Origin of the sequence: Blautia glucerasea (assembly GCF_013304385.1) — a bacterium.
GTDB classification, from domain to species: domain Bacteria; phylum Bacillota; class Clostridia; order Lachnospirales; family Lachnospiraceae; genus Blautia_A; species Blautia_A ammoniilytica.
On sequence record NZ_JAAITU010000024.1, the window covers coordinates 1 to 55,179 of the forward strand.

The 55,179-nt window shown below is 42.2% G+C and carries 54 protein-coding genes; 21 read left to right on the forward strand and 33 right to left on the reverse strand.

The features are described from left to right. Positions 1-307 precede the first annotated feature (307 nt). The 20 genes from G5B11_RS10400 to G5B11_RS10495 all read left to right on the forward strand — a co-directional run bounded on the left by G5B11_RS10400 (position 308) and on the right by G5B11_RS10495 (position 25,589). Complete coding sequence (locus tag G5B11_RS10400; protein WP_173728022.1) at positions 308-1,576, forward strand: tyrosine-type recombinase/integrase; 1,269 nt, start codon at positions 308-310, stop codon at positions 1,574-1,576. A gap of 136 nt (positions 1,577-1,712) precedes the next feature. Then, a complete protein-coding gene (mutS, locus tag G5B11_RS10405; RefSeq protein WP_173728088.1) occupies positions 1,713-4,331 on the forward strand; it encodes a DNA mismatch repair protein MutS in 2,619 nt (872 codons plus the stop codon). A 6-nt stretch (positions 4,332-4,337) separates the two neighbouring features. Continuing rightward, the gene (mutL, locus tag G5B11_RS10410) at positions 4,338-6,347 is read left to right on the forward strand and encodes a DNA mismatch repair endonuclease MutL (RefSeq protein ID WP_173728024.1); all 2,010 of its coding nucleotides are present in this window, start codon (positions 4,338-4,340) and stop codon (positions 6,345-6,347) included. Further along, entirely contained in the window at positions 6,347-7,291 is a 945-nt protein-coding gene (gene miaA, locus G5B11_RS10415; RefSeq protein ID WP_173728026.1) for a tRNA (adenosine(37)-N6)-dimethylallyltransferase MiaA, read from the forward strand. The genes mutL and miaA overlap by 1 nt, the downstream gene beginning before the upstream one ends. Beyond that, on the forward strand, positions 7,288-8,565 hold the full coding sequence (locus G5B11_RS10420) for a methionine gamma-lyase family protein (protein ID WP_158420986.1): 1,278 nt from the start codon (positions 7,288-7,290) through the stop codon (positions 8,563-8,565). The genes miaA and G5B11_RS10420 overlap by 4 nt, the downstream gene beginning before the upstream one ends. Before the next feature lie 72 nt (positions 8,566-8,637). Next, positions 8,638-9,855 carry an NAD(P)/FAD-dependent oxidoreductase gene (locus G5B11_RS10425; RefSeq protein ID WP_173728028.1) on the forward strand — a complete coding sequence of 406 codons (1,218 nt, stop codon included), beginning with the start codon at positions 8,638-8,640 and terminating at the stop codon, positions 9,853-9,855. Beyond that, a complete protein-coding gene (locus G5B11_RS10430) occupies positions 9,852-11,462 on the forward strand; it encodes an NAD(P)/FAD-dependent oxidoreductase (RefSeq protein ID WP_173728030.1) in 1,611 nt (536 codons plus the stop codon). The genes G5B11_RS10425 and G5B11_RS10430 overlap by 4 nt, the downstream gene beginning before the upstream one ends. Before the next feature lie 42 nt (positions 11,463-11,504). Then, complete coding sequence (locus G5B11_RS10435) at positions 11,505-13,409, forward strand: amidohydrolase family protein (protein WP_173728032.1); 1,905 nt, start codon at positions 11,505-11,507, stop codon at positions 13,407-13,409. A gap of 155 nt (positions 13,410-13,564) precedes the next feature. Beyond that, positions 13,565-14,305, forward strand: a complete 741-nt coding sequence (gene radC / locus G5B11_RS10440) for a RadC family protein (protein WP_244092977.1) — start codon at positions 13,565-13,567, stop codon at positions 14,303-14,305. 23 nt (positions 14,306-14,328) lie between these two features. Continuing rightward, a complete protein-coding gene (locus G5B11_RS10445; protein WP_158420982.1) occupies positions 14,329-15,342 on the forward strand; it encodes a rod shape-determining protein in 1,014 nt (337 codons plus the stop codon). Between the two features lie 19 nt (positions 15,343-15,361). Further along, complete coding sequence (gene mreC, locus G5B11_RS10450) at positions 15,362-16,252, forward strand: rod shape-determining protein MreC (RefSeq protein WP_173728034.1); 891 nt, start codon at positions 15,362-15,364, stop codon at positions 16,250-16,252. After that, a complete protein-coding gene (mreD, locus tag G5B11_RS10455) occupies positions 16,242-16,769 on the forward strand; it encodes a rod shape-determining protein MreD (protein WP_158420980.1) in 528 nt (175 codons plus the stop codon). Before mreC ends, mreD begins: the two co-directional genes overlap by 11 nt. After that, the gene (locus G5B11_RS10460) at positions 16,754-19,660 is read left to right on the forward strand and encodes a penicillin-binding transpeptidase domain-containing protein (RefSeq protein WP_330603122.1); all 2,907 of its coding nucleotides are present in this window, start codon (positions 16,754-16,756) and stop codon (positions 19,658-19,660) included. The genes mreD and G5B11_RS10460 overlap by 16 nt, the downstream gene beginning before the upstream one ends. A gap of 48 nt (positions 19,661-19,708) precedes the next feature. Continuing rightward, entirely contained in the window at positions 19,709-20,497 is a 789-nt protein-coding gene (gene minD, locus G5B11_RS10465; protein WP_158420978.1) for a septum site-determining protein MinD, read from the forward strand. Positions 20,498-20,527: 30 nt separating this feature from the next. Further along, complete coding sequence (gene minE / locus G5B11_RS10470; RefSeq protein ID WP_158420977.1) at positions 20,528-20,767, forward strand: cell division topological specificity factor MinE; 240 nt, start codon at positions 20,528-20,530, stop codon at positions 20,765-20,767. 9 nt (positions 20,768-20,776) lie between these two features. Continuing rightward, positions 20,777-21,937 (forward strand): FtsW/RodA/SpoVE family cell cycle protein, encoded by a 1,161-nt coding sequence (locus G5B11_RS10475; protein ID WP_173728036.1) that lies wholly within the window; start codon positions 20,777-20,779, stop codon positions 21,935-21,937. Continuing rightward, the gene (locus G5B11_RS10480) at positions 21,934-22,989 is read left to right on the forward strand and encodes a D-alanyl-D-alanine carboxypeptidase family protein (protein WP_244092978.1); all 1,056 of its coding nucleotides are present in this window, start codon (positions 21,934-21,936) and stop codon (positions 22,987-22,989) included. Before G5B11_RS10475 ends, G5B11_RS10480 begins: the two co-directional genes overlap by 4 nt. 213 nt (positions 22,990-23,202) lie before the next feature. Continuing rightward, positions 23,203-23,703, forward strand: a complete 501-nt coding sequence (locus G5B11_RS10485) for an RNA polymerase sigma factor (RefSeq protein ID WP_173728038.1) — start codon at positions 23,203-23,205, stop codon at positions 23,701-23,703. Then, positions 23,700-24,968 carry an anti sigma factor C-terminal domain-containing protein gene (locus G5B11_RS10490; RefSeq protein ID WP_173728040.1) on the forward strand — a complete coding sequence of 423 codons (1,269 nt, stop codon included), beginning with the start codon at positions 23,700-23,702 and terminating at the stop codon, positions 24,966-24,968. Before G5B11_RS10485 ends, G5B11_RS10490 begins: the two co-directional genes overlap by 4 nt. 201 nt (positions 24,969-25,169) lie before the next feature. Further along, positions 25,170-25,589, forward strand: a complete 420-nt coding sequence (locus tag G5B11_RS10495; protein ID WP_158420973.1) for a twitching motility protein PilT — start codon at positions 25,170-25,172, stop codon at positions 25,587-25,589. Between the two features lie 198 nt (positions 25,590-25,787). Here G5B11_RS10495 and G5B11_RS10500 read toward each other — a convergent pair whose 3' ends face one another. The 26 genes from G5B11_RS10500 to G5B11_RS10625 form a co-directional block, all read right to left on the reverse strand. Continuing rightward, a complete protein-coding gene (locus tag G5B11_RS10500) occupies positions 25,788-26,939 on the reverse strand; it encodes a tyrosine-type recombinase/integrase (protein WP_244092979.1) in 1,152 nt (383 codons plus the stop codon). Between the two features lie 135 nt (positions 26,940-27,074). Next, positions 27,075-27,521, reverse strand: a complete 447-nt coding sequence (dtd, locus tag G5B11_RS10505; protein WP_158420972.1) for a D-aminoacyl-tRNA deacylase — start codon at positions 27,519-27,521, stop codon at positions 27,075-27,077. A 57-nt stretch (positions 27,522-27,578) separates the two neighbouring features. Next, the gene (locus G5B11_RS10510) at positions 27,579-29,030 is read right to left on the reverse strand and encodes an AI-2E family transporter (protein WP_173728041.1); all 1,452 of its coding nucleotides are present in this window, start codon (positions 29,028-29,030) and stop codon (positions 27,579-27,581) included. Positions 29,031-29,108: 78 nt separating this feature from the next. Next, positions 29,109-29,747, reverse strand: coding sequence for a cytidylate kinase-like family protein (locus tag G5B11_RS10515; RefSeq protein WP_158420970.1), 639 nt, complete (start codon positions 29,745-29,747; stop codon positions 29,109-29,111). Between the two features lie 66 nt (positions 29,748-29,813). After that, positions 29,814-30,728: an RluA family pseudouridine synthase gene (locus G5B11_RS10520; RefSeq protein WP_173728043.1), complete on the reverse strand. Its 915-nt coding sequence runs from the start codon at positions 30,726-30,728 to the stop codon at positions 29,814-29,816. Positions 30,729-30,777: 49 nt separating this feature from the next. Beyond that, positions 30,778-31,326 carry a signal peptidase II gene (gene lspA, locus G5B11_RS10525; RefSeq protein WP_173728046.1) on the reverse strand — a complete coding sequence of 183 codons (549 nt, stop codon included), beginning with the start codon at positions 31,324-31,326 and terminating at the stop codon, positions 30,778-30,780. Next, entirely contained in the window at positions 31,323-32,414 is a 1,092-nt protein-coding gene (gene aroB / locus G5B11_RS10530) for a 3-dehydroquinate synthase (RefSeq protein ID WP_173728048.1), read from the reverse strand. The genes lspA and aroB overlap by 4 nt, the downstream gene beginning before the upstream one ends. Before the next feature lie 10 nt (positions 32,415-32,424). Next, complete coding sequence (locus G5B11_RS10535) at positions 32,425-33,177, reverse strand: YlmH family RNA-binding protein (protein WP_173728050.1); 753 nt, start codon at positions 33,175-33,177, stop codon at positions 32,425-32,427. A gap of 21 nt (positions 33,178-33,198) precedes the next feature. Then, positions 33,199-33,846, reverse strand: a complete 648-nt coding sequence (locus tag G5B11_RS10540) for a cell division protein SepF (protein ID WP_173728053.1) — start codon at positions 33,844-33,846, stop codon at positions 33,199-33,201. A gap of 14 nt (positions 33,847-33,860) precedes the next feature. Next, complete coding sequence (locus G5B11_RS10545) at positions 33,861-34,559, reverse strand: YggS family pyridoxal phosphate-dependent enzyme (protein WP_158420964.1); 699 nt, start codon at positions 34,557-34,559, stop codon at positions 33,861-33,863. A 19-nt stretch (positions 34,560-34,578) separates the two neighbouring features. Further along, positions 34,579-36,036, reverse strand: coding sequence for an HlyD family efflux transporter periplasmic adaptor subunit (locus G5B11_RS10550; RefSeq protein ID WP_244092980.1), 1,458 nt, complete (start codon positions 36,034-36,036; stop codon positions 34,579-34,581). A 261-nt stretch (positions 36,037-36,297) separates the two neighbouring features. Continuing rightward, positions 36,298-36,918, reverse strand: a complete 621-nt coding sequence (gene lexA / locus G5B11_RS10555; RefSeq protein ID WP_158420963.1) for a transcriptional repressor LexA — start codon at positions 36,916-36,918, stop codon at positions 36,298-36,300. Between the two features lie 137 nt (positions 36,919-37,055). Then, positions 37,056-37,412 (reverse strand): ribosome silencing factor, encoded by a 357-nt coding sequence (gene rsfS / locus G5B11_RS10560; protein ID WP_158420962.1) that lies wholly within the window; start codon positions 37,410-37,412, stop codon positions 37,056-37,058. Then, on the reverse strand, positions 37,409-38,002 hold the full coding sequence (gene yqeK / locus G5B11_RS10565) for a bis(5'-nucleosyl)-tetraphosphatase (symmetrical) YqeK (RefSeq protein ID WP_173728100.1): 594 nt from the start codon (positions 38,000-38,002) through the stop codon (positions 37,409-37,411). Before yqeK ends, rsfS begins: the two co-directional genes overlap by 4 nt. After that, entirely contained in the window at positions 37,992-38,651 is a 660-nt protein-coding gene (gene nadD / locus G5B11_RS10570; protein ID WP_173728055.1) for a nicotinate-nucleotide adenylyltransferase, read from the reverse strand. The genes yqeK and nadD overlap by 11 nt, the downstream gene beginning before the upstream one ends. Positions 38,652-38,681: 30 nt before the next feature. Further along, on the reverse strand, positions 38,682-38,978 hold the full coding sequence (gene yhbY / locus G5B11_RS10575; RefSeq protein ID WP_173728057.1) for a ribosome assembly RNA-binding protein YhbY: 297 nt from the start codon (positions 38,976-38,978) through the stop codon (positions 38,682-38,684). Positions 38,979-38,997: 19 nt separating this feature from the next. Further along, entirely contained in the window at positions 38,998-40,290 is a 1,293-nt protein-coding gene (gene obgE, locus G5B11_RS10580; RefSeq protein WP_173728059.1) for a GTPase ObgE, read from the reverse strand. A 78-nt stretch (positions 40,291-40,368) separates the two neighbouring features. Continuing rightward, on the reverse strand, positions 40,369-40,656 hold the full coding sequence (rpmA, locus tag G5B11_RS10585; RefSeq protein WP_005422790.1) for a 50S ribosomal protein L27: 288 nt from the start codon (positions 40,654-40,656) through the stop codon (positions 40,369-40,371). A 5-nt stretch (positions 40,657-40,661) separates the two neighbouring features. Beyond that, positions 40,662-40,985, reverse strand: a complete 324-nt coding sequence (locus tag G5B11_RS10590) for a ribosomal-processing cysteine protease Prp (protein WP_158420958.1) — start codon at positions 40,983-40,985, stop codon at positions 40,662-40,664. Between the two features lie 12 nt (positions 40,986-40,997). After that, positions 40,998-41,303, reverse strand: a complete 306-nt coding sequence (rplU, locus tag G5B11_RS10595; RefSeq protein ID WP_158420957.1) for a 50S ribosomal protein L21 — start codon at positions 41,301-41,303, stop codon at positions 40,998-41,000. 158 nt (positions 41,304-41,461) lie between these two features. Continuing rightward, on the reverse strand, positions 41,462-42,691 hold the full coding sequence (locus tag G5B11_RS10600) for a ribonuclease E/G (RefSeq protein ID WP_244092981.1): 1,230 nt from the start codon (positions 42,689-42,691) through the stop codon (positions 41,462-41,464). After that, entirely contained in the window at positions 42,684-43,394 is a 711-nt protein-coding gene (locus G5B11_RS10605; RefSeq protein ID WP_334298000.1) for a TIGR03936 family radical SAM-associated protein, read from the reverse strand. The genes G5B11_RS10600 and G5B11_RS10605 overlap by 8 nt, the downstream gene beginning before the upstream one ends. Next, positions 43,375-45,264, reverse strand: coding sequence for a TIGR03960 family B12-binding radical SAM protein (locus G5B11_RS10610; RefSeq protein WP_173728063.1), 1,890 nt, complete (start codon positions 45,262-45,264; stop codon positions 43,375-43,377). The genes G5B11_RS10605 and G5B11_RS10610 overlap by 20 nt, the downstream gene beginning before the upstream one ends. A 548-nt stretch (positions 45,265-45,812) precedes the next feature. Further along, positions 45,813-46,217, reverse strand: coding sequence for a type II toxin-antitoxin system tRNA(fMet)-specific endonuclease VapC (gene vapC / locus G5B11_RS10615; RefSeq protein WP_173728066.1), 405 nt, complete (start codon positions 46,215-46,217; stop codon positions 45,813-45,815). Continuing rightward, positions 46,214-46,444, reverse strand: coding sequence for a type II toxin-antitoxin system antitoxin VapB (gene vapB / locus G5B11_RS10620; protein ID WP_173728068.1), 231 nt, complete (start codon positions 46,442-46,444; stop codon positions 46,214-46,216). Before vapB ends, vapC begins: the two co-directional genes overlap by 4 nt. 254 nt (positions 46,445-46,698) lie before the next feature. Continuing rightward, a complete protein-coding gene (locus tag G5B11_RS10625) occupies positions 46,699-46,857 on the reverse strand; it encodes a hypothetical protein (RefSeq protein ID WP_173728071.1) in 159 nt (52 codons plus the stop codon). A 192-nt stretch (positions 46,858-47,049) separates the two neighbouring features. Between G5B11_RS10625 and G5B11_RS10630 the strand changes: the two genes are divergently transcribed. After that, positions 47,050-47,628, forward strand: coding sequence for a TetR/AcrR family transcriptional regulator (locus G5B11_RS10630; RefSeq protein ID WP_173728073.1), 579 nt, complete (start codon positions 47,050-47,052; stop codon positions 47,626-47,628). Between the two features lie 45 nt (positions 47,629-47,673). Here G5B11_RS10630 and G5B11_RS10635 read toward each other — a convergent pair whose 3' ends face one another. The 7 genes from G5B11_RS10635 to G5B11_RS10665 all read right to left on the reverse strand — a co-directional run. Next, positions 47,674-49,218, reverse strand: coding sequence for an AMP-dependent synthetase/ligase (locus G5B11_RS10635; protein ID WP_173728075.1), 1,545 nt, complete (start codon positions 49,216-49,218; stop codon positions 47,674-47,676). 53 nt (positions 49,219-49,271) lie between these two features. Beyond that, on the reverse strand, positions 49,272-49,502 hold the full coding sequence (locus G5B11_RS10640) for an acyl carrier protein (RefSeq protein WP_173728077.1): 231 nt from the start codon (positions 49,500-49,502) through the stop codon (positions 49,272-49,274). Between the two features lie 106 nt (positions 49,503-49,608). Continuing rightward, complete coding sequence (locus G5B11_RS10645; RefSeq protein ID WP_173728078.1) at positions 49,609-50,997, reverse strand: condensation domain-containing protein; 1,389 nt, start codon at positions 50,995-50,997, stop codon at positions 49,609-49,611. A 184-nt stretch (positions 50,998-51,181) separates the two neighbouring features. Then, positions 51,182-52,150, reverse strand: a complete 969-nt coding sequence (locus tag G5B11_RS10650; protein ID WP_173728080.1) for an alpha/beta hydrolase — start codon at positions 52,148-52,150, stop codon at positions 51,182-51,184. 150 nt (positions 52,151-52,300) lie between these two features. Further along, a complete protein-coding gene (locus G5B11_RS10655) occupies positions 52,301-53,122 on the reverse strand; it encodes a hypothetical protein (RefSeq protein WP_173728082.1) in 822 nt (273 codons plus the stop codon). 113 nt (positions 53,123-53,235) lie between these two features. Continuing rightward, complete coding sequence (locus G5B11_RS10660; RefSeq protein ID WP_173728084.1) at positions 53,236-53,730, reverse strand: DUF2284 domain-containing protein; 495 nt, start codon at positions 53,728-53,730, stop codon at positions 53,236-53,238. 143 nt (positions 53,731-53,873) lie between these two features. Continuing rightward, a partial coding sequence (locus G5B11_RS10665) for a prealbumin-like fold domain-containing protein (RefSeq protein ID WP_173728086.1) occupies positions 53,874-55,179 on the reverse strand: 1,306 nt, incomplete at its 5' end.

Here is a 55,179-nt window from a genome sequence, read left to right on the forward strand (position 1 = left end):
TTTGAAGAAAATAAAAAGAAAAGAAGTTTTAAAAGAAAAATGGTGCTGGGCATAACACCCAACACCAAGTTTGTCTACAGTCTGATAGGACCTTTCGCATGAACGAATGGTCCTATTTCTTTTAGGGACTTATTTCACAGCCCCTTTTGGTTATTTATGCGTTATAAGAGCTATACAAATACTTCTGCCATAGAAATGGTAGTTCGACAAAAAGTCGGTTCAGCAGATATTAGATTGCAAAATCATGTCTTGAAACTCTTTTTGGGGCATGTTATTATACTGTCGAGCTGTGTTTTAGGAGAAAAACATGGGAAAAGGAATAAACGGAAAGGAATTAGGAAAAGGAATACGCCAGCGTAAAGATGGCAGATATGAAACTCGAATATACAATCAAGGCACAAGAAAATATGTATCTTTGTATGCAACAAACCTTCAAAAGCTAAAAAAAACACGGAGTGCATATTTGGAAGGCAAAAGTTATGGAATCGCAGGTTATGATCTCAGTATAACTGTATCCCAGTGGTACAACAAATGGATGGAACTTTACGTTATCCATAGTAAGAAAAATACTACTATTAACAATTACGTCAATGGATATGAAAGGATAAGGGAGTATATTGGATACTTCAAGATGATTGAGGTAAAACCTGATAATATTCTCAGTGTAATCAAAAGTTTACAGAATGAAGGCTATAAACGTGCCACTATCGTTCATTCACTTACAATATTGAAACTGATGTTCCAAAAAGCTTTTGATAGTAAAATGATACCATCAAATCCAGTCCAGGATATAAAATTACCTGCCAGGGATTATGCACCGGCATCAAATGATGTTGAAAAAGATCTGCAGTGCATAAGTGTAACTCAATCAGAAACTTTTTTTAAGGCATGTAAAGATACAAGATATTATGAACTATTTTATCTATTAATACATACAGGAATGCACATCGGGGAGGCCTGTGCTCTTACATGGACAGATATTGATTTTGATAATAAATTAATTCATATCAATAAAACTCTGAACCAGGTTTCCATATATTATGACAATGATGGAAATCCTCTTCCGGAACATAAATTTGTTATACAGATAACGACCCCGAAACAAACCAAAAGCTGCAGAAATGTTCCTTTGTCAGAACAAGTTTCAGAAGCACTTCTCATGTGGAAAGCAAAACAAACGGCTGATAAAAAGCAATGTAAGCACTGGGGAGACGAAAACAGTTTACTAACGATGTATCCAGATCTGGTATTTACCACCTGCAACGGCAAAGCATATACGCCTAACGATGCAAGTAAAGAATGTAGAAGAATCATGGATAAAATAAATGCAAATGAAAAAAAACTTGCTGAACTGGAAAAGAGAATGCCTGTGCTGTTAAATATTCATCCTCACATGTTCCGGCACACATTTATTACACGCTGCATACAGTCAGGAATTCCCGCAGAAACTACTGCCAAAATAGTAGGCCATGCAGATATTAGGATGACGCATTATTATACCCATATTGAGGATGAATTTATGAAAAAGGAATATGCAAAGTTCTCAGAAAACTATACAGAAGAAAGAGGAAATTAAATTGCCAACAGAAAAACCAACCCAGAATACCAGTTCGAATACAGATATGGGTAATATATGGGTCAAAACGGCCTCAGCGAAGCCCAAAACCCGCATAAACACTGGGATTTTGGCCGATACTACCAAGTTATCACCGATGATGAGGGAATACTGTAAAACTAAGGAAGAGTACAAGGACTGTGTCCTTTTTTACAGATTGGGCGACTTTTATGAAATGTTCTTTGATGATGCCATCATGGTTTCAAAGGAACTGGAACTAACCCTCACCGGAAAGGACTGCGGTCTGGAAGAACGGGCACCTATGTGTGGGATTCCCTTTCATGCTGCAGAAACCTACATAAACCGTCTGATCGAGCGTGGACATAAAGTGGCGATCTGTGAACAGGTGGAAGATCCAAAGCTTGCCAAAGGACTGGTAAAGCGTGCAGTAATACGGATTGTTACACCTGGTACTACACTGGATGCACAGGCCTTGGATGAAACAAAGAATAATTATCTTATGTCGGTTGTTTCTATTGAAGACCATTTCGGCTGTGCCATTGCAGATGTTACCACCGGCGACTGTTTCCTCACAGAAGTAGATAAGCCTCAGAAGCTGTTGGATGAAATCAATAAATTTGTACCTGCTGAGATCATCTGTAACGATGCATTTAATATGAGCGGAATAGATACAGATGACCTGAAGAATCGACTGGGAATCTGTATTTTTTCTCTGGATTCATGGTATTTTGACGATGAATCCTGTAAACGTGTTTTAAAGGATCATTTTCATGTGAATACACTGGATGGTCTTGGGATCGCAGATTATGAAAGCGGCGTCGTTGCTGCAGGGGCTCTTTTCCTCTATTTAAAAGAGACGCAGAAGACAGCTTTATCCCAAATGACCAGTATTCATCCCTACACTGCTGAGAAATATATGCTGATCGACAGTTCCAGCCGCCGCAATCTGGAGCTTGTGGAAACCCTGCGTGAAAAGCAGAAGCGAGGGTCCCTTTTATGGGTACTGGACAAAACTCGGACAGCTATGGGGGCAAGGACGCTTCGCTCTTATGTGGAGCAGCCGCTGATCGATGTAGATGAGATCAACAACCGGCTTATGGCAGTGGAAGAGCTGAAAGAAAAGCCTATGCTGCGTGATGAGATCCGTGAATACCTGAATCCAATTTATGATCTGGAACGACTGATCAGCCGGATCAGTTATAAATCAGCAAATCCCAGAGATTTGGTAGCCTTTGCATCCTCTTTGGAGATGATCCCCTATATCAGGCAGATCCTGAAGGATTTTGATGCTCCTATCATAAAGAGGATTTACGAAGATATGGATGATCTGGAAGATGTAACAGGCCTGATCAAAAGTGCCATTATCGAAGATCCACCACTTGCCCAGAAGGAAGGCGGCATCATCCGGGAAGGATATAATCCGGATGTAGATAAATTCCGCACAGCCCGTACGGATGGCAAGAAATGGCTGGGAGAACTGGAAGCAAGAGAGCGGGAGCGTACCGGGATCAAATCCTTAAAGATCAAATATAACCGAGTATTCGGATATTCTCTGGAAGTAACCAATACCTTTAAAGAACTTGTGCCTGAGAATTACATCCGCAAACAGACCCTGGTAAATGCCGAGCGCTACATTACACAGGAATTAAAAGACCTGGAAGATGTGATCCTTGGTGCAGAGGACAAGCTTTATGCTTTGGAATACCAGCTGTTTTCTGATGTAAGGGATAAAGTTGGAAATGAAGTGGTACGTATCCAGCGTACTGCCAAGGCTGTAGCCGCCCTGGATGTTTTTGCATCTCTTGCACTTGTAGCAGAACGGAATAATTATGTGCGCCCCAAGGTAAGTGAAAATGGGATCATTGACATTAAAAACGGACGTCATCCAGTGGTGGAACGTGTGATTGAAAATGACATGTTTATTGCCAATGATACTTTCCTGGACAATCATAAAAAGAGGATCTCCATTATTACCGGCCCTAATATGGCGGGTAAATCCACTTATATGAGACAGACTGCACTGATCGTGCTGATGGCACAGATTGGCTGCTTTGTTCCAGCTCAGAAAGCCTCCATCGGGATTGTTGACCGGATATTTACCAGAGTGGGGGCTTCTGATGACCTGGCCAGCGGTCAAAGTACCTTTATGGTAGAGATGACAGAGGTTGCCAATATCCTGCGGAATGCAACCTCCAAAAGCCTGCTGATCCTGGATGAGATTGGAAGAGGAACCAGCACCTTTGATGGGCTGGCAATTGCCTGGGCTGTGATCGAGCATATCAGCAATACAAAATTGTGCGGTGCAAAAACGCTGTTTGCCACTCATTACCATGAGCTTACCGAACTGGAAGGCAAGATCTCAGGTGTGAATAACTACTGTATTGCAGTCAAAGAAAAGGGGGATGATATTGTATTCCTCCGAAAGATCGTAAAAGGGGGAGCTGATAAAAGTTATGGTATCCAGGTAGCCAAGCTTGCCGGCGTACCGGAGCCTGTGATCCAGCGTGCCAAAGAACTGGTAGAAGAACTAAGCGATGCAGATATTACAGCCGCAGTAAAGGATCTTACAGCCCCAAAGAAAAAACAAAAAGTTGTTTATGATCAGGTAGATATGGCACAAATGTCTTTATTTGATACAGTACAGGATAATGATATCATTGAGGAATTAAAATCCATAGACATCGGAAATCTGACTCCTATGGAAGCGTTGAATACACTTTACAATCTTCAGAACAAGATCAAGAACAGATGGTGATAAATATTGAGAAAAATAGCAGTTTTAGATAAACATACCATAGATAAGATCGCAGCCGGAGAAGTGGTGGAGCGCCCTTCTTCCGTAGTAAAGGAGCTTGTAGAAAATGCCATTGATGCAGGTGCTACTGCTGTGACGGTTGAGATTGCAGACGGTGGGAAACGGCTGATCCGCATCACAGACAATGGAAGCGGCATGGAAGCAGATCAGGTTCCGGTTGCGTTTTTAAGTCATGCCACCAGCAAAATTGAAAAAGTAGAAGATCTGGAAAACATTGCCTCTCTCGGATTCCGTGGAGAGGCTCTTTCCAGTATTGCAGCAGTTTCTCAGGTGGAACTGATCACAAAAACTCCGTCTGCATTAAGCGGAGTCCGTTATGTGATCGAAGGAGGAGCAGAGCAATCTATGGAAGAAATGGGTGCTCCGGAAGGTACTACATTTCTTGTAAGAAATCTGTTTTATAATACGCCTGCCAGAAGCAAATTCCTGAAATCCGATGTAGCAGAAGGAAATTACATTTCTTCATTAATGGAGCAGCTGGCACTTTCCCACCCGGAGATCTCATTTAAATATATTCAGAATAAGCAGGTTAAGCTGCATACTTCTGGAAATTATAATGTTAAAGATGTGATCTATAATGTTTACGGACGGGATATTGCCCGGGCGCTTTTAGAGGTATCTTACGAAAATGATTTTCTGAAGATCCAGGGATATGTGGGAAAACCTGAAATATCCAGAGGCACCCGTTCTTTTGAAAACTATTATATTAATGGCAGATATGTAAAAAATAATATTATTGCAAAAGCAATAGAAGATGCTTATAAAGGCTTTCTTATGCAGCACAAATTTCCATTTGTTTCTCTTCATATCCAGATGACAGGAAATGATCTGGATGTTAATGTTCATCCAAGGAAAATGGAAGTCCGTTTTGCAAGAGGGCCTGAAGTATATGATTGCATTTATGAAGCAGTGAGAAATGTACTGACTCACAGGGAAATGATCCCAAAGGTCTCACCAGGTCCTGAGGAAACTGCTGCCAAAGCAAAAACAATCGTAGAACGAAAAGACATTCCTGAGCCTTTTGAAACAAAAAGGCTGACTCAGATGCAGCAAAATATACATCCGGTTGTTCAGAAGGATCGACTTTATGAAGAACTTCCGGTTTATAAAAGCAACACATTTACAAAGGCAGAAGAAGCTCTTTTCAGCGGAAATCTTCATAAAGAAGAATCATCTGCAAATACAACCGATCCTATTGACAAGCAGGAGCCGAAAATACAGGAATCCAAAACGCAAAAACTGAAAACGCAGGAAATATCTGATTCAGCCATAAATATTTCATCCCACAAAACATTGGAGTCGGAAATCCTAAAGCAAGAGCAAGAGGCTCCTAAACAACTGGAGTTGTTTGAGGAAAAGCTGTTGGCACCTGAATCCAGAAGTCGTCACCGTCTGATCGGCCAGCTGTTTGAAACCTATTGGCTGGTAGAATTTGATGATCGTTTTTTCATCATTGACCAGCACGCCGCTCATGAAAAAGTAAATTACGAACGTTTTGTAAAACAATTTAAAGAACAGGAAACACATTCCCAATATCTTAGCCCTCCGCTGATCGTAAGCCTTAGTCTGGAAGAGGAAGCAAGTCTTTTGGCAAACCGGGAGTTTTTTGAAAAAGCAGGATTTGAGATCGAGCCCTTTGGCGGCCGTGAATATAGTATCAGCGCAGTACCGGCAGACCTGTACGGATTTTCCGAGGAAGATCTTTTCCTGGAAATGCTAGATAACCTGGCAGGAGAAGGGGAAAAGGATGCATTTAATATTTTTACAGCAAGGCTAGCTACTATGGCCTGCAAATCAGCAGTGAAAGGAAATAACAAACTGTCCTTCCAGGAGGCTGACCAGCTGATCGACCAGCTGCTGACTCTTAACAATCCTTATCATTGTCCTCATGGCCGGCCAACCATCATTTCCATGACAAAAACAGAGATAGAAAAGAAATTTAAGAGGATCATATAATGAAGCAGCCTTTACTGGTTTTAACCGGCCCTACTGCTGTAGGAAAAACAAAATTGTCCATCGCCCTTGCCAAGGCAATCGGCGGTGAGATCATTTCCGCAGATTCTATGCAGGTGTATCGGCATATGGATATCGGCTCTGCCAAAATCACTCCCAGCGAAATGGATGGTGTGCCCCATTACCTGGTAGATGTACTGGAACCGGATGAAGAATTTCATATTGTAAAATTTCAACAGATGGCAAAAGAAGCCATGTCTCAGATTTATGCAAATGGACATATTCCTATTTTGGTAGGTGGAACCGGATTTTACATCCAGGCAGTTACAAGAGATATTGATTTTACCCAGGCACAGTGTGAAGACGATTATCGCAAAGAACTGGAGCAGATGGTACAGGAAAAAGGCAGTCATTATCTGCACCAGATGCTGAAAGAAGTAGACCCTGTAAGCGCAGAAGAGATCCATGAAAATAACGTAAAACGGGTCATCCGGGCACTGGAATTTTATCATCAGAATAAAACTCCTATCTCCAGCCATAATCAGGAGCAAAAAGAGAGGAGCAGCCCGTACAATCTGGCGTATTTTGTATTGAATGCGCCAAGAGAGCTTTTGTATCAGCGGATTGATGCCCGCGTAGACGAAATGCTTGCAAACGGACTTGTAAAAGAAGTGGAAAACCTTCAGAAAATGGGCTGCCATAAGGGAATGGTTTCCATGCAGGGGCTTGGATATAAAGAAATCCTTGCGTACCTTGAAGGTGAATATCCATTAGATGAAGCATTATGTATTCTGAAAAGAGATACAAGGCATTTTGCCAAAAGACAGTTGACCTGGTTCCGCAGAGAACAGGATGTGATCTGGGTCAACAAGGATCAATTTGCTTATAATGACCAGGAAATATTAAATTACATGCTTTCATGCTGTAAAGAAAGAGGAATATTATGAAAGAACTTTATGAACAGCTGGGGATTTCTTCCAGAGTTTATGATTTTTGCCACGAAATAGAAGAAAGTTTAAAAGAACGTTTTATACAGTTTGATAAAACAGCAGAATATAACCAGATGAAAGTGCTTCTGGCCATGCAGAAAAATAAAGTAAGTGAAGAATGCTTTGGTTCTTCCTCAGGTTATGGTTATAACGATCATGGCCGGGATACGCTGGAAAAGGTATATGCTGATACTTTTCATACAGAAGCAGCCCTTGTACGGCCACAGATCGCCTGTGGCACTCATGCTCTGGCAATTGCCCTGTTTGGAAATCTTCGGCCCGGAGATGAGCTTTTAGCCCCGGCCGGAAAACCATATGATACATTGGAGGAAGTGATTGGGATCCGTCCTTCCAAAGGCTCACTGAAGGAATACGGGGTATCTTACCGTCAGGTAGATCTTTTGCCGGATGGTACCTTTGATTATGAAAATATCCGTAAGTCTATTAACGAAAAAACAAAGCTTGTTGCGATCCAGCGCTCCAAAGGATATCAGACAAGACCTTCTTTTTCTGTAAAGCAGATCGGAGAACTGATCGCTTTTGTAAAATCCATAAAACCGGATGCAATCTGTATGGTAGACAACTGTTATGGTGAATTTGTAGATACCATTGAGCCAAGTGATGTAGGGGCAGATATGATGGTGGGTTCCCTGATCAAGAACCCAGGCGGCGGACTTGCGCCTATCGGCGGTTATATTGCAGGTACAAAGGAATGTGTGGAAAATGCTTCTTACCGCATGACATGTCCTGGCCTTGGCATGGAGGTAGGTGCTACCTTAGGAGTTAACCGGTCATTTTACCAGGGATTTTTCCTGGCACCTATGGTAACAAAAGGTGCATTAAAAGGTGCTGTGTTTGCTGCCAATATTTATGAGCGGCTTGGTTTTCCGGTTGTTCCGGATTCCAAAGAACCCAGACAGGACATTATCCAGGCTGTTACTTTAGGAACACCGGAAGGTCTGATCGCTTTTTGCCAGGGGATCCAGGCTGCTGCACCAGTAGACAGCTATGTTTCCCCTGAACCATGGGATATGCCAGGCTATGACAGCCAAGTGATCATGGCAGCAGGTGCCTTTGTCCAGGGTTCTTCTATTGAGCTGTCTGCAGACGGTCCATTAAAACCGCCATATGCCGTATATTTCCAGGGAGGTCTTACCTGGGAGCATGCAAAGCTAGGAGTGATGATGTCTCTTCAGAAGCTTGTGGATGCAAAGCTTGTTTCTTTAAATTAAATTATTAATAATGCGATACCAGGGTCAAAGTCATTTGCTCCTGGTATCTGTCAATAATAGCTGAGGAATATTATGTCAGATGTGATAATTGTAGGCGGCGGTGCTTCCGGTTTAATAGCCTCTGTGATGGCTGCCAGGGCCGGTGCCCGTGTTACAGTGCTGGAACAAAATGATAAGCCAGGAAAGAAACTTTCCGCTACAGGAAATGGAAAATGTAATCTTACAAACTTGAGCCAGAAGCCAGAGGATTACCGTGGCTCAGATCCGGAGTTTTCATCTTTTGCCAGGAAAGCATTTTCTGTTTCTGATACTTTAGATTTCTTCACAGAGCTGGGTCTTTGCCCGGTAAATAAAAACAATTATATTTATCCTCGTAGCGGTCAGGCATCAAGTGTGACAGAACTTCTATGCATGGAAGCTGTCCGGCTGGGAGTGAAAATAAAAACAAATGAAAAGGCTACAGAACTGCATCAGAAAAAGGGCAAATGGACCGTTTTGACAAAAACCTGGCATTATGAAGCAGATGCGGTGATCCTTTCCGGAGGTTCCAGTGCATCAGCGATTGCTGGTTCTGACGGCAGCTGTTATCAGCTTGCAGCAGCACTTGGACATAAGATCATCAAGCCCCTGCCTGCACTTACAGCATTCAAATGCAGCGGCAGCTATTTTTCCGGATGGGCAGGAGTGCGGACACAGGCAAATGTGACTCTTCTAATTGATGGAAGCCCCAGGCATAGGGCAGAAGGAGAAGTCCAGCTTACTGAATATGGCATTTCCGGGATCCCGGTTTTTCAGATCAGCCGATATGGGATCCGCAGCCTTTATAACAAGGAAAAAGTGTCACTTAGCATTGATTTTATGCCTGAAATCCACACTTCCGATCTGGATCGTTTCTGGGAAAATCGAAAAAAAAGGTGTCCACAAAAAAATGAAAGAGAACTTCTGATCGGCCTTTTTCCTGAAAAGCTTAACAAAGTAATCTGTAATTATTCAAAAAAACGTCATATAGAACTGCCCCGTTTATTAAAACGCTTTCCCTTGGAAGTGTGTGGATACCTGCCCTATGAACAGGCCCAGATATGCTCCGGCGGTGTTGATACCAGTGAAATCGATCCACATACTATGGAGTCCAGGCTATGTCCCGGACTGTATTTTGCAGGGGAGCTGATGGATGTGGATGGCACCTGCGGCGGCTATAATCTTCAATGGGCCTGGTCCAGCGGTGCCTGTGCAGGACTTCACAGTGCAGGAGTAACAGGTAGTTCTTATAAGCAGGGAGAAAACATATGATCAGAATCAGTCAGCTAAAGCTTCCCATCGGGCATACCACAGCAGCCTTGGAAAAGAAAATACAAAAAGCCTTGCATCTTCAAAATCAGCCTTTTACCTATCAAATCAGAAGACAGTCTTTGGATGCAAGACATAAAGAAGACAAAAAATTTGTTTATACCATAGATGTAAAAACAGATAATGAAAACCGTATATTAAAAAAAGTTCACGATAAAAACATTACGTTAACCAACGAAAAGGCCTATTGTTTTCCTAAACCTGGGCCAGCCCCATTACACTCCAGACCTGTCATAGTTGGAAGCGGTCCTGCAGGGCTGATGTGCGCCTGGTATCTTGCGAAAGCAGGTTATGCACCTTTGCTGCTGGAGCGTGGTGAGGAAGCACATCTGCGGCAGCAAAAGGTTGAAGCATTCTGGAAAAACGGCGTACTTGATCCTGACTCCAATGTTCAGTTTGGAGAAGGCGGTGCAGGCACTTTTTCTGATGGCAAATTAAATACCCTTGTAAAAGATACCTTTGGCCGTAACCAGGAGGTATTGAAGCGCTTTGTGGAAGCAGGGGCAGGAGAGGAGATCCTTTACCAGCAAAAGCCTCATTTAGGCACAGACATGCTGGTTGGAATTGTAGAAAATCTCCGGAACCAGATCCAGGAAATGGGTGGAACCGTGCGGTTCAATGCAAAGGTAACGGATCTGATTTTTGAACAGGATAAGCTGCAGGCAGTAAAGGTTAATGATCAGGAAGTGATTCCTGCACAAATCTGTGTCCTTGCAATCGGCCACAGCGCCAGAGATACTTTTGGGATGCTTTATGAAAAAGAACTTGATATGGAATCCAAATCCTTTGCTGTAGGACTTCGGATCCAGCATCCCCAGTCTATGATCAATCAGGCTCTTTACGGGGAAGCCGAGAATCCTATACTTGGGCCTGCCAGCTATAAAGTGACCCATACCTGTGACAATCAAAGGGGTGTTTATTCTTTTTGTATGTGCCCAGGCGGATATGTGGTGAATGCCTCTTCAGAAGAGCAGATGCTGGCGGTAAATGGTATGAGTTATCAGGCCAGGGACAGTGAAAATGCCAACAGTGCTATTATCGTAACTGTTTCACCCGATGATTTTCCCGGAAATGGTCCTATGGCAGGGATCCGGTTTCAGCGTGATCTGGAGCGTAAAGCCTGGGAAGCAGGGAAGGGAAAAGTGCCGGTACAGTTGTTTGAGGATTATCAGAAGCATCAGGAAAGTACCTCCTTTGGTCAGGTCAAGCCTTGCATCTGCGGTGCTTATACACTTACAGATGTAAGAAAGATTCTTCCTGAAGAAATCGGAGATTCTATAGAAGAAGGGATTCTGGCATTTGGTAAAAGGCTGCCCGGATTTGACAGACCGGATGCTCTTTTGTGCGGAATAGAAAGCCGTACTTCATCCCCGGTAAGGATTGTCCGGGATAAGGAGTTGGAAGGAAGCAAAAAAGGGATTTATCCCTGCGGTGAAGGTGCAGGTTATGCAGGGGGGATTACTTCTGCTGCTATGGATGGACTGAAAGTAGCAGAGGCAATTGCACGGAAGTATTCTATTCCTTCCAGTGATGCTGATTACAACTCTTGACACAAGTAATCAAGCCCGGAGATACACTTCTGATCCTGGGGAATGACAAACAAGGAATGGCAATTCCATCAAAAGAAATGTTTGCATCATATTTTGAACAGATATTCGGAAAATAACAGTAAATTCGGATATCTGTGTAAAGGAAGGAGAAACAGGTATGCCGAAGATATTTGGGATTCCGCTGATTGGCGTAATCCAGATGGTTTTAGGGGCTGTTATATTTCTTCTGATCCGCTGGCCATTCCGGGTGCACAGGTGATCCAGGGCAAGGGTAAGACCTTGATGCCAGGCCTTATTGACTGTCATGTGCATATTCAGGGGCTGAATAACCGTTGTGAAGCAGACAATATGGCATTTCTTAAGGACGAAGTGCCCAGGATCTTCCAGGAAAAGGTATTTCCATACGGAATCACTACCATTAAAGATTTGTGTGCTCCCAGACATTTCATCTATCAGCTTCGTGAACAGCTTCGTTCCGGAAGGCTGGAAGGTCCGGAGCTGCTGATCGTAGGTCCTAACTTCACTGCTCCGGATGGACATCCTGCCAATACACTGGGAGGAGATAATCCTTGGATCCGTAAGGAAATGGTCATTGAAGTTACCACACCAGAGCAGGTGCATGAAGGAATCTTGGAACTAAAAAAGGCCAATGTGGATTTTCTGAAATTCACGTATCAGGGAGGTGATTACTGGTATTTTGATAAAAAGATCCCTATTGCCAAGATCAAGAAAGAGCTTATGGAGCAGATCATCCGTGAAGGCAAGGAAAACGGTTTGAAGACCACTGCCCATGTATTTTACAAAGAAGATGTACGACAGCTGCTGAAAGCAGGGATTTATGGCATTGAACATGGCGTTCTGGATGAGACTCTGGAACCGGATGATGACCTGATCCGCCTTTGGAAAGAAAGCGGTGCACACTTTGTACCTACTGTAAATGCTATGACCTATGAAAAAGATCCAGCACGTCTGACAAACAGCCTTCATAATCTGAAAGTACTTTATGACGCAGGAATCCCTATCGCCATGGGTACTGACAATATGCTGGAAATGATGGGCGGCGAGGTGGAGCATAAGGAACTTGCCTATTATGTGGAAGCAGGTTTAACCCCTATGGAAGCCATCACACTTGCAACTGGCAATGCAGCCCGGCATTTGGGGATTGAAGACCGGAAAGGTTTTGTAAAAGAAGGCATGGAAGCAGATCTGATCCTTCTTGACCAGGATCCATCCCAGGATATTTCCAATATCCAATTTATCCATCAGGTTTTCTGCAAAGGAAAGATCGTATATTCCCAGAATGTGATCCAAAGCTATGATATCCCTGAATTTCATTATCCAACATCTGTGAATCAGATCAGACTGACAAGCACAGATGGAAAGGAAGAGAAGATTTTGGATGTTTCCGGGTATAATACCTCTGGAAAGATCGTACAGAGGATTACCCGGGAGGGTATTCTTTGGTCTGAAGAGATCTGCCAGGCAGACAGGAACCTTTCTCTTATTTCCTGGGAATATACACGTTCTTCTGATCATACCTTCTTAAAAGCAGTCAAAGAGAGCAGTTTTATTCATATGACAGGCACTTTTAAAGGCAAAGAGCAGGACAAACGATTCCGTATCGAAGACAGCCTGTGGTATCAAATGATGGAAATGGCTCTTCCTGCATTTCTTAAATCCAGTGAAAATGAAATCCTGCTGTATTCTATCGGTACAGGCAACAATCGGGGAGCCATGAACCTTGGTGAATTTGCCGCCAAAAAGTTGGGAACAGAGCAGATCACAGTGAATGGAAGTGCCTATTCCTGTTATAAGGTAAGCCTTGTTCTTACCATGTTTTCATGGGCATGGACCGGGCTGTACTGGTATGATATACAGACAGGACAGTTGATCCAGAGTGGAGAAAAGAAAGGAAAAACTGAAAAGATTTTATACAGGATCTGTTAAGAGTAAGCCTGCAGGTATGGCATATCTGCAGGCTTGTGTATTCATTATAAGCTTCCATACTCTTTATAAAAAAGAAATTAAATTTTTTCAGAGAGTGTACATCCCCCTGTTTTTATGCTAAAATGGGTTTCGTATTCCAGAAGCTAAGGAATCATATGAAAAAATCAGATCAAATCCATACATTACCGGCACAGGGCAGACCTTACAGGATGATGGATCTGCCGCCCTCTCAGCGCCCATATGAGAAGTGCCTGAAGGATGGCCCTGGGATTCTAAGCGACAGTGAGCTGCTGGCAGTGATCCTGCGCAGCGGCACTAAAGACGCAAGTTCTCTTACGCTTGCACACGAAATACTGAATCATACAGAGAAGACTTCATTTCCCGGACTACTTGGGATCCTGCATATGTCCCTTCCGGAACTGATGAAAATAAACGGCATTGGCAAGGTAAAAGCCATCCAGCTGAAATGTATCGGGGAATTATCCAAGCGGATGGCACGTCAGGCAGCAAGACCACAGCTCTCACTGAATAGCCCGGATACAATTGCAAAGTATTATATGGAGCAGCTCAGACACGAAGAACAGGAGCTGCTTCTGTGCATGATGTTTGATACGCGCAGCCATCTTCTGGGAGAGGAGATTTTATCCAAGGGTACAGTGAACAGCACTTTGATCACCCCCAGGGAGGTATATCTTGCTGCCCTTAAATATCATGCCACCTGTATTGTGCTTGTACATAACCACCCAAGTGGGGTAACAGAGCCAAGTGCAGGAGATATACAGACAACACAGCGTATTCTCCGTGCCGGGGAAATGCTTGGTATTACTCTGCTGGATCATATTATTATCGGGGATCATACATACACCAGCCTTAGAGAAAATGGAATGATGGAATAGTTTTGTGATAAAGGGGCAGATGCATGCTTTTTGAAAAAACATACGGAATAGACCTTGGCAGCAGTTCTGTAAAGGTATATTCTCTGATCAGAAATAAAAGTTATTTAGAGAAAAATATGATCGCATCCAAAGGACGCAGGATCATTGCTGTTGGTAATGAAGCATATGAGATGTTTGAGAAAGCACCTGTGGGTATTTCCGTAACTTCCCCTATGTCTTTTGGTATGATTGCCAACCTGGAATTGCAGGAGATCGTATTATATAGTATGATGCGCAGAATCGATAAGATCCTTGGGATTGGATCAGTAATGTATTTTGCCGTTCCACTGGATATGACGGCCATTGAAAAAAGAGCCTATTACCAGGTGGCAAACGGACATTGGCTTCGTAAAAACCGGGTTTATATGGTAGAAAGCCCCATTGCAGACGCTATTGCCATGGGGGTTGATATTGAGAAGAATGAGGGCAGTATGATCGTAAACATTGGTGCCCAGACGACCCGTTTTTCCATTATTACCGGGGGCAAGATCATTATCAGCCGTAAGATCCCAATTGGAGGCAGGCAGATGAATGAGGCTATCTGCAGTGAAGTGCGCAAGCGGTATAACCTTCAGATCGGTACTCGTACAGGCAAGCGTCTGAAGATTGTTATGGGACGTCTTTCGGATCAACGTAAAGAAGCCAGAAAAGTAGTTGGAATCGACAGTGTTTCCGGGCTTCCAAGAGAAGAAATTATTTCTGCCTATGTGGTAAATGATGGGATCATGAACTGTGTGAACGAGATAGCTGCTGAAATGAAAACATTTCTTGAGCGTACTCCGCCCCAGATCACTTATCATGTGGCCAAAGAGGGTATTTACCTTACAGGCGGCAGCACCAGGGTTCCATACATAGACCAGTATCTTGCCAGCTATACCGGATTTGCTTTCAATCTGTCACCTCTGTATGAGAATTCAGCAGTGACAGGTCTTGAAAAAATCATGAAGAACAGAGAACTTCGTAAATGGGCACAGCCCATTAAACAGAGAAAATTGTAATTTAGGGGATATATAGTAAATGAAAAACCTGAAAAGGAAAATCCATTTTCGGATCAATCTGAAAAGTAAACATCTGCTTGCAGTTATGACCCTGTTTTGCGTAAGCTGCATTGTAGCCACATTTGCATCCGGTGCTGCCACAGCTCCTTTACAGGAAGCAGCAGGACTTGTGGTGGTTCCCTTTGAGAAAAGCATTAACAGGATCGGGCAGCTTTTGTCTGTCACAAGACAAAGTCTGAAGGATAAGCAGGAGCTGATCAGTGCAAATGAAGAACTTCAAAACCAGATTGATAATCTGACTCAGCAGAACAACAAGCTGATCCAGGATCAGGGGGAGCTTCTGCGTCTGCGGGAACTGTATAAGCTTGATGCTGAATATGCAGATTATCCCAAGGTTGCTGCCAGGATCATTTCCAAGGATCCTGGGAACTGGTACGATACGTTTATGATCAATAAAGGCTCCAATGACGGGATCCGTGTAGATAATAATGTGATCGCAGGAAAGGGGCTGGTTGGAATCGTAACAGAAGTGGGCCCCGGATGGGCTACGGTACGTTCTATCATTGATGACAGCAGCAGTGTAAGTGCCATGACTGTCAGCACATCTGATAATTGTGTTATTACCGGTGACCTGGAGCTGATCGATGAAGGCAAGCTTCGTTTTGAACAGCTTTACGATCAGGAAAATAAAGTTACTGCCGGAGAGCGGATCGTTACCTCTAACATCAGTGAGAAATACGTTGAAGGTCTTTTTATTGGCTATGTAAATGATGTGGAGCAGGACAGCAACAATCTGACAAAGACAGGCACGATTGTTACACCTGTAGATTTCCAGCATCTTAAGGATGTTTTTGTGATCACAGTAAACAAACAGGATTCCATACAGCAGGAGGCTTCCAGTGAAGAGTAAGATTGTATGGTTTATTACCATCATTATATGCTTTTTATTGCAGTGTACCATTCTGAATCTGATATCCATTGGATCCATTACCCCTAATCTGATGCTGATCCTTACCGTTTCCATGGGACTTATGCGTGGACGGAAAATGGGCTTGTGGACCGGATTTTTCTCCGGGCTGCTGGTGGATCTTTTTTATGGATCCTTATTCGGGTTTTATGCACTGATCTATATGTATATTGGTTTTTTCAGCGGGTATGCCCACAGAATCTATTATGATGATGATATTAAGGTACCTATGGTGTTGGCTGCTGTGGGAGATATTCTTTATAATTTTGCTGTTTATGGCCTGCAATTCCTTCTTAGGGGCAGGCTGGGACTTCATACCTATCTGTTCCGGATCATTTTGCCGGAAGCAGCCTATACCGTATTTTTGACCCTGATCGTATACAGGGTATTCCGTTTTATCAATTATCGATTTATGGATATTGCAAGGAAAGAAAGTGAGTCAATGTGGGTAATAAAATAAAACGATTTTTCAAAAAAATAAGCATAAAAAGAACAACCGTATTGGCCCTGGTATTTATTTTTATGGGCTGCATCCTGGTCCGCAGGCTTTTTGACCTGCAGATCATTCAGGGAGAAGATTATATCAATAAATTTCAGACAAGAACCACCAAAAACCGTGTTTTAAAAAGTACTCGTGGCAATATATTGGACAGAAACGGGGAGATCATCGCTTCCAATGTCCTGTCTTATTCCCTTACTTTTGAGGATAATGGCACATATAATACCACCAGGGAAAAGAACCTTACCCTGAACGGCATCGCCTATCAGGTACTGAAAATCCTTAAGAAAAACGGAGACAGTCTGTCCAACAGTTTCCATATCTATATAGATGAGAATGGACAATATGCCTTTGATGTAGATGAAGGCTTTACTTTAAACCGTTTTAAAGCAGATATTTATGGTCATCCGCTGATCGATGACCTTACAGAAGAAGAAAAAAATGCCACAGCAGCAGATATGGTGGCATTTCTTGGTGGGTCTAAAAGTGGGGGATTCTCCATTGTTCTTGAAGGAGACAATGCCTATACAGAAGAAGAGTTATCTTCCCATGGGCTGCCTTCCCAGCTGACAAAAGAGGAGATCCTTGAGATTGCCATTATCCGTTATGAACTGAATACAAACAGCTATAAGAAATATATGCCGGTTACCATTGCAACAAATGTAAGTGAAGAATCGGTAGCCGCTATCATGGAAAACAAAACTTCCTTTCAGGGAATCGAAGTAGTGGATGACTCCATACGTAAATATGTTGACGAAGAAAGCATGGGACCTATCCTTGGTTATACAGGAAAGGCATCTGCTGAAGAGCTGGAATCACTCCGCAAACAGAATCCGGATTATTCCAGTGATACTATTATAGGAAAGGCCGGTCTGGAACAGTATATGGAGCTGACTTTGCAGGGTACAGATGGCCATGAGACTGTTTCGGTTGATAATCTTGGAAAAGTATTGAAGATTGATGAGAATACAAGGGTGGCTCCGATTGCAGGAAATGATGTACAGATCACCATAGACACAGACTGGCAGTCCGGTATTTATGAGATCTTAAAGCAAAGGGTGGCCGGTATTCTTCTTTCCAAGATTGAAGCATCCAAGACCTTTGACTTTGAAGGGATCAAAAACGCCAGCCAGATACGGATCCCTATTTATGATGTTTACAATGCACTGGTGGAAAACAGTGTGATCGATATTAATAAATTTCAGAACGAAAACGCCTCTGATATAGAAAAAAACTTATATGCCAAATTTCAACAAAAGCAGCAGCAGGTTTTTGATATAATAGACAGCAGGCTTACAGGAGACAATCCACCAGCTTACAAGGATGAAGATGTTCAGATACAGGCATACCTTTCCTATATCTGTAATGACATGCTGCGTGATACCTTAAAGATCATCAAAAGTGATGCTGTAAACACATCTGATGACACTTACAAAGCCTGGGTAACGGATGAAAGTATCAGTCTGAAGGATTATCTTACTTATGCCACCAGTCAGAACTGGATCGATATTTCCAAGATTTCCCCGGAAGGAGAGTACCTGGATTCAGCAGAAGTATACCGCAGTCTTACCGATTATATTATTGATTATCTGAAAACAGACACCGGATTTTCAAAGCTGCTGTATAAGTACATGCTTCAGGAAGATACCATTTCCGGTCAGGAGCTTTGCCTGGTGCTTTATGAGCAGGGGATCCTGTCCAAGGATGACGGTATGTACGAAAGTCTTGCTTCCGGATCTATGGGTGCATATGATTTTATGGTCAGCAAGATTTCCACTTTGGAGATCGAGCCTGCACAGCTGGCACTTGAACCATGTTCTGCATCTGCAGTACTGGTAGATGTACACACAGGGAAGGTTCTTGCCTGCGTTACTTATCCAGGATATGACAATAACCGTCTTACAAATAACATGGATACGGATTACTACACCAAGCTTGCACTGGATGAGTCCAGCCCATTCTTTAACAAGGCAACCCAACAGACTACTGCGCCTGGTTCTACCTTTAAGCTGGTTTCCACCATTGCAGGCATGATGGAAGGTGTGATCGATGACAGCACTTATTTTGACTGTACTGGATCTTTTGATTATGTTACACCGCCCATCAACTGCTGGAATACTTATGGACATGGTGCACTGGATATCCGCAGTGCCATTGAGCAGTCCTGTAACTATTATTTCAGTATGATCGGATTCCAGCTTGGTAAGGTTGGTGATAACCAGTTTTCTGAGAATCAGAGTCTGTCAAAGCTGAAGGAATACGCTTCCTTGTTAGGACTGGATCAGAAGAGTGGGATTGAGCTTTCAGAAGCAACACCGCAGGTATCCAACCAATATGCAGTTCCGTCTTATATCGGACAGGGTACGAACCTTTATACTACAGTAGGCCTTGCCAGATATGCGGCAGCTCTTGCCAATTCAGGAACTGTATTCCAGCTGTCTCTTCTTGACAATGTAAAGGATGCGTCCGGCCAGACTCTGCAGACTTATGATCCGGTTGTCCTTAACAACCTTACAGAGATCCCACAGAATGTGTGGGACGATATCCATGACGGTATGTACAGGGTAGTACAGACCCACAATCAGTTTAATGGACTGGGCATGGCTGTATCCGGAAAGACAGGAACAGCTGAGGTGGATTATTACCATCCCAATCATGGCCTTTTTATTGGCTATGCACCGTCCACAGATCCTAAGTATGCTATATCCGTGCGTATTGCAAACGGATATACCTCTGGTAATGCATGTTTGATTGCTAATGATATTTTTAAATACATTTTTGAACTTGCTGATAAAGAATCCATTATCACAGGTATGGCTTCCAGCGATACAAGTGATGTTTCAAATGACTAAAGAGACCACCAGAAAGTTGGAACAATTTGTTTAGGAGGATTCATTGAAATGAGTGAAGTTATTGTGATCACTTCCGGTAAAGGAGGTGTAGGCAAGACGACCACAGTTGCAAATATCGGTACCGGTCTTGCCATGCTAGGCAAAAAGGTAGCAGTGGTAGACACAGATATAGGCCTTCGGAATCTGGATGTGGTTCTGGGTCTTGAGAACCGGATCGTATATAATCTTGTAGATGTGGTGAATGGCAGCTGCCGTCTGCGACAGGCCTTGATCCGGGACAAGCGTCACCCGGAGCTGTATCTTCTTCCTTCTGCTCAGACAAAGGATAAGACAGCCGTTTCACCGGAGCAGATGATCAAGCTGACCCAGGAATTACGGGAAGAATTTGATTATGTTCTTCTTGATTGTCCGGCAGGTATTGAGCAGGGATTCAAAAACGCCATTGCAGGTGCAGACAAGGCTATTGTGGTTACTACTCCTGAGGTTTCTGCTATCCGTGATGCAGACCGGATCATCGGTCTTCTGGAAGCTGGCGATATCCGTGATATTCGGCTGATCATTAACCGCCTGCGTCCTGATATGATCGCCAGGGGCGATATGATGTCTGTGGATGATGTTCTTGAGATCCTGGCTGTAGATCTTCTGGGTACGATCCTGGATGACGAGCAGATCGTAGTGGCTACTAATCAGGGAGAGCCTTTGTCAGGTAAAAATTCCCAGGCAGAGGAAGAATACCAGAATATCTGCAAACGTATTCTTGGGGAAGATATTCCTTTTGTTACCATTCGTCAGAAAAAAGGCATGTTCAGCAGACTTGGCAGTATATTCAAAAAATAATAACAGGCATATATGAGGAGGATCTCTTACATGAAATCCATTTTGCGTGAAAAACGGCGTTCAGCCGGGTATGCCAGAGATCGTATGAAGCTTCTTCTGATCTCTGAACGTATTGAATGTTCTCCGCAAATGATAAAAATGCTTCGCAGTGATCTGATACATACAGTAAAAAAATACGTAGTGGTAGAAGAAGATCAGGTCAGGGTCAAGATTTCCAAAGATCCGGCTGTGATCATGGCATATATTCCTGTACTTACGAAAAAGGACTGATAATAACATATGATTAAACAATATAAACTTCGCTTTTATAATTTCAGACTTGTACTGCTCCTGATTGCCATCAGTTCCATAGGAGTTGTACTTGTGACCAGTGCCAGGGCAGATTTGAGAAACAAGCAGCTGGTTGGTCTGATTCTTGGGCTGATCGTTATGGTGGTTCTGTCCCTCATGGATTATTCCTGGATCCTTAATTTCCAGTGGATCATGTATGGGGTTAATATTGTTATGCTTTTAGGAGTCCGGCTGTTCGGATCCAATGCAGGTGGTGCTACCAGATGGCTTCAGATCGGCGGATTCCGTTTCCAGCCTACTGAGCTTTCCAAGATTATTATTATTTTGTTCTTTGCGAAGTTTTTTATGGATCATGAGGAAGATCTGAATACATTAAAAGTTCTTGCAGAAGCAGCAATTCTGCTTGCAATCCCGCTAGTGCTGATCTATGCACAGCCGGATATGAAGAATACCATTATGGTTACTTTGGTTTTTTGTATTCTTTTATATATGGCCGGGCTACGGTACCGGATCATAGGAGGGGCAATTCTGATTGCAATACCTTTGATTATTATTTTTCTTTCCATCGTTGTGCAGCCGGATCAGAAGCTGATCCAGGATTATCAGAGAAAGCGAATTATGTCCTTCCTGTATCCTGAAAATGAAGAATACTCTGAAAATATTGAACAGCAGAATAATTCAAAAACAGCCATTGCTTCAGGAGAGCTTGTAGGGAAAAAGCTTACAGGTGATGACAGCACATCCTCTGTAAATGAGGGGAACTTTGTTGCAGAGAACCAGACTGACTTTATTTTTGCAGTAGCAGGAGAGGAGTATGGTTTTATCGGCTGTACAGTGGTCGTATGTCTGTTAATGGCCATTGCATTGGAATGTATCAGGATGAGTCTTCGTGCAAAGGATATGGCAGGCAGGATCCTTTGCTGCGGTATTGGCAGTATTGTGGCCTTGCAAAGCTTTCTGAATATCTGTGTAGCCACAGGACTTGCTCCCAATACAGGTACGCCTCTTCCCTTTGTAAGCTATGGCCTGACTTCACTGATCAGTCTTTATATCGGAATGGGAATTGTTCTGAATGTAGGTCTTCAGAGCAGTGCATACAATAAAGAAATCCAAAGAAAAGAAATATATGAGAAAGAGGAATACTTATGACATCAGCTAAACCAAGAAGAACGGTAAATAACAAAGCAGCCAGATTAAAAAAAATGCGCCGCAGGCGGATCCGTCATACCATTCTTCTGGTTTTATTATTGATCGCAGTTGTTGGAGGCGGAGTTTTTGCTATTTATACTTTACGTGGCGGTTCTTTAAGTACACCGGTAATCCCTTTTCAAGCGTTCAATGAATTTAGTTCTTCTGTCACAGCCAGAGATTCCCTGAAAGGGAATGGTTTTGCCAAGGATCTGGTAGTTTCAGCCCAGGATACACCTCTTGACGGAGTGGCATTGGAAACTGACCAGAAGGGGCTTTTATTCGATCTTGCAAACAATAAAGTACTATTTGCAAAGGGTGCATATGAAAGAGTTTATCCTGCCAGTATTACTAAGATCATGACTGCCATGCTTGCCTTGAAATACGGTAATATGGACGAAACGGTTACCATTACCCAGGAAAATGTTACATTGGAGGATGGTTCCCAGGTATGCGGGTTTGGCGCAGGAGATAAGGTTACTATGGGACAGCTGGTACGGTGTCTTCTGGTATATTCCGGTAATGACGCTGCGTCAGCCATAGCAGAACATATTGGAGGCACAACCGATAATTTTGTTGATATGATGAACAGCTATGCTGCACAGCTGGGCTGTACAGGAACCCATTTTTCCAACCCTCATGGTCTTCAGGACGAGAACCATTATACAACTCCTTATGATATTTACCTGATGCTGAAGGAGGCAATGAATTATCCTTCCTTTACAGAGATCACGCAGCTTCCTTCTTATACAGTAGAATATACAAAAGCGGATGGCTCCACTATGAGTACTGTACTTGAAGCTACAGACCATTATCTTACAGGGGAAGCTGCAACACCTAAGGATGTAAAGATCCTTGGTGGAAAAACAGGAACTACCAGCCTGGCAGGCAATTGTCTGGCCCTTCTTTGCCAGAATGCATATGGACAGCCATTTGTATCCATTGTGATGGGCGCTTCTTCCAAGGAACTGCTTTACCAGGAAATGTCTTCTCTTTTACAGCATATTAACTAAACAGGTACGTTGCCCACAGGCGGTATCACCACATATGAAACCTTCAAATCTTATAAAGGTACAGAAAGTCACCTTATGCCAGGCATGATGCATTGCATGAGGTGGCTTTTTCAGACCACAAAATAATTTCTTATAATCTGTAACATTTTACAGACTGGATTGTTATATAAGTAGAATACAAACAATAAAGAAAGCACTGCAGGCAGGTAAAGCATGGATAAAAAGATATTGGAAGAAACATATCAAAAATTTCAAAAAGAATTATATCTGTACCTGTTTTCCTTATGCCAGAACAGACAGCTGACAGAAGATCTCCTTCAGGAAACCTTTCTGAAAGCCTTATTGTCCCTTTCGGACAGTCATGGAAATATACGGGCGTGGCTGTACGCAGTGGCAAGAAATCTGTTTTACAATCATCAGAAAAAGGCAAAAAAGGAGGTACTGTCTGAAGATATTTCAGATGCCCAGCTTACAGAAGATATTTTAGATCAGATCCTTCAGGAGGAAAAATTAAAAAATCTCTATGATGGGATCCGCAAGCTGGAAAACCGGAAACAGGAAGTGCTGCAGCTTCAGTATTTTGCACACCTTTCCCAGAAGGAAATCGCTGCAGTGCTGCACCTGACTCCGGAGCATGTGCGTATCCTGGCATACAGGGCCAGAAAGGAACTTAAAGCATTAATGGATAAAGAATACCAGGAGGAAAGAAAATGACGTATAAGGAGCTTTTAAGGCTATATAAAGAGGGCAAATTAAATGAGCAGCAAAGACAGCAAATAGAGCAGGATATTCAGCGGCAGGATGCCATCAATGAATATCTTTATGAAGAAGGGGATATTCCTGGTCTGGAAGACACTGTTTTTCCGGCAGCTGAGTCTGGAACTGAACCCTGTTCTGAAAGAACAACAGATGAATCTGAAAGTGACTTTCAGAAAAAGCTTACCTCCCAGATTCAAAAGACTCTCCGGAAAGCATTCATTAAACTGGGGGTGATCACTGGGGGGCTGGTTCTGGTAATCATCCTATGTGCTGTTTTTATCCTTCCCCAGGTGGTATCCCTGTTTTATTACAATCCAAACAGATCTGCTGGCACAAGCAGTGAAACCGGCATATCTACCACGCAGATGAGTCTGGATCTATCCGTTTATTCAGAACTTTTCCTGCCAGGAGGACACAGAGATTATGTAAGCGCAATGCCGCTTGGTTATGGAGCCTATGATATCCAGATTCCCCAGACAATTTCCAGAAATGGCAGATTTACCTCTGCAGGCGGTAAACTGGTCCGTGGAAAGCTGACACTGTATGACAGTAATGTGCTTGCACAGCCTTTGCTTCAGTTCTATATTCCAGGAGATACAAGTAACCGGGTGATTTATACAAAGGATGAACAGGGCAATGTAACAGAAGAGGATAGTATGAAAGACGATATTGCCGCTTCCAAAGAGCAGATTGCAGGTTACAACGATACGGACTGGTATCTGGCCTATGTTTCTCTGTCAGAGATCACAGATTATGGCACATTTATCAGTTGGATCAATACTTTGGATCAGCAGGGAAGCCTGAATGCAGGAGATCTGTGGTGTGCTGTTTACGCCCAGAATCAGGATGGACATTCTATTTCTTATCCACCGGTTGGATTTTCCCCGGAGCCATCCGGTTCCTCAATGAATTGGGACAGAGAAAAGTATCCTTATCTTTCCCTGTTAGATGATGAGAAGGAAGAATATACAGATATATCAGACGAAGCTACAATGAAAACCCATTTCCAGAGTATGCTGTCCTATATGTGTGAACATGATGATATTCTGAAAATGCTTGGTCATTCAGACTGGGCTGATGATTTTTCACAGATAAATACCTGGATAGACGAGAATGGGCTGAAAACTTATGGTTTTGCAATCTGCGCTACGAAAAATACTCTTCAACAGCTGTATGATGACAGCCATGTAAGTTATATCCAGTCTGCTCCACTTTCATAAAAGTATATCTCCGGATTTTGCCATATACATGATACAAAACCTCGAGTGATATTACCTGTGAAAAGAATTACAAAACATGTAAAAAATATACAATTTTTATTAAAAAGGGCTTGCTATTTTTGATAATATACACTATAATTGAAACATCTTAAATAAGATTTTTAGCAAAAATTATTATATGTGTCTAAGGAGGAAAACAGCATGGTTGAACTGATTGTAGGAAAGAAAGGCAAGGGCAAAACAAAAGTACTTTTAGACAGAGTAAATGGCGCCGTTAAAGACGCTAATGGCAGCATCGTCTACTTAGACAAAAGCACTAAGCATATGTATGAACTGAACAATAAGGTTCGTCTTATTAATGTGACAACATATCCCATCAAAAATGCAGATGAATTTGTAGGATTTATCTGTGGGATTATTTCTCAGGATCATGACCTTGAGCAGATCTATCTTGACAGCTTCCTCAGAATTGCAAATCTTGAAGGTGCAGATGTTACAAGCACACTTCAGCAGCTGGATGATATTGGTAATGCCTTTAAAGTATCTATTATCATCAGCATATCCCTTGACAAAGAAGAAATTCCTGAAGCATTCCAGGACAAGATTGCAGTTGCTTTATAAGGATTTGCAAAGCTATACATATAATTAATTAAGTATAAAATACAAAATGCTAAATTAAACCGCTGCAGGTTTGGGACTCACATTCAAGAGTGATCCAGATTCTGCAGCGGTTTTTATATTGCCATACCATATAGGTACAGCTGCCATAAATATAGGTAGGTACAGCTTCATATGTTAGTTGTAAAATAATGCAGTAGTTTACACATCAGCATCTCTGTCTTTTTTCAGCTGCACAATATTGGCAGCACGCCGTTTATTCTCGTTGTTCATCTGGGCATAGTGTTTCTTGGTGGTATTTACGTCCTTATGGCCAAGAACCTCTGCCACTAGGTAAATATCACCTGTTTCCCTGTAAAGTGCCGTACCGTAGGTGCTGCGCAGCTTGTGAGGGGTGATCCTTTTGTTGGTATTGATCATAGTGCAGTATTTCTTCACCATAACCTCAATACTGCGTACAGCCATCCGGTTCCCACGAAGGGAAAGGAAGAGTGCCGGTTCATCCGGATTATCTTCTTTCAGAAGCAGTGATCTGGGTGCCTGAGCCAGATTTGCAGCGTTTTCATTATCAGATCCTGCTGTATCTGTATTGGAATTGGAATCAACATCAGATGATCCATCCGGATAGCCAAGATAATAGGAGAGTGCGTCCCGGATATCATCTCCAAAGTAAATATAAGCCTCATTTCCACCTTTCCGTATTACACGGAATGTCTGATTATTAAAGTCCACATCTGTAACGTCAAGACCAGCAAGCTCGGAAACGCGCATGCCAGTGCCTAAAAATGCGGTAAGGATGGCACGGTCACGATCCACAGTCAGATTATGGAATTTCTTTTGCCTGTCAGTCATGTTTTTAGGGGTTTCCACAGCATCCATCAAATCGAAAACCTGTTCCTGGTCAAGGGCAATGATCGCTTTTTCGTGCAGCTTGGGACGTCTGACTGCATTTAATGGATTATTCTTTACGATCTGGCGTTTATTAAAAAAGCTGTACATATTGCTTAGTGCAGACAGCTTCCTGGCTTTTGCAGATTCACCATTTTTGTATACAATTCCATCAAATTCATAATAATTCAGAAATTCCATATACTCATCAATATCAGAGGAATTCAGTTCTTCAAGAACCTGCAGAGGAATATCCTTGATCTGGCAGGACTGATATAAGGGATTACAGGAAACAATAAACTGTAAAAACGTATAAATGTCCCTGCAATAACCGGTTTGAGTCCTTGGTGATGTGGATGTGGCAATCCCGCGTAAATAATCACTGCAAAACGGAGGCATCTTTTTCAGAAGCCCCCGTAAAGTGAGTATATTATTTATTTTTACGGATTCTGTATATTCATTCATAAAAAACACCTCAGTTACACATATATACATACGCTGAAAAACTGGATATCCGGAAGTGGTGCCTGCTTTTCATACATATTATTGCGTAAAATCTGCATTTCACGCAATAATATGTAATACTTCCCCAGTCCATATTTACATGATTTTTTCATCTAAAATAATGGTAAACGGTCCGTCGTTTTCCAGGCTTACTTTCATATCTGCACCAAATATGCCATTTTCTACTATAGGAACAATCTTCCTTGCTTCAAGGATCATATGCTCATAAAGTTCTTTTGCCTGATCCGGATCACCGGATTCTATAAAGCTGGGACGATTGCCTTTTTTGCAGTTTGCATACAAGGTAAACTGGGAAACGATCAGAAGGCTTCCCTTCACATCTGCTAATGACAGATTTGTTTTGCCTTCACTGTCCTGGAAAATACGCAGACCAAGCAGCTTTTTCAGATATTTATCTGCAATCTCCTTTGTATCCTCCCTACCTACGCCTACAAACACAAGCAGGCCTTTTCCAATGCTTCCTACCAGCTTTTCGTCTACTTTTACCTCTGCGTGATTTACACGCTGTATTAACAGTCTCATACTGCTCCTCCCCTTTGCTGTTCTATATCTGCAGTCCGGTATCTCTACGGTATGTTATTATCTTCTGTTCTTTTTCGTACCATGATACCATTTGGTAATACGCCGTTTTACGGATACACATGTACAGTATATTTTAGCATAGACTATTTTTATCACTGCACATAATAGCTTCCATATCTTTACAAGATCTTCCCATACAATATCCCAGAAACGGGAAGATGGTCCTCTCCTTTTGGCTTGAGTTTTTTTAGGCTTTGCAGGCTTTTCGGGGAACTGGACAGGTTCTTTTGTCTCAGGATTCAGCCGGTCAATATTCATATAGGTATTTTCATCCCGTGGGAAATCCTTTCTTGCCAGCAAATGAAACAGGAATTTTTCCCATGCTGCATAAAGCACTGCAAATACAGGTACTCCTATGATCATTCCTGGAATACCAAACAGACCGCCGCCAATGAGAATGGCTACGATCACCATGAAACTAGACAGACCTGTGGAATCTCCAAGGATCTTTGGCCCAAGAATATTGCCGTCAAACTGCTGTAATACCAGAATAAATATGGCAAAGTACAAAGCCTTGATGGGATCCACTAGCAGGATCAGTAAAATACAGGGAATGGCTCCCAGGTAAGGACCAAAAAACGGGATAACATTGGTAACACCAACCACTACACTTACCAAAGTTGCATAAGGCATATCCAGAAGCGTAGTTCCAATATAGCATAACACCCCTATAATGGCAGAATCCAGGATCTTTCCTGTGATAAAACCGATAAAGGTCTTACTGGTAAAACGCATGGAGCGGATAATAAAATCTGCCTGTTTTAAAGGAAATAAACCATAAGTGATCATCTTCCCTTTTGCTACAAACTTTTCTTTGTCTGCCATCAGATACAGAGAGACAATAGCACCGATTATAAAATTCTTTAAAAATGTAAGAATGTCAAAGAATCCTGCGGATACATTTTTAAGCATCCCCTGCATCTGGGGAAGTATGGTGGTAGTAAGATAATTTTGTGCCTTCTGGGAAGACTGATTCAGAATATCAAAGGTATTCCCATCCAGATCCCAGCCTTTTTCTACAATGGAATCAAGGAATTTTCTTACTGCATTCACATAATCAGGAAAGCTGTATATAAAATTCATGATACTCCGGATCAATTCCGGAAGAATCATCATAACAAGAGCGTAAATTACAAAAAACAAAAAACAGACACAAAGAATCACACAGATCCAGCGAACCACCTTCTGTCCTTTTTTTTGCAGTGTAATCTCCTTTTTATGAAAAACAGGATAAATCACTTTCTGTTCCAGAAAATTAACGATAGGGCTCATTAAAAAGGCAATGGCAATACCATAAATAATAGGTGCCATGATCCCCATAAAATACCGAATCCCTAAGATCAAAGTCCCCATATGGAAAATTCCGTAATAAAAAAGCATACTTGCTGCAACTACTGCAAATGCTGTCACTCCCAAACGTAAATATCTGCTGTCCCAACGAAATTTCATATATTCCTTTATGCCTCCGCTAACTCTTTTAAAAAGGCTGCCGCATCAGCGACAGCCATCTCCTGCATGTCTATAATCTTATTGCTTACACTGGTCAAAGACCTGAACGGTCTGAATAATAGCCTGAGCTGCTCCTTCGATCCCCAGCTTGCCACTGTCTAAACAAAGGGTATAGCCTGCTGCAGAGCCCCATTTCTTGTTTGTATAATAATTATAATAGCTGGCACGGCTCTTATCTGTTTTGTTGATCATATCCTTTGCTTCTTTTAAGGTCTTATTGTACTTGCCTGATATACGGCTGATACGCCAGTCAAGGTCTGCATGTATAAATACACTGAAACAGTTATTATTATCTGCAAGTGCATAATCTGCACATCTTCCCACCATAACACAGGGGCCCTCACCAGCCAGCTTCTTAATGGCTTCAAACTGTGCAAGGAAAACCTTGTGGTTCATAGGCATATCAGTAAATCCAGCAGAAGAATAACCAAATGAATAGGTATCCATTACCAGAGAATAGAGAAAACTGTTCGTTGGTTTCTCATCGTGATTCTCAAATAATTCTTTACAAATGCCGCTGTCATTGGCTGCATGCTCAAGAAGCTCCTTGTCGTAACATTTGATACCGAAGTATTTTGCAACTTCCTGTCCGATCTGTCTGCCTGCACTTCCATATTCACGGCCGATGGTTATAATTGAACTTGTGCTGTTGTTCATATTAAGCCACTCCCTTCTGCATAAATTGTTATCTCAATTATACATCAATTTCGCCAAATGTGCCAACTATTTTCTTAATTTTTCCAAAAGTTTTATAAAATATTCAGGCAGTGGTGCTTCAAACTCCATATATTCACCAGTACGTGGATGTACAAATCCAAGGATCATGGCATGAAGCGCCTGCCCCTGAAGGTGATATGGATTTCGAGCAGATCCGTAAACCTGATCTCCAAGAAGAGGATGTCCCTTACTTGCCATGTGTACCCTGATCTGATGTGTACGTCCTGTTTCCAGCCGGCACTCCACATAAGTGGCATTTCCGAAACGCTCCAGAACCTGATAATGGGTCACTGCATCTTTGCCGTTTTTGTAATTAATGGCCATTTTCTTACGGTCAATGGGATGACGCCCGATAGGTCCTTCGATCCTGCCAGTATCTTCTTTAAGGTTTCCACTGACGATTGCCCGGTACCGTCTTTTGATAGAATGCTCTTTTAACTGCTCTGCAAGATCCTTATGGGCAAAATCACTCTTACATACCAGGATGGCCCCTGTGGTGTCCATATCGATCCTGTGGACGATACCCGGCCGCATAATCCCATTGATCCCGGACAGATGCCCATGACAATGATATAAAATAGCATTTACAAGAGTACCGGATAAATGACCGGCACTTGGATGCACAACCATTCCCTTAGGCTTATTTACTACCATCAGATCTTCATCCTCATAAAGGATGTCCAGTGGAATATCCTCAGGAAGAATATCCGGCTCTGTCAGCTCCGGAACGGTAAGAAGGATCTGATCCTCCTGCTGTACCTTATAATTTGCCTTTACCGGAATCCCATTTACGGAAATTTCCTGGTTCTTCAACAGTTTCTGTATATAAGATCTGGAAAGATCTGTATTTTTTTCTGCAAGATAACGGTCGATCCGAAGCCCACATTCCTCTTCGGATACGCAATAAGTAACACTGTTCATGCATTGCTCCTTTTCCCAATATTCCTGAGCTATCTTAAAATGTTACTGATCATCTGTTTTGGGAATGCTTTGTTTTTGACTTTAATTTCAGAAAAGCAAAATCATTGTCATCCTTATATTTAAAAAGCACAAACAATACAGTAAGTATCCCTCCGCAGACTACATAAATATCCGCCACATTAAAGGTAGGAAAATCAATCAGAGAAAAATAAATAAAATCTACTACATAACCTCTGAAAAAGCGATCCACAAAATTGCCTAGCGCACCGGCAAATACCACCATATCAAGCACCATCAATGGAATATAATAGGCAGTTTTGGGCATACGGATATAAATATACAGGGCAAGTATAAGAAAGAAAAAACACATGATCAGAAGAAAAGGGATCTTCCCCTGAAGCATGCCAAATGCCATGCCGCGGTTTTCAACGTAAGATAACTCTAAAACACCGGGAATCAAAATCTTCCCATTGGTATTTTTAAGGAAAACAATGGACAGATACTTGGTAAACTGGTCGATCAGCGTAAGCAAAAGAACAGGAAAAATCCAGAAAAGCAAAGCCTTTTTCCCTGAAAATAAAGGTGTCTGTTCTTTCATACACAGATCTCCCGGATCCCGGCAAGCATTTCCTCATCTGTAAGATCTGTGGAAATAAAGGTTTTACCCAATCCATCCATAAAAATAAATTTAATATGTCCCCGTTCCATTTTCTTGTCTTTTTTGGTGGCAGATAATACTTCCTCAGGATCAAGTCCTGAAACTGTAAGCGGCAATCCATAGGATGCACAGCAGCTGCAAACCTGTTCATATTCACTGACAGTAAGAAGTCCTCTCTGCATGGAAATATATCCGGCTGCGATCAATCCCAGTCCTACACACTGGCCGTGAAGAAGTTGAAAATCCTTCAGCTTCTCAACTGCATGACCAATGGTATGCCCAAGATTAAGTAAAGCACGCTCTCCCTTTTCCCTGGGATCACGCTCTACCACGCCTGCCTTGATGCTGCAGCATCTGCGAACCATGGAAGCAAGTACTGCCAGATCCATCTGAGATACCTTTGCCTGGCAATTCTGTACATACTGAAAAAAATCCTTATCACAGATCAGACCTGTTTTGATCACTTCTCCCATCCCACAGCTAAACTCTCTGGGGGGAAGAGTTTTCAAAGTAGAAAGATTCATATAGACCAGTCTTGGCTGGTGGAAAGCCCCTACCATATTCTTGTATTGTTCAAAATCCACACCTGTCTTACCTCCTACACTGCTATCTACCTGTGCAAGAAGCGTAGTAGGAATCTGGATAAAATCAATGCCCCGAAGATATGTGGCTGCACCAAAGCCGGTCAGATCCCCGGTAACACCGCCGCCAAGAGCAGCCAGGATCCCTGTTCTGTCAATTTCATGCTGAATCAGAAAACGGTACAAGTCCTTTACAGTATCCAGGTTTTTATTGGGTTCCCCTGCTGAAAATACAAACATTAAAACTTCTGCAGCTGCCATGGACAGTTCCTTTTGGACTGCTTCTCCATACAATGCAGCAGTATTGGAATCAGCTACAACACAGATCCTTCTTCCTTCCATCTGCTCATCCCTTAATACCTGGGAAAGATTGGAAAAGTCTTCTTCAAAATAAATGGGATAATGAAAATCGCCATTCCTTTTTACAAGTAATTTTTCTTCTGCCATAATACCTCCATTATATATACTTGCGAATCGTAATACTATTCCGACCTTTCTTGGTCTGTCTGGCTATCCCATCGTATATAAAACGGCCTTTGCCTCTTACAGAGATAATATCTCCCTCTTTCGGCTCATGTCCGTTGGATGTGATCAGCTTGCCATTTACAAAAACAAGGCCTCCCTCTATATAAGAAACCATGCTGCTGCGGGATGCTCCAAAAGCAAGAGCGATCAGCGTATCCAGACGTACTGAGGAACAAGTTCCCTGGATTTCCTGGAAATGTGCCTTTGGCATCAATCCCGGATCCTCTACCTTCTCTGCCAGAACAGTAGTATGCCGTACTCTGCACAGATTTTCAAGGAAAAAGCCGGTCATTTTTGACAGACAGAAAAACCAGGCAGTATTGCCATCTACAAGAATATCTCCAACAACACTTCTGTCTACTCCAAGATTCAGGATCGCCCCAAGGTAATCCCGATGGGTTAATTCCTCTGAAAACTTTAAAGCCTTAGGAGTGATGCGGATACAATCTACCGGATATTCCCACTGAAACATAAGAGCATCAGGGTGAAAAGCAACCATCTGACGCTCAGCATTCTCATAGCCACCGTAAAACTCCACTATAACGCCCAACTCCTGGAGTTTTTGGCTATGCACCATATTCTGTTCGTTTAAATTAAGAAAATCCGAAAAAGTGACGATATCACGCTGATAGGACAGCTTTGCCAGTTCACGGATTCTCTTAAGTAAAAATTCATCTTTTTCCATTTGAATGAATACCTGTTCTTATTAATAACCTGCTCTTACGGAAGGAACAGATCCTCCTAAAATATTCTGGAGATCACCTGTAATATCTACATTATACGGTCCAAGTACAAAAATATAACTTGAAATCTTCTGAAGGCTGCCATTTAAAGAATAGCAGGCACCGGAAGCGAAATCGATAATCCTCTGTGCAAGCTCTACATCAATACCCTCCAGATTCAGGATCACGGTAGAATTGTCCAGAAGTGTGTCTGCAATCTCCCTGGTATCTTCCATAGAGGATGGCTTGATCACACATACTTCAACATTCTGGGACTGCCCGGATCTGCGGCTGCTTCTCATAGGTGTAATCTTGGAGGATGGTGCGGTAGAACGAACCGGTTTGTCTGCCTTCTCTGTCTGCTTTGCAGGAGCAGCTTTAGTGGCTGCGGCTGCCTTTACAGGACTTTTGGCAGGTGCATCATCAAAATCCTCGAATTCGTCAAATTCATCATCTGATGATTTCTTCTTTGTAAACTTCTCAAAGAACTTCTTCTTGGGACGTGCTTCCTCTTCATCATCAAGGAAATCATCATCATCATCTGCCCCATCCAGATCTTCATCCAGAAATTCATCATCATCGTAATCATCATTTAACTTGATCGCATCTAAAAATTTATCTAAAACGCCCATTTTAATCTCCAATCTTACTTATCTGCTGAATAATCCCTTTCACCAAAAATGCCTGTTCCTACACGCACCATGGTGGCGCCCTCCTGTACAGCAACCATATAATCACCGGTCATACCCATACTCAGGACACTCATAGTAGTATTATTAATGTTTTTGGCTTCAATGTCAACACTTAATTTTTTTAATTTGCGAAAAATTTCCCTGTTATCCTCTGGATTTGAAACAAAAGGTGCAATGGTCATAAGCCCTTTTACCTGAACATGGGGCAATTCTGAAATCTGTTGTACAAGAGGCAATACCTCATCCATTTTCAGGCCGAATTTGCTTTCTTCCTCTGCAACATTTACTTCCAAGAGCACGGAAACAGTAACATTTTTCTTAGCAGCTTCTGTTTCAATAGTCTGTGCAAGACGATAGGAATCTACGGAATGAATCATGTCAACCTTATCTACAATATATTTTACTTTATTCCGCTGAAGATGGCCAATCATCTGCCAGCGGATATCTCCTGGTAAATGATCATATTTGTCCATAATCTCTTGAACTTTATTTTCACCAAACACTCTGGCTCCTGCATCGTAAACCTGCTGAAGCATTTCTACAGGCTTTGTTTTGCTTACTGCCACCAGTGTTACTTCCTTAGGATCTCTTCCTACAGCCTGGCAGGCATCCTGAATATTATTAAGAACCTGTCTGTAATTATCTGCTAACATCTATAAGCCTCCTCCTGCTTTAATAAAGTATATCTTCTTCCTTTACTTTTGAAGCATCCTTCACAATATGATCGTATCGTACCAGACCGTAATCCGTATCCTTGGCTACAATGGCATATTCTTCATTCTGATCTATGATCTCTACCCTGCGGAACACAGCATACCCCTGGTTAATGCAATATACGCCTTCCAGCATTTCCGTGCTGCCGATAATATACTTCTCCTTAGAATCCGGTTTCAATATGGCATCCCCTTCTTTGAAGGAGCTTTTGTCAATATAATATGTATAAGTGACTTCCTGTGAATCATCCGTCACAGGATCTGCCAGTCTTGCATAAATACGTGGAGTTACAAAGGTGGTTACATCTTTACCCTCTTTATTTTTATCTGCAAGCATAAACCCAATGTCAGAGCTGTCTTCATTCCTTGTAGCATAAATAGCAGGAACTGTATAAAATTCCTTAGAAACAATGGATGTAAGAGGGATCTTCAGCCCACTGTTAGTATTAGTCACAAGCTCTATATCCAGAAAACGCTCTGATGCATAACGGATCAATCCCTTACTGAAATCAATCTTCCCGTAATTGCTCCCATCAATGGTGATAATGGAAAAATCACCTGTCTGAGTATTATCATCCTTCAGAAATTTCACACGGATAGCTGTCCGGTCCGCAAGCTTCACTGCCTGTTTCTCGCTAAGAGGTATCAGCAGGCTCCATCTTTCATCTGTAATAATAGTATATACCGGATCGCCGGTTTTCACCTGGCTTTGTGTCTTCAGGTCCGTTTCTTGGTAGGAATTCTGGTTAAAATCTTCTGCAGTCAGTTCATCAACTGTTTTGCCTTCATAACCATCTTTGGCATAAAGAATGATTCCATCTGCCGGTGCCTTGCTGATATTCTGATTTCCAAGGGTCACTACCTGAGCGGAGGAATCGCTGACCACATTGCCATATTCATCTGTTACTGCAGCAACGGATGTCTCTTGTGTGACTCCTGCATACTGAAGGATCTCGCCCTCCAGCTGATATTTGAAACTATATGTAGAATTAAATTTACTTGGGGAAAAGCTTTTGGAAAAACTTAACATATCACTACGGATATTAGACAGCTCTTCTGCTCTGAGGGATACCGTAGATTCCGGAACCTTGGTAGAACTCAATCCATATACAGCACCGCCGGCATTGATCTTACTGCCCTCTCTGGCATAATAATTCACATATCCTCCGGAATCTGCCTTACATACACTTTCTTCTCGCAAGGAAAGTCCTGTATAAGTCTCATTCCTTGAAAGCGGTCCGGAAGACACCTGATAGGATTCGATATGGGACGATGTAAGATACATAAATGCACTGACGATCATATATAGAAAAAGCACGCCAAAAATAGCTGTTCCTATATTCAGACTGAATATTTTTCTCAGTTTTATAAGATGCTCTGTGATTTTGTGGGGAAAATTCTGATTCTGATTAGGCAAAAAAATGCCTCCTTTTTCTCTTCTCTGATTTCATTCCGAAATATTGTATCATTTTTCCCGGACAAAAACAAGGCGTTGAAGAAAGTTCACAGGAACTCCATATTTTATTTGAAGTACAGTAATCAGTCGTGGTTGCTCATAATTATATTATGTCAATTACTATGGTATAAATAATACCAGGACCGCTTTCCTGATGATGCATAGAAAGCAGCCCTGGTGTTATGGAGTCAGGACACAAAAACTGACTGCGGAACCCCTTGATTACTGGAAGACACGGAATACGCCAAAAACCTTGCCAAGAATCTGGATATCACCATGAATGATAATAGGATCCATAGAGTCATTCTCAGGCTGAAGACGATAATAGCCGTTCTCTTTGTAGAAAGTCTTTACAGTGGCAGAATCATCCACAAGAGCTACTACAATATCTCCATTAGATGCGGTCGGCTGCTGCTTTACAAGTACCTGATCACCATCAAGGATACCTGCATTGACCATACTTTCTCCCTTAACTTTCAACATAAAACTCTGGGCATTTGGCATAATCTCTGCCGGGATAGGAAAATATCCCTCAATATTCTCTACTGCAAGGATCGGCTGCCCTGCAGCAACTGTACCGATCAGGGGAACATTCACAACTTCTCTGCGTACTAGATTAAAATTGTCGTCTATGATCTCAATCGCTCTGGGCTTGGTGGCATCTCTGCGGATGTAACCGTTCTTCTCCAGTGCCTCCAGATGAGCATGTACGGAAGAAGTAGACTTCAGATTAACCGCCTCACAGATCTCACGAACTGCGGGGGGAAAACCACGGTTCAGGATCTCATTCTTTATATAATCAAGTATTTCCTGCTGTTTCTTACTGATTTTGCCATATGCCATAAGGATACCTCCATCAATTACGTGCTGTGTAACTGTTCAGTATCTTCCCAGTTACTGTATTTTTCTTTATCATACCACAAATCTTCATTAAAAGCAAACAGATATTCGGAAAATACGTTCGTAATAATTGGGGCTCTTTATTTCAAAAACTCTTCCATATCCAAAGTTTTGCCATCACGCCAGATTCTTTCCAGATCATAGAAAAGACGATTCTCCTCATCAAATACATGAACGATCACATCGCCATAATCCATAAGGATCCAGCTGGAATTGCGCACTCCTTCTACCTGCTTAGGCTCAAAGCCGGCACGGCCAAGCTGCTCTTCTACATTATCTACCATTGCCTGTACCTGGTTCTGGTTGGAGCCACTGGCAATTACAAAATAATCTGCGATAACGGAAACATCATGTATATCGATCACCTTGATGTCACGTCCCTTTTTTTCATCTAATGCACGGCATACAAGCTGTGCCATCTGCTTTTCTGTAGTCATTTAGTCTGCACCTTTCCTTTCTGTAAATCATTATAATAGATAAAGGCTTTTCTGGACATTTCATCAATAGCATCCGGGTCTGTGTCCAGATAGGCGAGGGTATCTTTCAAAATTTCATACATACATGCATCCAGATCCTGGAATGCCATCTTACGGATTTTGGGAAGATTAGGTGCCTTATCACGCAAAGGTTCTATATAGTCCGCAATGTAGACAATTTTTTCCAGAAGAGTCATTTCCGGCTTTCCAGTGGTATGCCATGTAATGGCTGACAATATTTCAGGATCTGTAATATGATACTTTTCTCTGGCAATGTATGCACCAAGTTTGGCATGCAGCAAAAAAGGGTGTACCTTTTCAAAATCTGTTACAGGAATTTTATTTTTACTGCAAAGCTTTAATTTCTTTTTGTTGGGAATGCATTTGGCACAATCATGGAGCAATCCCGCAACCTGTGCTTTTTGCAGATCACAGTCGTGAACCATGGCAAGGCTTGCACTGGTGTACATCACACCCATCGTATGCAAAAACCTTGGCTGATCAAGATACTTTGCCAGTTTTTTTTCTATTTTGCCAAAATCATATTCCATGGTTTTTACTTCTTTCTTCAATCTCATCACCTCTGTGATAAATATGGTTCTCTTCTATATAAGAGATTACCGAATCCGGCGCATAATACCGCAGACTCTTATCTTCCCTGCACCACTGGCGCAGGAGCTGGCTGGAAACATCAATGTTCATCATGTCCAGCAGAAGAAAACAGCCCTGGTATTTATTGGTAAGCCGTTCCACTTCCATGCACAGCTTCGTGGTCGGCATATGATTTCTTACAGCAACCACCAGCGTACAGGCTTGACAGATCCGCCCCGGCTCCATCCAGGTTTCAAAAGAAAAAAGTGAATCGGCCCCAATGATAAAGTAATAATCTGTATCCGGATGTTCTTTTTTCAGATTTTCCAGAGTCCGATAAGTATAAGTATACCCTTCTTCATTCATTTCAATAAGAGATAAAGCAAAGTGAGGATTTCCGTTAATGGCACGACGGACCATTTCCACCCGTTGTTCATCACTGGCTCTTCCTGCACGGTTCCGCTTATGGGGAGGATTACCTGCCGGCATGAAAAGTACCTGATCCAGTGAAAACTGTTCGTATGCTTTTTCACCAAGGATCAGATGCCCCATATGGATAGGATCAAAGGTGCCGCCCATAATACCGATCCGCTTTCTTTTGCACTCCATCTGTCAGACCTCCAGAAAAAACTTAAAAATTTATTTGCCAGGAAGGACGATCTTCTTCTTATCGTCTTTGCCTTCTCTATATAAAACGATTTTCTTACCGATCACCTGTACCACTTGGGAATGGGTACGTTCAGAAAGAACCTGTGCCATTTCTTTTGGGTCTTCCATGCAGTTCTGCAGGACGCTGATCTTGATCAGTTCCCTGGCCGCAAGAGCCTCTTCTACAGCAGCTGTATTCTGGGGAGTAAGGCCGCCCTTACCCAGCTGAAGAATAGGTGTCATTGTCATAGCAAGACTTTTCAGATATGCTCTTTGCTTTGTTGTCATCTTTGCTCCTCCCTGAATATTATTTATAATAATCAAATTCAAAACCATACATACGTACAGTATCTCCGTCTTGTATTCCGGCTTTTTCCAGTTCTTCCAAAATACCGCCTTCTTTCAGGAATTTCTGGAAGAAAGCAAAACCTTTCTCTGAGTCCAGATTGGTGTAGCCCAGCATTTTCTCAATACGTGGGCCTTCCACGATAAATACAGAAGAATCCTCAGGATCTGCTTCCACAGTAAATGGAAGATTTTCTGCCACAAGTGCATCCTCAGGGAAGAATTCCTGCTCAAACACAATAGATTTCCGCGGGCAGGCATCCAGAAGCTCTTTTACGTGGAAAAGAAGTTCCCGTACTCCCTGGCCGGTCACAGCAGAAATCGGATATACCTTGATCCCCTTTGGCTCAAATTCCTGCTTCAGACGCTGGATAGGATCCTCTTCTTCGTTATTGTAGATACAGTCAATCTTATTAGCTGCGATCACCTGGGGTCTGGAAGCAATTTCCTGGTTGTAAGCCTCCAGTTCCGTATTGATCTTATAAATATCCTCTACCGGATCTCTGCCTTCCGTAGATGCAGCATCCACAATATGGATGATCACACGGGTACGTTCAATGTGACGGAGGAACTCATGTCCCAGTCCCACTCCTTCCGATGCGCCTTCGATCAATCCTGGAATATCCGCAATAATAAATCCCCCATTCTCTGTGTCTACAACACCAAGATTAGGGCTAAGCGTAGTAAAATGGTAATTAGCGATCTTAGGCCGGGCATTTGTAACCCGGGAAAGGAAGGTGGATTTCCCTACATTTGGAAATCCTACAAGTCCCACATCTGCAATCACCTTAAGCTCCAGAAGGACCTCCAGTTCCTGGGCTGGCTGTCCTGGCTGTGCATACTTTGGCACTTGCATGGTAGGTGTGGCATAATGCTGGTTCCCTTTACCTCCATGGCCACCTTTTAATACAACCTGGCGTCTGTTTTCACCAGACATATCAGCAATGACCTTGCCGGACTGTGCATCCATGATCACAGTTCCTTCCGGAACCTTCAGAACAACGTCATTACCATTGGATCCGTGGCAGCGTTTCTTTCCGCCCTCTTCACCGTCACCGGCTTTATATTTCCTTTTGTGTCTGTAATCGCCCAGGGTATTCTGTCCCTCATCTATTTCAAATATTACATCTCCGCCGTTTCCGCCATCGCCCCCATCTGGGCCGCCGTCCGGAACATATTTCTCTCTGCGGAAGCTTACATGTCCATCACCGCCCTTACCGGAACGGATGATGATCGTTGCTCTGTCTGCAAACATAGAATACTCCTATTTTTATTATTATGAAAGAAAAGGCTCCAAACCCATGACAGATTTGAAGCCTTCTGCTACCTATAATTACTCTGCCTCTACCGGAACGATAGAAACCTGCTTCTTGTCACGACCCTTTCTGGTGAATCTTACAACACCGTCGGTCAGTGCAAATAATGTATAGTCTTTACCGCAGCCAACGTTTTCACCTGGGTGAATCTTTGTTCCACGCTGTCTGTAAAGAATGTTGCCAGCTTTAACAAACTGTCCGTCTGCTCTCTTCGCACCTAATCTCTTAGACTCGGAATCACGGCCGTTCTTTGTGGAACCAACTCCTTTTTTATGTGCGAATAACTGAAGGTTCATTTTCATCATCGTTGTTACACCTCCTTGACTTTTAATGTCAAATATCGATTGTTATAATTATGCTCAATTTCCGTTAAACCGAGAATCAATGAATCCATAAGAAGTTTTCCCTCTGGAGTGTTTGGGCTCTGTTCAAATATAATGGATACATATCCATCTTTGTCTTTCGCCTGAAACTTCTCCTTTGTAAAAGTCTCCAGGGAATTAACAGTATTGATGATCAGTGCTGAAACGGCAGCACATACAATATCCTGCCCGCTTTGGGCATAACCTGCGTGTCCGCTGGAACGAAACTCTATATATGAATCATTTCTCTTTTTAACTGTAATTGTGATCATAATGACACCAGATTAACCATTAATCTTTTCGATCTTAACTTTGGTGTACTGCTGTCTGTGACCGTTTTTCTTGTGATATCCAGTTTTTCTTTTGTACTTGTAAACGATGACTTTTCTAGCCTTTCCGTTCTCAACTACAGAAGCGGTAACACTGGCATCTTTCACAGCCTCGCCTACTTTCATTCCGTCATTGCTGACAGCAATAACATTGTCAAAAGTAACGGTCTCACCAGCTTCAACTCCGAGCTTCTCAACTCTGATTACGTCGCCTTCAGCAACTTTGTACTGTTTACCACCTGTTGCAATAATTGCGTACATCTGTGGCACCTCCTATAACATTACTCGCCAAATATGGTGGCCTCTGTATAAAGCAGAAGCACTTCAACCTCTTTGTGCGGCATACGTGATTATAATAACAGACCTTTTTGGGTTCGTCAATATATTTTTCTACGTTTTTTTGATTTTTATAAGGCTTTTTATAAGCTTTTTTCTGCCTTCTGCAGATCCATCAGATCCTCGATCACAGGTCTGCGCACCTTTTTTCTGGTCATTTCAAGAATATTCAGTGGCGTAATATCCACTGCCCTGCAGCGCACAGAATCCTTCTTAAGATGTTTCTTCAGAACATGGAAAAGCTCATCGATATGATCCGGATTTTCCATATTAATAAAATCGATCAGGATGATCCCGGAAAGATTCCGAAGCCGCAGTTGTCTGGCAATCTCCTGTGCAGCTTCCAGGTTGATCTTACGATAGGTTTCCTGAACCTTTTTCTTTCCTGTAAACTTTCCTGTATTCACATCAATGGAGACAAACGCTTCTGTCTGCTGGATCACAAGAAAACCGCCGCTGTTCAGCCACACTTTTTCATGCCAGATCTCGTCAAGAGCAGACTCGATCCTGTACAGCTTATAAAGGGGCAGCAGTTTGTCTGTATACATACGAACTTTGGAAAGCTCCTGGGGGCTGCTTCCCTCCAGATAAGCGTAGATCTGCTGATAATATTCCGGGATATCGGTAACGATCTCTTCCAGCTTCTGGCTATAAGTATCCCGGATCCTTCGTATATACTCTGGTTCAGGCTGATACAAAAGACTGCAGCAGGTACGGCTGCGTCCATTTACAGCTACCCTTTGATACGTTTCCCGAAGATGCTTCAATTCTCTTTCCAGTTCTTCTTTTTTTGCTTCTGCAGCATTTGTACGCACGATCAGTCCATATTCCTTATCCGGTTTCTGGATTTCATCCTCAAACCAGCCAGAAAGTCTTTTCCGGTCTTCAACGCTTAGCTTTTTGGAAAGACCGAATTTCTTATCGCCTGTAGTCAGTACCAGATACTTCCCGGTAAAATTCAGATTTCCGGACAATGCAGGAAGTTTTCCTTTCATGGCATCCCTGCTTACCTGCACAAGCAGCTCATCACCTGGCTTAAGGGGATGATTATCTGCAGTTCGTCCTGCGCTGAAAATAGCTGTTTTCCCTTCTTCTAACGAAAGATAGCCTCTTACATCCGGTGCGATCCGTACAAATGCAGCCTGAATGTTGGCAGCCACATTCTCCACCTGTCCAACATAAATATTGTCCAGGATAGATTTCCTGTTTTCAGGCTCCAGCTGAAGCTCCATGATCTTCTGATCTTCTGTAATAATACAGACACTGCAGGAAATTCCGCTTATTTCCATCCGGGTGATAATAAGTTTACTCAATTTCCTCTCCTAACGCTTCCAAAGTAACAAAACGATGGTTATCTTCACTACCAAGATCTGCATATACTTCCAGTCGTTTGACCATCCATGGAAATTCAGACATTTCTTCTTTCAGCCAGCTGCAAAAACTGTTCATCACGGCTTCCGGTTTTGTGTAATTAGAACTTGCAGATGCCAGTTTCATAAATATACCCTGTTCCTGCTGCTCCATCTGGTAAATACATGGACGGATATCCACCTCTTTTGTGCCTTTTTTTGTTTCCTTTGTTATAAGGATCTCAGGCTGCGCCAAAAATTCCTGAATTCTCTCACGCCATACACACTTCGGCTCTTTTCCTTCTCTAAATACTACATAATAATCAGCGGCAGCTACAAGAGACATTGCTTTCCCGGCTTTTCCGTCTTCCACTTTTCTTGCGCTGAGCACATGCACGCCCTCTGTCATCTGGGCATCCAACAGCTCCCTGATCTGGGAAGTAGGAATGGTCTTTGTAAGCTCCAGATCAAAATATTCTCCCAGGCTTTCAACGCCAACCCCAAGAGGTGCGGCAAAGGACATAATCATGTGAGGACTGTATCCACCGGAAAATGCCACCGGAAGTCCTGCCCTGCGGATTGCCTTCTGGAAATAGCGCATGGTGTCCAGATGACCTACAAATTTTATAGGGCCTTCTTTTGTAAACTTAATTCTTACTTTCAACACACACACCTCCTTTATAACCAGCGGCTCCGCAGCCGGAACATTTCTGCCTGCAGTTTGGTGTTACAATTTCTTTATGCGCCTGCTCCCATTCGCGGATCAGGAATTTCTTCTTAACACCTGCATCAATAAAATCCCAGGGAAGGATTTCATCAGTACTCCGCTCCCGTAATGTATAAAAATCAATATTCACTCCTGTTTCTGCAAAAGCTTCCTTCCATATATTATAATCAAAGGATTCAGACCAGGCATCATAAATCGCACCCTTTTCATATGCTTTCAGGATTACTTGTGATGCACGCCGGTCTCCTCTTGCAAGAAAGCCTTCCAGTACAGTCACATCCGGCTCATGCCAGTTATAACGGATACTTCTCTGATTCAGCTGTGCACGGATCTCGTCCTTTACTACTTTTGCCTTGTCAATAAAATCTTGCTCTGTGAACATTCCAGCCCATTGGAATGGAGTAAATGGCTTGGGAACAAAGAAAGATGTACTCACGTTGATCTGAATCTTGCCATGGCGTTTTTCCTTTGGAATCAGATCATAATATTCCTCTGCAATCTTCTCAGCAAGATGTGCGATCCCTTTCATATCTTCTTCTGTCTCGGTAGGCAGCCCAAGCATGAAATATAATTTAACTTTATTCCAGCCGCCAAGAAAGGCATCTGCTGCACCCTGCATGATATTCTCTTCTGTAAGTCCTTTATTGATTACGTTACGAAGTCGTTGTGATCCGGCTTCAGGGGCAAATGTCAGACTGCTTTTCTTAATGTCCTGTACCTTACTCATAACATCCAGTGCAAATGCGTCGATCCTAAGAGACGGCAGGGAAATATTCACACACTTTTCTTTAAATTCATCAATCAGGAAATTCACCAGCTCCGGAAGATGTGAATAGTCACTGGAACTTAAAGAACTTAAGGAAATCTCCTCATGTCCAGTGCTTTCCAGCATCTCTCTGGCTGAATCCTTCAAAGTTTGGATATCCCGCTCACGGGTTGGCCGATAGATCATTCCAGCCTGGCAGAATCTGCATCCACGGATGCATCCTCTTTGTATTTCCAACGTCACTCTGTCCTGTGTTGCCTTAATAAATGGAACAACCGGTTTTTTAATGGAGCGGTAGCCTTTTTCCATATCTATGATCAGCTGCTTCTGAATAACTCTGGGTGCTTCTGCCCGGTTCGGCTCAAAGGAAGCAATGGTGCCATCTTCATGATAAGTCACATCATAAAATGCCGGAACATAAATCCCGGGGATCTGTGCCGCAAGAAGTAAAAAGTCTTCCCTGGATCCCCCTGCAGCTTTATTTGCCTTATATGCATCAAACAACGCATCATAAACAGTTTCACCTTCACCAATATAAAAAAGGTCAAAAAAGGCAGCCAGTGGTTCCGGATTGTAGGCACATGCACCGCCGCCTACAACGATGGGACATGAATCATCTCTGTCTTTGGCCAGCAGTGGTATATGAGACAGATCCAGGGTCTGCAATACGTTGGTGTAGCACATCTCATATCCTAAGGTAATACACAGAAAATCGAACTGACGGATAGGATCCTGGGACTCCAGTGCAAACAGCGGAATATTTTTCTCACGCATCACCTTATCCAGGTCCATCCATGGAGAAAAAACACGCTCACACCATACATCTTCCCTCTCATTAAACATGTTGTACAAAAGCATCATACCTAAATTGGACATTCCAATCTCATACACATCCGGGAAATCAAATGCCACACGTACCTTCACGTTGGGATCGATATTCCCATCCTCATCCATTTTCATAACAGAGTTGACTTCTCCGCCGATATAGCGGGCTGCTTTGTCAACACTAAGCAATATTTCGTCACTAAGTGCTAATTTTCTCATACTATTCCTTTCGATAATTGTGCATATACAACAATAAAGCAATGAATTTCTAGGAAATTCAGATTTCTGTAATATGCGTTTTAGGACTCAAAAATCTGTCTGTCAGGTCGAAAAACCGGAAAAACAGAGGGGCACTTTTAAGCCTGTTTTTTGGCTAAAAATGCATTTGGTCACTTTTTCTATTTTCAAGCAAAAAAATAACCTCAGCATCTGGAAATGCGTGAGACCATTTTGATACCGGAAAACAGAACCATTAACAGTGTTTTTATTATAAACAGAAACGCTTAGAAGTTCAAGTATATAATTTTTATTCGGAAAAATCATGAGGATTTTCGCATTAAAATGAGTGCTATGTAGCGAACCTGCTCGAACAGTACGCCTATTCTGAAATCAGTGGTACGTCCATTCTGATTTAACGGTATACGTTTTCTGCTAAAATCGGTACGTTTTCCTTTATTATTGTAGTGTAACTATTATTCATCACAGTGCAAGGAGGATTATCGGCGGAAAAAGCCCTGCACTAAGCAGAGCTTTCAGCTTTTCATGTTTTATTCTTTAGTCCAATCTTCTACCGCTAATCCCTCAATTCTATAAAACTCTCTTGTATTATTAGTCACCACCGTAAGCCCTTCTGATTTTGCATGACCTGCAATCTGCATATCCAATGGTCCAATCGGAGTTCCTTTTCTTTCCAGATCTGCCCGGATTTTCCCATATTCTTCTGCAGCATAGCTATCAAAATCCAAAATGGTAATTGGGGATAGAAAAAGTGACATTGCAATTCGATTCTTCTCTACTGCCTGGCTTTTTTCAACACCATGCATCAGCTCTCCATATGTGATAGAAGAAATACACATATCATCCGGATCATGACGTAGAAAATTACGAATTACTTCTGGTGGTTTATTTTTTATTGCATAAATACAAATATTTGTATCCAGCATATACTTCATAAAGATTCTCGCTCCTGTTCTTTTGGCTGTTCCCTTCCTTCTTCCATAAAATCATTTGAGAACATATCAAAGCTGCTTAAAAAACCAGACCATTTATTATTTTGTGGCATTAAGATAACAATATCTCCAATCTTATTTACAGCCACTTCGTCTCCTGCAAACTGGCATTCTTTAGGAAGCCTCACAGCCTGACTTCTGCCATTTTTAAATAATTTTGCTGTCATCATAGTAAAGCACCTCCTCTTCTATGAATAGTATATACCGTGATATATATCGCGGTCAAGAGAATCTTTTGAGCATAGGTATATTTTAACTTGATTTTGCCAGAATATTTTTTAATTCGTTTGCCACGGCAGCCACAAGAGTGTCTTTTTCTTCAGTAGATATTCTATATTCCGTAATATGCTACCAAAACTTCCTTGGCTCCAGGGGCATGGACTTTGCTAATGGATTAATTTCAATGATAAGTTTTTGACAGAAATTATATGCTAAGAAGTTTATATGCATCTCGTGCGAAATTCAATTCATCATCAAAAGTTTCGCTATAGTAATATGGACCGCATATGCCAAGAGGTTCACCACAAAAATCTTCGTAATCTCCTTTTGCAGTAATCTCCAGCACGGACAGTGTTTCAGCCAACTCACATCCTTCTTTATATGCAGCCAGATCAATACATTTATTATTCGGATCGATATTCCATACATAAAAACTCTTCTCTTAACTGGCATTTCTTTACTTGTAACAGCTGCTATTGACAAGTACTTGAAGCTGTTTTATAATCTTTTCAAATCAGTAATCATTCTTATTTGAAGAGAAAGGGAGTGTATACCCATGCAGAAGCCGGATTCTGACGAAAGATTTTATGTAGCTGATGAAGCTATCTTAGGTGCTTTTTTTAAACTATCCCGTGAAAAAGCCCCTGACAAAATTACAGTATCTGACATCATCAAAGCTGCAGGTATTGCCAGAAGCACCTTTTATAATCATTACCAGGATATCCCCTCGCTGGTAGCTGCTGTCGAAGAGAAAACAATCCATGATGTTTTTTCCATGATGGAGAAATTCCATCCTCGGAATGACCTGGATATCTGTCGCTCCTATTTTCTTTCAATCTGTCGTTACACTATGGAAAATCCTTTTCTTGCAGGACTTCTGAGCACACCTCACGGCAATGATCTGTTTGAAAAAATGCTGACTATGCTCCATCACTATGTGACGGATACCACATCCAATTCCAGCCCAAATGAACACACAAGGGAAGAAATTTCTTATGTGATCACCTGTGCTATCGGAAGCACGGTTGGAGTCCTGCACAAATGGGCCAGGGATCAGTTCGATCTGGAGCCAGAAGCCATCGCAGATATTTTGTCCCAGGTTTTTTTATCCGGCATGCTTCCTCTTTTGTCCTAGGACATTAAAAAGGCCTTCTGTAAGCTGCACAGAAAGCCTTTTTTATTATGCAAGAGGTTCATCGATCAGAACATCCTGTCTCCTGATTTTTTTCGTTGTGTTACGGATAAATGGATTTTTCCTGACAACCAACCCTGTAATCTGACGATAGGTTGGCTGATTTTGATTGTACTCATCCAAAAATGATTGAAGCAGTCTTTGAACAGAATCTGCATCCAATGCCTTCGCTTCTACAACTGCCTGCTCCGGATAGATCCGGGCTGTCAGTCCATTCTTCTCACCCGTTACGATCACTTCGCCTACAAGAGGATTCAGGGCAAGTTTATTCTCAATCTCTTCCGGAGAAACATTTTCACCATTTGACAGGATGATCAGGTTTTTCACCCTTCCGTTAATGAATAAATAACCATCCTCGTCCATATATCCTTTGTCTCCTGTATGCAACCAGCCATCCTTAAGAGCCTCCTTGGTTTCCTCCGGCATTTGATAGTAGCCCTTCATAACACTTGTTCCACGCACCAGAATCTCCCCATTGTCAAACCTGACCTCCACATTTTCAAGAGGCCGTCCAATAGAACCCGGCTTATGGTTTTCCGGTGTATTGTTGCTGATAACAGGAGAGCATTCGGACATTCCATACCCTTCCAGTATCTGAATACCGTATTGTGCAAAGCAGTCAATATAATATGGGTCCAGGTGTGCGCCACCGGTAAATATTGTACGCAGGTTTTTCCCGAATACTTTCTCTGCAAGAACCTTTTTGGGTATTGATGGGTCAGAAGCAGCCAATTTCTTATAAATCGTTTCAATCATCATCGGTACCATAAGCATAATGTCTGGTTCAAAAATGCTCATATTCCTCACCATGTGAAGCAGAGAATCATTGATACAAATAGTTGCCCCCTGGGAAAAGCCCTTCAGCCAGTCCATCACAAGGCAGAAGGCATGATGAATAGGGAGTACACTAAGCATCACAGTACCCGGTTCTGCTGAAATTTTTACAGCCTCAACATTGGAAGCCAGATTATTCTGGGTCAACATAACTCCTTTACTTTTTCCAGTTGTTCCTGAAGTAAAAATAATTGTCGCAATATCCTCTTTATCCGGACAGACAGCATCTGCAGACGCATTATTTCCTGCATTCCGAAGTTCACTGATACTGTATACTTTTTCCGGTGCATCCTCCACCTCTTCCTGAAGCATCCATATCTTCTGAAGACCTGGACAATTTTCCAGAAAAGCCTGAAGATAGGGTCTGTGCTTTGGACTTAAAAAAAGAGCTGCGGAATCGGAGCGATTGATCAGCTCCACCAGATCCTCCCAGGGCAGCGCTGCATCAAGCGGCACTGCTGTAGTACACCCTGTAATAATTCCAATATAGCTCTCGATCCACTCTACGGAGCTGGTGCCAATCAATGCAATATGTTTTCCCTCAAAGCCCTCTGCAAGAAGACCTTTTCTCACAGAAACTGCATTTTTCATCATTTCATAATAGCTTCTCTCTGAAATCTCTTTCCTGTTAAGCCATTTTACAGCATTGACTTTTCCAAATTTCTGTACACTTTCTTCTAATATATCTCTAACCAGCATATCCATTTTCTCCCTAGTGCCTGTTTTAAACAGGTGCTGATCTACACCTCTTCCTACTGAAAGTTATCAAGTAATTCAAGTGCTTCTCCAATGGTTACGATTTTCATTACTTCGCTCTCTTCAAGCTCAATATCAAATGTGTCCTCAAGTTCACCTAAAAAAGACATAAAATCCAAAGAGCTGAATCCCAAATCCTCACGGAATCTCATATTATTTGTTATTTCTTCCGGTGCCACATTGCTATACTGTGCCACGATATTTTTAAATTTCATTTCCTGATTCATTATCATCTATCCTCCTGTTATGTAAACAATCCTGTTATATTTTTTGATTTCCAATTTGTCCTGCCAAATGCCTTTTATATTATTCAGACAGTCATCAAAATAACTTTCAGACTTGTTCCATGATCTCACCAAGACTCATATCCGGTTCTGCAATTCCTTTAAACAAAATCCGCATCATATAATAATAGAGAAGTTCCATATCATGTTCTTCCAGGTGTGCTGTTTGATAATGATAGGAAAAATTCATTCCACCATCCTCTGTATGGGATACGGTCAAATATATTTTCTTGGTTGCTGCACCATTGGCAAACCATTTGGCATGTTGGCGGACAACTCCCAGCATTTCATTTTCTACCTTTACCGGCATTGGCTGATAAGTCAGATAGAAGCTTTCATAACTGGTATGCTCCGGTGTATGATATCTTTTTCGCAGTTCTTCCATAATAAGTTCAGGATCGTAATTGCTATGCATATAAATACGGTTCTGTATATTCTGAATTTCATAAGCAGCAGAAAGAAAATCTGTTTCAGATGAGATCACCGTTCTGCACGGAAACATAATCGTCCTGCTTCCGCCAGAGGTCCACTCTTCATGGGTAGAACGTCTGGATATAAAATTCTGGATGGTAATATCCTCCTGTCCATTATTAACCTTAGACAGATAAGTACGAATACCAAGCAGAAGAAGATTTGTCATGGAAAGCTGATGATTCATACAGAAATCAATCAGATTCTGAGTTGGCCCCGGCTCCAGATGATAATCCTTAACTGCTACAAATAAATTATCCATTTCAATATCTGCGGATCGAAGTTTCGGATTTCCATGCCGTTTTCTGGCAATCTCCAGTACAGATGGTCCCTGAATATCAGAATACAGTGGCTCTCCCAAAGCATCCAGCTGATCCTCCCAGAATTTTTTGTCTTTTGCAAAACGCTTTTCATTGCCTGCTTTTGCCAGATCTTTCTTCAGTACTGTTTCAAAATCAGCCAATTCCTGTGGATGCGCTGTTCCGTACCTGTAATAGGTATAAAGCTGAAACAGATCTCCGATCATTATTACAAGTCCACAGGAATCAATCAGTCGGTGATCCATATGTACAAAAAAGCCATTGTATCCTTCCGGCAGCTTCAACATAGTGAACTCACACATGGGAATATTATCGCCATCAAAGGTTTCATATGCCCATTGCTGCATCAATTCATCAGCTTTTGCAAGGTTTTCCATTTTGGACAGATCCTTCAGTTCAATGTCACGCGTATCCTGTTTTACAATATACTGTTTCACATTTCCGTCTTGGTCCGGTTTTGTAAAATGCACCCGGGTGCATCCTGAACGCTCTGTTTCCATCTGGATACACTTTTTTAATAATCCAAAATCCAATTCAGCCTGTACAGAAGCCACAACACTGACACCGGATACCTGCTGTGTACCATAGTCCCTGATCCAGTTATGATGCATCTTCTGAGCAGCCGTTAACGGATAGTAATCTCTCATTCTTAATCAATCCTTCCTGTTATAAATATTACATTTTTGCTCCAGATGGAAAATAGCATATATTTCAGGGAAATACCAGTATCCCCCAGACTTAATGAACACTTTACAAAAAATTGACCGGGATGTATCAAACAGTTTTTTGTAAAATGTTTGATACATCCCGGTCAAAAGAATTGTTATGCTGTTAATCGTATTTCTCAAAAAAATGCATCATTGTATTCTGATATAGCCTGGGGTCTGCATAGGCACAGCACAAATGCCGTGCCCCAGGCACAACCACAAGCTCTTTCGGAGCCTTGCATAACCTATAGTTCTGAAATGAATTATGCGGATAAACATAGGTATCCTTATCTCCGTGATAAAATAGAACTGGTATGGTATTCGTCTGCATTGCTGCTGTAGTATCTGCATCCTTCATATGAAATCCGGCCAGTGTGCTGCAAAGCCAGTCCATCTGCATTAATAGCAAAGGAACATGATGAAGATGAAACCAGTGCACCGCCATGTCCTTCATTTGTCCTTTCATGGAATGGAAGCCGCAGTCAGCAATCAGGCCTTTCACTTCCGAAGGCAGTGTGTGTGCAGATGCCATCAGCACAGCTGACGCCCCCATAGACTGCCCATATAAATAAATGGGAAGCTTTTTCTTGTTTCGTTTAGATACATAGATTGCCCAACGCTGAACATCCCACTGCTCCATTGCACCAAAGGTAATATATTTTCCCTCACTGTCACCGCAACAGCGTTGTTCCATAAACAGAAGATCACATTGATGTTCATGAAGGTATTTTGCCATAAATGACATAGTGCCAAATCGACTGCCACGATATCCATGGCTTAATATAACAAACCGTTTTGGATTTTCGGCCGGCAGGTAAAACCCATGCAGCTTTAACCCATCCACACTTCTGATATAGCAGTCCTCCATCTTCTGGGCAAAGCACCATTCTTTACTCTCATGGTATTCCTTCTCGTATCCATTCTGAGGATGGTTTTCCCTGATGTGCGACAGTTCAAACCATTTCTTCCTTTCTTTCTTGGGAGCGCCCCTTTTACAGCAAATCATCATATGGAAGAGACGCCAGCTTATCTCCATAAATCCCGAAACAATAATAAGAAGAGCTATAAACACTTTAGAAATTCTCTTTTTCATGAAAACACCTCGAGTAATTGTCTTATCACTGCATAATACAGAAGACCATCTTTCTCGAGCCACACTGTGACTTTGATATCTCTACTATACAGCAGGCAAACCATTTAAGCTTGTATTTACTACACTTTTCAATCTCAGGACTGATAATTCTCATCCAGCAATTCCTCTACTCCATGAAGTAAGGGCTTTCTTTTTATTTCCGTTGAGATCGCATCTACACTTTCTTGTTTTCCAGTTATAGGTTGCTTCTGTATAATAAATGTAATTTCCTTTTACAGATACTTTAATAGCTCTTCCACAAATTGTTTTGCATTTGCTTCCGTCTCTATTTATCAGATAAACCGGACCGCCATGCGTGAATCCTACTGCGGTTACCAGAACTTTATTCTTTACTTTCTGGACTGTTGAACAATCTTTTTTGAGGCGCTTTATCTGTCTTGTCTCCAGATTTACTACTGCAAAATTTCCCATACCATCACCATACTGGGTCTCATATCCCATATAAAGATAGGTACCATCGCAACCAATAATACCGTCCACAGGGCCTTCCCCTCCGAAGCTTATCAGTACTTTGTTTGTGCCGGTTTTTAGATTGTACTGCATCAATGTACGCTTTCTGTAGGTTCCTCCAAAATTTCCGTTTCTTACAAATGACGCACTTTCGTAATAAAAAAATTTTCCATTTGTTACAATGGTGCCGCTTGAACAGTTTTTAAGAACTACTTTCTTTTTACCGTTTTTTGTCGCATATACAATATAGCGATTAGTTCTGCTGTTGTACTTCATAGAATAAGTTGTTCCATTGACTTTGTCGCTTTTATAAAAAGATATCTTTTTATATGCACTGAGTCCGCTGGATGCTGCCTGTACATTCTCTGTTGTTTCTGCTACTGTAAAGGTCATAACGAATGCCATCAATAATACCATACATATAGTCAGCAGTCTGTTGTCTTTGTTCCATCTGTTTTTCATTTTTCCGTCCTCCTGTTTATTTATAAATGAGCAAGTTCGTGATTTTATATAAAATAAAGATACTTCGATTCCGTGTGTTGTATTATAAAAGTGACATGCTCCAGCTTAAGAAATCAAAAAAAGTCTACTGTTTCTCTCGCTTTAACATGAAAAAGAATTTGTGAAAAATAACGTATTTTATCATCGTTTCCCCAGCAGATCATTCCTACCGCATCAGCCATTTCCTGTGCATCAATACAGTAGGCGGACATGCAAGAGTGATGCTTATAGGGACCGGCGGACATGATCAGAAGATCCCTGTTTCCGGATTCCTCTATTTTGGATGCCAGCTGCTCAGTAAGCTTATTGTGAGCAAATTTTGCCTTTTTGTAATCAGAATGTCTGCTTTGTATGGTCTGCAAAATAAGAGTTTTTTCATAGGCTAATGCTCTTTGTTTCATAGCTTCTACAGTTCCGCTTTCAGGCGGACAGGCAGGATTCACATTGTAACATCCACATTGATTTTCTTCACAAAATCTCCGATACTCTGGTTTAAAAATAAGCTTTTGCGTATCCATGATCGCTGCATTTGAGAAGCCAAGTTCTTTCGCTTCTTTTACGTAATCCATAGAAAAATTCCTCCAAATCATCATTTCCCCTTATTTCTCTTGTCAATTTACAACAAGTGAAATAAGGGGAATGCGATATCATCAATACTTTCCATACCTAGTGACATCACCATCAGGCAAGCATATCGTTCAGGTAAGCTTCTTTATTTATTGCGGCTACAGGCATTTCTCCTTTTTTTGCTATACAGATACACTGCGACAAGCATCAAGCCTGTTCCAAAAAGCATTTCCCACCAGATGCCCCGTCCGCCTGTCTTAGGCAGCGAATAAATGCAGGTATCTGTAAGTTCAAAGAAAATACTATATTTCAAAGGTACCTCAGGTACCAGTGAATCCGGGTCTTTCCCACCAGCATCCACCGTGCACGAAATGGACGTTTTATCCCGATCAGCAGCCGGATCCAGTGGATCTCCTGTTGTTTCATCTGTGATCCTTTCCAGAGAAATGGTAGGATCATAATATTTTGTCTTGTCTTTATAAGCAATGGTCAGCTTCAGAATTCCTTTATTCAGGAAATATCCGCTGGGGGCTTTTGTTTCTTTTATATAATACACAGCCCCTGTGCCTGCCTCCAGACCTGTGACAGTGCCATTTCCCTGCTGGTCTGTCTTCATAGTGATCCCAGCAGGAACCTTGCAGTCCTGATCTTTATACAAGGTAAATACTGCATTGGAAAGAGGCTCCCCTTCACTGCCTTTCTTGCCCAGACAGATCTCATAATTGATCTGGGTGTTCCATACAGCAGACTTTCTGGTCTGATCCTCTGCTGTATTATCTGTGCTGCTGGTCATTACAAAGCCGGAAAGAGGATTACCTTCCTCGTCTTTGGCTTTCTCTTCAATGCGATAACGGATCACGCCTTTTGCACCCTCTGCCTGCAGCGGCTGTTTCTGGATCAGCCAGCGCATGGTCTTGTTTCCTTTATCCTGGGATGCTGCCACCGCTGTGGAAATCTGCAGTGGTGCTCCCTCTGTCTTGCTGTAAGGCCTTGCCATTCCCTTTGCCTGTGCAGTTACCCTGCCGGAAGCAATTGTCGCAGTGTAAGTAGCAGCCGGGTAACTTACTGCATCTTCCCCGGTTCCGGTAGCGCCTGTTATTTCAAACAGGACGGATGCCTGATCCGGGATGCTGGTGGTCTGTGCCCAGTTCTTTTCCATGGAAAGATCCAGATAATACAAACCGCAGTTCCAATGATTGGTCACATACTCCCAGGATACCATATCGGTAAGCCCAGGAAGGGTAATGCCGCTGCCATTGTTGACGATCGCAGTACGTTTCATGGCTGCTGCCCCCTGATCCGTGGTATCTGTGCCCTGGTATTCCGGAAGGGCTTTATCTGTATCCCTTCCCGGCTGGGTCAATGTCTTTTGGGTATCCTCTCTTTCTGGTGTGACGCTCAGTCTTTCAAAGGGAAGAACCCTGGTTCCTCCTGTAACAGCATAATCATCA

Excerpts from the sequence above, each read along its gene's own strand:
- lspA (WP_173728046.1), bottom strand. The coding sequence starts at position 31,326 with ATGAAAGAACAGACACCTTTATTTTCAGGGAAAAAGGCTTTGCTTTTC.
- mreC (WP_173728034.1), top strand. The coding sequence starts at position 15,362 with ATGAAAAACCTGAAAAGGAAAATCCATTTTCGGATCAATCTGAAAAGT.
- rplU (WP_158420957.1), bottom strand. The coding sequence starts at position 41,303 with ATGTACGCAATTATTGCAACAGGTGGTAAACAGTACAAAGTTGCTGAA.
- G5B11_RS10650 (WP_173728080.1), bottom strand. The coding sequence starts at position 52,150 with ATGAAAAAGAGAATTTCTAAAGTGTTTATAGCTCTTCTTATTATTGTT.
- G5B11_RS10540 (WP_173728053.1), bottom strand. The coding sequence starts at position 33,846 with ATGGGCGTTTTAGATAAATTTTTAGATGCGATCAAGTTAAATGATGAT.
- G5B11_RS10645 (WP_173728078.1), bottom strand. The coding sequence starts at position 50,997 with ATGAGAGATTACTATCCGTTAACGGCTGCTCAGAAGATGCATCATAAC.
- vapC (WP_173728066.1), bottom strand. The coding sequence starts at position 46,217 with ATGAAGTATATGCTGGATACAAATATTTGTATTTATGCAATAAAAAAT.
- vapB (WP_173728068.1), bottom strand. The coding sequence starts at position 46,444 with ATGATGACAGCAAAATTATTTAAAAATGGCAGAAGTCAGGCTGTGAGG.
- G5B11_RS10495 (WP_158420973.1), top strand. The coding sequence starts at position 25,170 with ATGGTTGAACTGATTGTAGGAAAGAAAGGCAAGGGCAAAACAAAAGTA.
- yhbY (WP_173728057.1), bottom strand. The coding sequence starts at position 38,978 with ATGACAACAAAGCAAAGAGCATATCTGAAAAGTCTTGCTATGACAATG.
- G5B11_RS10520 (WP_173728043.1), bottom strand. The coding sequence starts at position 30,728 with ATGAACAGTGTTACTTATTGCGTATCCGAAGAGGAATGTGGGCTTCGG.
- G5B11_RS10445 (WP_158420982.1), top strand. The coding sequence starts at position 14,329 with ATGCTTTTTGAAAAAACATACGGAATAGACCTTGGCAGCAGTTCTGTA.
- G5B11_RS10485 (WP_173728038.1), top strand. The coding sequence starts at position 23,203 with ATGGATAAAAAGATATTGGAAGAAACATATCAAAAATTTCAAAAAGAA.
- G5B11_RS10630 (WP_173728073.1), top strand. The coding sequence starts at position 47,050 with ATGCAGAAGCCGGATTCTGACGAAAGATTTTATGTAGCTGATGAAGCT.
- G5B11_RS10430 (WP_173728030.1), top strand. The coding sequence starts at position 9,852 with ATGATCAGAATCAGTCAGCTAAAGCTTCCCATCGGGCATACCACAGCA.
- G5B11_RS10610 (WP_173728063.1), bottom strand. The coding sequence starts at position 45,264 with ATGAGAAAATTAGCACTTAGTGACGAAATATTGCTTAGTGTTGACAAA.
- G5B11_RS10535 (WP_173728050.1), bottom strand. The coding sequence starts at position 33,177 with ATGGAAAAAGATGAATTTTTACTTAAGAGAATCCGTGAACTGGCAAAG.
- G5B11_RS10425 (WP_173728028.1), top strand. The coding sequence starts at position 8,638 with ATGTCAGATGTGATAATTGTAGGCGGCGGTGCTTCCGGTTTAATAGCC.
- G5B11_RS10635 (WP_173728075.1), bottom strand. The coding sequence starts at position 49,218 with ATGCTGGTTAGAGATATATTAGAAGAAAGTGTACAGAAATTTGGAAAA.
- G5B11_RS10480 (WP_244092978.1), top strand. The coding sequence starts at position 21,934 with ATGACATCAGCTAAACCAAGAAGAACGGTAAATAACAAAGCAGCCAGA.
- yqeK (WP_173728100.1), bottom strand. The coding sequence starts at position 38,002 with ATGGAATATGATTTTGGCAAAATAGAAAAAAAACTGGCAAAGTATCTT.
- aroB (WP_173728048.1), bottom strand. The coding sequence starts at position 32,414 with ATGGCAGAAGAAAAATTACTTGTAAAAAGGAATGGCGATTTTCATTAT.
- nadD (WP_173728055.1), bottom strand. The coding sequence starts at position 38,651 with ATGGAGTGCAAAAGAAAGCGGATCGGTATTATGGGCGGCACCTTTGAT.
- G5B11_RS10490 (WP_173728040.1), top strand. The coding sequence starts at position 23,700 with ATGACGTATAAGGAGCTTTTAAGGCTATATAAAGAGGGCAAATTAAAT.
- G5B11_RS10515 (WP_158420970.1), bottom strand. The coding sequence starts at position 29,747 with ATGAACAACAGCACAAGTTCAATTATAACCATCGGCCGTGAATATGGA.
- dtd (WP_158420972.1), bottom strand. The coding sequence starts at position 27,521 with ATGAGACTGTTAATACAGCGTGTAAATCACGCAGAGGTAAAAGTAGAC.
- minE (WP_158420977.1), top strand. The coding sequence starts at position 20,528 with ATGAAATCCATTTTGCGTGAAAAACGGCGTTCAGCCGGGTATGCCAGA.
- G5B11_RS10475 (WP_173728036.1), top strand. The coding sequence starts at position 20,777 with ATGATTAAACAATATAAACTTCGCTTTTATAATTTCAGACTTGTACTG.
- G5B11_RS10655 (WP_173728082.1), bottom strand. The coding sequence starts at position 53,122 with ATGAAAAACAGATGGAACAAAGACAACAGACTGCTGACTATATGTATG.
- G5B11_RS10420 (WP_158420986.1), top strand. The coding sequence starts at position 7,288 with ATGAAAGAACTTTATGAACAGCTGGGGATTTCTTCCAGAGTTTATGAT.
- G5B11_RS10500 (WP_244092979.1), bottom strand. The coding sequence starts at position 26,939 with ATGAATGAATATACAGAATCCGTAAAAATAAATAATATACTCACTTTA.
- mutS (WP_173728088.1), top strand. The coding sequence starts at position 1,713 with ATGATGAGGGAATACTGTAAAACTAAGGAAGAGTACAAGGACTGTGTC.
- G5B11_RS10590 (WP_158420958.1), bottom strand. The coding sequence starts at position 40,985 with ATGATCACAATTACAGTTAAAAAGAGAAATGATTCATATATAGAGTTT.
- G5B11_RS10545 (WP_158420964.1), bottom strand. The coding sequence starts at position 34,559 with ATGTTAGCAGATAATTACAGACAGGTTCTTAATAATATTCAGGATGCC.
- rsfS (WP_158420962.1), bottom strand. The coding sequence starts at position 37,412 with ATGACTACAGAAAAGCAGATGGCACAGCTTGTATGCCGTGCATTAGAT.
- radC (WP_244092977.1), top strand. The coding sequence starts at position 13,565 with ATGAAAAAATCAGATCAAATCCATACATTACCGGCACAGGGCAGACCT.
- obgE (WP_173728059.1), bottom strand. The coding sequence starts at position 40,290 with ATGTTTGCAGACAGAGCAACGATCATCATCCGTTCCGGTAAGGGCGGT.
- G5B11_RS10660 (WP_173728084.1), bottom strand. The coding sequence starts at position 53,730 with ATGGATTACGTAAAAGAAGCGAAAGAACTTGGCTTCTCAAATGCAGCG.
- miaA (WP_173728026.1), top strand. The coding sequence starts at position 6,347 with ATGAAGCAGCCTTTACTGGTTTTAACCGGCCCTACTGCTGTAGGAAAA.
- G5B11_RS10510 (WP_173728041.1), bottom strand. The coding sequence starts at position 29,030 with ATGAAATTTCGTTGGGACAGCAGATATTTACGTTTGGGAGTGACAGCA.
- G5B11_RS10400 (WP_173728022.1), top strand. The coding sequence starts at position 308 with ATGGGAAAAGGAATAAACGGAAAGGAATTAGGAAAAGGAATACGCCAG.
- G5B11_RS10640 (WP_173728077.1), bottom strand. The coding sequence starts at position 49,502 with ATGAATCAGGAAATGAAATTTAAAAATATCGTGGCACAGTATAGCAAT.
- rpmA (WP_005422790.1), bottom strand. The coding sequence starts at position 40,656 with ATGATGAAAATGAACCTTCAGTTATTCGCACATAAAAAAGGAGTTGGT.
- minD (WP_158420978.1), top strand. The coding sequence starts at position 19,709 with ATGAGTGAAGTTATTGTGATCACTTCCGGTAAAGGAGGTGTAGGCAAG.
- lexA (WP_158420963.1), bottom strand. The coding sequence starts at position 36,918 with ATGGCATATGGCAAAATCAGTAAGAAACAGCAGGAAATACTTGATTAT.
- G5B11_RS10435 (WP_173728032.1), top strand. The coding sequence starts at position 11,505 with ATGACAAACAAGGAATGGCAATTCCATCAAAAGAAATGTTTGCATCAT.